General features: G+C 43.4%; 48 protein-coding genes, 1 other RNA gene and 2 pseudogenes (2 of these 51 running past the window's edge). 30 read left to right on the top strand and 21 right to left on the bottom strand.

Annotation, left to right across the window (positions count from 1 at the left end):
- Positions 1–259 carry the 3' portion of a small-conductance mechanosensitive channel MscS gene (gene mscS, locus BM329_RS00775; RefSeq protein WP_092547436.1) on the top strand. 596 nt of this gene lie to the left of the window's left edge, so the window shows 259 of its 855 coding nt (coding positions 597–855); its start codon lies off the left edge, out of view; it ends in the stop codon at positions 257–259.
- Positions 260–346: 87 nt separating this feature from the next.
- Positions 347–1,081, top strand: coding sequence for an oxidative stress defense protein (locus BM329_RS00770; protein WP_092547434.1), 735 nt, complete (start codon positions 347–349; stop codon positions 1,079–1,081).
- Here the strand turns inward: BM329_RS00770 and BM329_RS00765 are convergent.
- Positions 1,078–1,983, bottom strand: coding sequence for a LysR family transcriptional regulator ArgP (locus BM329_RS00765; protein WP_092547432.1), 906 nt, complete (start codon positions 1,981–1,983; stop codon positions 1,078–1,080). The genes BM329_RS00770 and BM329_RS00765 overlap by 4 nt on opposite strands.
- Positions 1,984–2,211: 228 nt before the next feature.
- Between BM329_RS00765 and rpiA the strand changes: the two genes are divergently transcribed.
- Positions 2,212–2,871: a ribose-5-phosphate isomerase RpiA gene (rpiA, locus tag BM329_RS00760; protein ID WP_092547430.1), complete on the top strand. Its 660-nt coding sequence runs from the start codon at positions 2,212–2,214 to the stop codon at positions 2,869–2,871.
- Positions 2,872–3,202: 331 nt separating this feature from the next.
- The gene (gene serA / locus BM329_RS00750; protein WP_092547428.1) at positions 3,203–4,444 is read left to right on the top strand and encodes a phosphoglycerate dehydrogenase; all 1,242 of its coding nucleotides are present in this window, start codon (positions 3,203–3,205) and stop codon (positions 4,442–4,444) included.
- A 106-nt stretch (positions 4,445–4,550) separates the two neighbouring features.
- Here serA and BM329_RS00745 read toward each other — a convergent pair whose 3' ends face one another.
- From BM329_RS00745 to zapA, 3 genes are all read right to left on the bottom strand, one after another.
- Entirely contained in the window at positions 4,551–5,162 is a 612-nt protein-coding gene (locus BM329_RS00745) for a 5-formyltetrahydrofolate cyclo-ligase (RefSeq protein WP_092547426.1), read from the bottom strand.
- 49 nt (positions 5,163–5,211) lie between these two features.
- A non-coding RNA gene (gene ssrS, locus BM329_RS00740) (6S RNA) lies at positions 5,212–5,395 on the bottom strand.
- Between the two features lie 152 nt (positions 5,396–5,547).
- On the bottom strand, positions 5,548–5,853 hold the full coding sequence (gene zapA / locus BM329_RS00735; protein WP_092547424.1) for a cell division protein ZapA: 306 nt from the start codon (positions 5,851–5,853) through the stop codon (positions 5,548–5,550).
- Between the two features lie 322 nt (positions 5,854–6,175).
- On the opposite strand from zapA, the pseudogene BM329_RS00730 reads away from it, so the two are divergent.
- The 7 genes and pseudogenes from BM329_RS00730 (at position 6,176) to gcvP (ending at position 15,464) form a co-directional block, all read left to right on the top strand.
- Positions 6,176–6,752: pseudogene (locus BM329_RS00730) on the top strand (YecA/YgfB family protein).
- Between the two features lie 45 nt (positions 6,753–6,797).
- Positions 6,798–8,114 carry a Xaa-Pro aminopeptidase gene (pepP, locus tag BM329_RS00725; RefSeq protein ID WP_092547422.1) on the top strand — a complete coding sequence of 439 codons (1,317 nt, stop codon included), beginning with the start codon at positions 6,798–6,800 and terminating at the stop codon, positions 8,112–8,114.
- A gap of 24 nt (positions 8,115–8,138) precedes the next feature.
- Positions 8,139–9,329, top strand: a complete 1,191-nt coding sequence (ubiH, locus tag BM329_RS00720) for a 2-octaprenyl-6-methoxyphenyl hydroxylase (RefSeq protein WP_092547420.1) — start codon at positions 8,139–8,141, stop codon at positions 9,327–9,329.
- Positions 9,330–9,343: 14 nt separating this feature from the next.
- Complete coding sequence (ubiI, locus tag BM329_RS00715) at positions 9,344–10,576, top strand: FAD-dependent 2-octaprenylphenol hydroxylase (protein WP_092547418.1); 1,233 nt, start codon at positions 9,344–9,346, stop codon at positions 10,574–10,576.
- A gap of 370 nt (positions 10,577–10,946) precedes the next feature.
- The gene (gene gcvT, locus BM329_RS00710) at positions 10,947–12,044 is read left to right on the top strand and encodes a glycine cleavage system aminomethyltransferase GcvT (protein ID WP_092547416.1); all 1,098 of its coding nucleotides are present in this window, start codon (positions 10,947–10,949) and stop codon (positions 12,042–12,044) included.
- 68 nt (positions 12,045–12,112) lie between these two features.
- A complete protein-coding gene (gene gcvH, locus BM329_RS00705; protein ID WP_092547414.1) occupies positions 12,113–12,502 on the top strand; it encodes a glycine cleavage system protein GcvH in 390 nt (129 codons plus the stop codon).
- A gap of 85 nt (positions 12,503–12,587) precedes the next feature.
- Positions 12,588–15,464 (top strand): aminomethyl-transferring glycine dehydrogenase, encoded by a 2,877-nt coding sequence (gcvP, locus tag BM329_RS00700; protein WP_092547412.1) that lies wholly within the window; start codon positions 12,588–12,590, stop codon positions 15,462–15,464.
- 152 nt (positions 15,465–15,616) lie between these two features.
- Here gcvP and BM329_RS00695 read toward each other — a convergent pair whose 3' ends face one another.
- Positions 15,617–16,222, bottom strand: a complete 606-nt coding sequence (locus BM329_RS00695) for an HD domain-containing protein (protein ID WP_092547410.1) — start codon at positions 16,220–16,222, stop codon at positions 15,617–15,619.
- 16 nt (positions 16,223–16,238) lie between these two features.
- On the bottom strand, positions 16,239–17,240 hold the full coding sequence (gene ygfZ / locus BM329_RS00690; RefSeq protein WP_092547408.1) for a tRNA-modifying protein YgfZ: 1,002 nt from the start codon (positions 17,238–17,240) through the stop codon (positions 16,239–16,241).
- A 283-nt stretch (positions 17,241–17,523) separates the two neighbouring features.
- Here ygfZ and sdhE point away from each other — a divergent pair, with 283 nt between their 5' ends.
- Entirely contained in the window at positions 17,524–17,790 is a 267-nt protein-coding gene (gene sdhE, locus BM329_RS00685) for an FAD assembly factor SdhE (protein WP_092547406.1), read from the top strand.
- On the top strand, positions 17,771–18,223 hold the full coding sequence (locus BM329_RS00680; protein ID WP_245758980.1) for a protein YgfX: 453 nt from the start codon (positions 17,771–17,773) through the stop codon (positions 18,221–18,223). The genes sdhE and BM329_RS00680 overlap by 20 nt, the downstream gene beginning before the upstream one ends.
- 169 nt (positions 18,224–18,392) lie before the next feature.
- Here the strand turns inward: BM329_RS00680 and BM329_RS00675 are convergent, their stop codons facing one another.
- Positions 18,393–19,496 (bottom strand): Txp40, insecticidal toxin (previously name A24tox), encoded by a 1,104-nt coding sequence (locus BM329_RS00675; protein WP_092547404.1) that lies wholly within the window; start codon positions 19,494–19,496, stop codon positions 18,393–18,395.
- Positions 19,497–20,332: 836 nt separating this feature from the next.
- On the opposite strand from BM329_RS00675, the gene BM329_RS00670 reads away from it, so the two are divergent.
- Entirely contained in the window at positions 20,333–20,506 is a 174-nt protein-coding gene (locus BM329_RS00670; RefSeq protein WP_339351510.1) for a DUF4354 family protein, read from the top strand.
- Positions 20,507–20,586: 80 nt separating this feature from the next.
- Here the strand turns inward: BM329_RS00670 and fldB are convergent, their stop codons facing one another.
- Positions 20,587–21,105: a flavodoxin FldB gene (gene fldB / locus BM329_RS00665; protein ID WP_092547479.1), complete on the bottom strand. Its 519-nt coding sequence runs from the start codon at positions 21,103–21,105 to the stop codon at positions 20,587–20,589.
- 156 nt (positions 21,106–21,261) lie between these two features.
- On the opposite strand from fldB, the gene xerD reads away from it, so the two are divergent.
- The 5 genes from xerD to lysS all read left to right on the top strand — a co-directional run bounded on the left by xerD (position 21,262) and on the right by lysS (position 27,449).
- Positions 21,262–22,182, top strand: coding sequence for a site-specific tyrosine recombinase XerD (xerD, locus tag BM329_RS00660; RefSeq protein WP_092547472.1), 921 nt, complete (start codon positions 21,262–21,264; stop codon positions 22,180–22,182).
- Positions 22,183–22,215: 33 nt separating this feature from the next.
- Complete coding sequence (gene dsbC, locus BM329_RS00655; protein ID WP_092547402.1) at positions 22,216–22,908, top strand: bifunctional protein-disulfide isomerase/oxidoreductase DsbC; 693 nt, start codon at positions 22,216–22,218, stop codon at positions 22,906–22,908.
- Positions 22,909–22,967: 59 nt separating this feature from the next.
- Positions 22,968–24,707 (top strand): single-stranded-DNA-specific exonuclease RecJ, encoded by a 1,740-nt coding sequence (gene recJ / locus BM329_RS00650; RefSeq protein WP_092547400.1) that lies wholly within the window; start codon positions 22,968–22,970, stop codon positions 24,705–24,707.
- A gap of 119 nt (positions 24,708–24,826) precedes the next feature.
- A protein-coding gene (prfB, locus tag BM329_RS00645; protein WP_143101189.1) for a peptide chain release factor 2 occupies positions 24,827–25,925 on the top strand; the annotation gives its coding sequence in 2 pieces (ribosomal slippage) (positions 24,827–24,901 and positions 24,903–25,925; 1,098 coding nt in all).
- Between the two features lie 9 nt (positions 25,926–25,934).
- Positions 25,935–27,449 carry a lysine--tRNA ligase gene (gene lysS / locus BM329_RS00640; RefSeq protein WP_092547398.1) on the top strand — a complete coding sequence of 505 codons (1,515 nt, stop codon included), beginning with the start codon at positions 25,935–25,937 and terminating at the stop codon, positions 27,447–27,449.
- A gap of 243 nt (positions 27,450–27,692) precedes the next feature.
- Here lysS and speA read toward each other — a convergent pair whose 3' ends face one another.
- Positions 27,693–29,612, bottom strand: a complete 1,920-nt coding sequence (gene speA, locus BM329_RS00635) for a biosynthetic arginine decarboxylase (RefSeq protein WP_092547396.1) — start codon at positions 29,610–29,612, stop codon at positions 27,693–27,695.
- A 345-nt stretch (positions 29,613–29,957) separates the two neighbouring features.
- On the opposite strand from speA, the gene metK reads away from it, so the two are divergent.
- The gene (gene metK, locus BM329_RS00630; protein ID WP_092547394.1) at positions 29,958–31,112 is read left to right on the top strand and encodes a methionine adenosyltransferase; all 1,155 of its coding nucleotides are present in this window, start codon (positions 29,958–29,960) and stop codon (positions 31,110–31,112) included.
- Positions 31,113–31,171: 59 nt separating this feature from the next.
- Here the strand turns inward: metK and BM329_RS14285 are convergent, their stop codons facing one another.
- Positions 31,172–31,297: an IS3 family transposase gene (locus BM329_RS14285; RefSeq protein WP_177216153.1), complete on the bottom strand. Its 126-nt coding sequence runs from the start codon at positions 31,295–31,297 to the stop codon at positions 31,172–31,174.
- Positions 31,298–31,353: 56 nt separating this feature from the next.
- Here BM329_RS14285 and BM329_RS00625 point away from each other — a divergent pair, with 56 nt between their 5' ends.
- Positions 31,354–31,854 carry a SprT family zinc-dependent metalloprotease gene (locus BM329_RS00625; RefSeq protein WP_092547392.1) on the top strand — a complete coding sequence of 167 codons (501 nt, stop codon included), beginning with the start codon at positions 31,354–31,356 and terminating at the stop codon, positions 31,852–31,854.
- A gap of 115 nt (positions 31,855–31,969) precedes the next feature.
- Here BM329_RS00625 and BM329_RS00620 read toward each other — a convergent pair whose 3' ends face one another.
- Positions 31,970–32,317: a DUF6694 family lipoprotein gene (locus BM329_RS00620; protein WP_092547390.1), complete on the bottom strand. Its 348-nt coding sequence runs from the start codon at positions 32,315–32,317 to the stop codon at positions 31,970–31,972.
- Between the two features lie 463 nt (positions 32,318–32,780).
- On the opposite strand from BM329_RS00620, the gene BM329_RS00615 reads away from it, so the two are divergent.
- Positions 32,781–34,265: an aldehyde dehydrogenase family protein gene (locus BM329_RS00615; RefSeq protein WP_092547388.1), complete on the top strand. Its 1,485-nt coding sequence runs from the start codon at positions 32,781–32,783 to the stop codon at positions 34,263–34,265.
- Positions 34,266–34,414: 149 nt separating this feature from the next.
- Here the strand turns inward: BM329_RS00615 and BM329_RS00610 are convergent, their stop codons facing one another.
- The 7 genes from BM329_RS00610 to BM329_RS00585 all read right to left on the bottom strand — a co-directional run bounded on the left by BM329_RS00610 (position 34,415) and on the right by BM329_RS00585 (position 43,280).
- Complete coding sequence (locus tag BM329_RS00610; RefSeq protein WP_092547386.1) at positions 34,415–35,338, bottom strand: alpha/beta hydrolase family protein; 924 nt, start codon at positions 35,336–35,338, stop codon at positions 34,415–34,417.
- A gap of 300 nt (positions 35,339–35,638) precedes the next feature.
- Complete coding sequence (locus BM329_RS00605) at positions 35,639–37,024, bottom strand: DASS family sodium-coupled anion symporter (RefSeq protein ID WP_092547384.1); 1,386 nt, start codon at positions 37,022–37,024, stop codon at positions 35,639–35,641.
- A gap of 351 nt (positions 37,025–37,375) precedes the next feature.
- On the bottom strand, positions 37,376–38,677 hold the full coding sequence (eno, locus tag BM329_RS00600) for a phosphopyruvate hydratase (protein WP_092547382.1): 1,302 nt from the start codon (positions 38,675–38,677) through the stop codon (positions 37,376–37,378).
- A gap of 103 nt (positions 38,678–38,780) precedes the next feature.
- Positions 38,781–40,418: a glutamine hydrolyzing CTP synthase gene (gene pyrG, locus BM329_RS00595; protein ID WP_092547380.1), complete on the bottom strand. Its 1,638-nt coding sequence runs from the start codon at positions 40,416–40,418 to the stop codon at positions 38,781–38,783.
- A gap of 261 nt (positions 40,419–40,679) precedes the next feature.
- Entirely contained in the window at positions 40,680–40,829 is a 150-nt protein-coding gene (locus tag BM329_RS14610) for a hypothetical protein (protein WP_177216152.1), read from the bottom strand.
- Between the two features lie 4 nt (positions 40,830–40,833).
- Positions 40,834–43,071, bottom strand: coding sequence for a GTP diphosphokinase (relA, locus tag BM329_RS00590; protein WP_092547378.1), 2,238 nt, complete (start codon positions 43,069–43,071; stop codon positions 40,834–40,836).
- Positions 43,059–43,280 carry a hypothetical protein gene (locus BM329_RS00585; protein WP_092547376.1) on the bottom strand — a complete coding sequence of 74 codons (222 nt, stop codon included), beginning with the start codon at positions 43,278–43,280 and terminating at the stop codon, positions 43,059–43,061. The genes relA and BM329_RS00585 overlap by 13 nt, the downstream gene beginning before the upstream one ends.
- A gap of 53 nt (positions 43,281–43,333) precedes the next feature.
- Between BM329_RS00585 and BM329_RS00580 the strand changes: the two genes are divergently transcribed.
- Positions 43,334–45,673 (top strand): ATP-binding protein, encoded by a 2,340-nt coding sequence (locus BM329_RS00580; RefSeq protein ID WP_092547471.1) that lies wholly within the window; start codon positions 43,334–43,336, stop codon positions 45,671–45,673.
- On the opposite strand, the gene dgt is transcribed toward BM329_RS00580, so the two are convergent.
- Positions 45,666–47,192 (bottom strand): dGTPase, encoded by a 1,527-nt coding sequence (gene dgt, locus BM329_RS00575; protein ID WP_092547374.1) that lies wholly within the window; start codon positions 47,190–47,192, stop codon positions 45,666–45,668. The genes BM329_RS00580 and dgt overlap by 8 nt on opposite strands.
- A 114-nt stretch (positions 47,193–47,306) precedes the next feature.
- On the opposite strand from dgt, the gene mtnN reads away from it, so the two are divergent.
- Together mtnN and btuF are read left to right on the top strand one after the other, a co-directional pair.
- Positions 47,307–48,005: a 5'-methylthioadenosine/S-adenosylhomocysteine nucleosidase gene (mtnN, locus tag BM329_RS00570; protein WP_092547372.1), complete on the top strand. Its 699-nt coding sequence runs from the start codon at positions 47,307–47,309 to the stop codon at positions 48,003–48,005.
- 27 nt (positions 48,006–48,032) lie between these two features.
- Positions 48,033–48,902, top strand: coding sequence for a vitamin B12 ABC transporter substrate-binding protein BtuF (gene btuF, locus BM329_RS00565; protein WP_092547370.1), 870 nt, complete (start codon positions 48,033–48,035; stop codon positions 48,900–48,902).
- Positions 48,903–49,001: 99 nt separating this feature from the next.
- Here btuF and erpA read toward each other — a convergent pair whose 3' ends face one another.
- The gene (erpA, locus tag BM329_RS00560; RefSeq protein ID WP_092547368.1) at positions 49,002–49,346 is read right to left on the bottom strand and encodes an iron-sulfur cluster insertion protein ErpA; all 345 of its coding nucleotides are present in this window, start codon (positions 49,344–49,346) and stop codon (positions 49,002–49,004) included.
- Between the two features lie 304 nt (positions 49,347–49,650).
- Here erpA and hemL point away from each other — a divergent pair, with 304 nt between their 5' ends.
- Positions 49,651–50,934, top strand: coding sequence for a glutamate-1-semialdehyde 2,1-aminomutase (gene hemL / locus BM329_RS00555; protein WP_092547366.1), 1,284 nt, complete (start codon positions 49,651–49,653; stop codon positions 50,932–50,934).
- A 220-nt stretch (positions 50,935–51,154) separates the two neighbouring features.
- Here hemL and mrcB read toward each other — a convergent pair.
- Positions 51,155–53,575: pseudogene (gene mrcB, locus BM329_RS00550) on the bottom strand (bifunctional glycosyl transferase/transpeptidase); the annotation flags it as partial.
- Between the two features lie 326 nt (positions 53,576–53,901).
- On the opposite strand from mrcB, the gene sfsA reads away from it, so the two are divergent.
- The 4 genes from sfsA to pcnB form a co-directional block, all read left to right on the top strand.
- Positions 53,902–54,612, top strand: coding sequence for a DNA/RNA nuclease SfsA (gene sfsA, locus BM329_RS00545; protein ID WP_092547364.1), 711 nt, complete (start codon positions 53,902–53,904; stop codon positions 54,610–54,612).
- Positions 54,613–54,812: 200 nt separating this feature from the next.
- Positions 54,813–55,268, top strand: a complete 456-nt coding sequence (dksA, locus tag BM329_RS00540) for an RNA polymerase-binding protein DksA (protein ID WP_092547362.1) — start codon at positions 54,813–54,815, stop codon at positions 55,266–55,268.
- Positions 55,269–55,325: 57 nt separating this feature from the next.
- Positions 55,326–56,213 carry a tRNA glutamyl-Q(34) synthetase GluQRS gene (gene gluQRS / locus BM329_RS00535; protein WP_092547360.1) on the top strand — a complete coding sequence of 296 codons (888 nt, stop codon included), beginning with the start codon at positions 55,326–55,328 and terminating at the stop codon, positions 56,211–56,213.
- A gap of 301 nt (positions 56,214–56,514) precedes the next feature.
- Positions 56,515–57,671, top strand: partial view of a polynucleotide adenylyltransferase PcnB gene (gene pcnB / locus BM329_RS00530; RefSeq protein WP_245758981.1) — the 5' portion only. 202 nt of this gene lie beyond the right edge of the window; 1,157 of the gene's 1,359 nt are visible here — the first part of the coding sequence; the start codon lies at positions 56,515–56,517; its stop codon lies off the right edge, out of view.

Genomic DNA, 57,671 nt, shown 5'->3' with positions numbered 1-57,671 from the left:
TGAAGTAAAAAGAGTGTTGGGTGATGTGATTAAAGAAGATAAACGGATCCAACATGAAAGAGGTGTTACCATTCGCCTGCATGAAATGGCTCCTTCATCACTGAATTTTATTGTGCGTATATGGACTACTAATGGTGAAGCCTGGAATGTGTACTGGGATTTGATGGAAAACTTTAAGCGTACCTTAGATAAGCACAATATTGGTATTCCATTCCCACAGATGGATGTTTATTTACACCAACAACAGGCCGCCTTATAGAAGAATACGGGCGAATAAATTAAAAAAACAGATTGGTGTGAGGATCTTTTGGCTCACACCAAATTTGCTGTATTTGAAGGAGGTTTTGTGAAATATAAATCACTGGTATTGGCCGCAATGATGGCTCTGGGAGGATCGTCTAGTATGGCTGCTTCCGCTGCTGAATTGCCATCTGTTCCACATATTTCTACTTCTGGTAACGCGGTAATCAAAGCAACACCAGATATGGCCACGTTAATGATCAATGTGAGTGAGACTCAGAAAAACGCGGCAGATGCGAAGAAAAAAGTGGATGAACGTGTCGCGAAATATTTTGATTTTCTGAGAAATAGTGGCATCGAAAAGAAAGATATTGATGCTGCTAATTTGCGCACTCAACCAGAATATCACTATGAACAAAAAACCGGTAAATCAACGATTACAGGTTATAGAGCATCACGTTCAGTTGAAGTCAAAGTTCATAAACTAGATCAGTTAAATACGTTGCTGGATGGCGCTTTGAAAGCAGGGCTGAATGAAATTAGTTCCGTTCAGTTCAGTGTTGATAACCCACAACGTTATCGTGATGAAGCCAGACAAAAAGCGATAGAGAGTGCTATTCAGCAGGCAACTGCACTGGCAAAAGGGTTCAATGGTAAACTAGGGCCTGTATATAGCATCAATTACCGTGCCCCAGAAGCTGTGGCTGCTCCAATGAGCCGCCTGAAATACCAAGCAGCTCTGATGGCAGCACCCGTTTCAGATTCAGTCAATGAAACTTATGAACCACAGAGCATTGAATTCTCAGATCACATTGATGCCGTTTTTGAGTTACAACGTTAATTAATTTCATCTTCTTGACGTAACATCTGACGCCCTAGTTTTAACAGGGTGTCAGTAACTTTTTTCATTACTCCGCTTTCTGGGGCAAAACGATGCCAATAAAGCATACGACGCTGGTATAGGCCAGGTGTTAAATCAATTAGTTCCCCGGCTTTCAGCTCGTTGCAGATTTGTAAGTGAGGGATCATGCAACAAGTTGAGCCTTGTTTTGCCAATTGAACAAAAGCCTCAGAGGAATTCACGATATGGCAGGGAACACTGCCCGGTGATAGGTCAAAATTCTGTTGTAAAAATGCTTGGTGCATATCATCCAAATGATCAAATGCAACAGCAGGTGCTTTCAGCAATGCTGGACGAGTGACTCCGTTAGGGAAAAAGCGTTCTGCAAATGCCGGTGAGGCAACAAACAGATAATCAAGGGCACCTAACTTATCAACCAGACAGCTTGGCAGAGGTTGGGATTGGATACTAATTGCCCCAACGACTTCTCCGCGCCGCAGGCGCTCTTGAGTTCGGGTTTCATCTTCCACCTGAATATTTAACCGTATGGGCAAATCGGACAAAACCGGATGAAGAGCCGGTAAAAGCCATGTAGCTAAACTGTCTGCGTTAACAGCGAGAGAGAGTAATAGCGGTATGTCGTTACCATTTTCATCGCCGAGCCATTGTGCCTCCAGCAATTCTACCTGATGTAATAGTGCGAGCAGTTTTTGCCCTTGCTCTGTGGGGAGAGGGGGAACGGTACGCACCAACAGAGGCTGACCAAATAAATTTTCTAATTGTTTGATTCGTTGGGATACCGCAGATTGGGTGATACAAAGTTTTTGTGCCGCCCGCTCGAAACCACGCTCTCGGATCACTGCATCCAGTGCTTGCAGGGATCGGTAATCAGGACGTTTCATTGAAAATAAGACTCTCCATTTTTATAAACATACAGCTATCTATGCTCCCTGAGATTTGTTCCTTGTCGTCGCGCTGCATCTGAAATCCTGGTTTAAATATCCATTGAATTCTGAATAACATTATGTTGACTGGGTGGCACTATGCCATATTTTTTCGTGGGATGAGGCAATATTGTTTATACTAGTCGTCAGATTTTTCCTTGTAACTGATTATAGGCTGTGATTGATATGACTCAGGATGAACTGAAAAAAGCAGTGGGCTGGGCGGCATTGGAATACGTCAAACCAGATACAATCGTAGGTGTTGGTACGGGTTCAACGGCAGCGCATTTTATTGATGCGTTAGGAACAATCAAAGATAAAATTAAAGGTACGGTGTCCAGTTCAGAAGCATCGACTGAGAAATTGAAAAGTCTCGGCATTCCTGTATTTGATTGCAATGATGTTGATGCTTTGGATGTTTATGTTGATGGCGCTGATGAAATTAATGGTCAGATGCAAATGATCAAAGGTGGTGGCGCAGCATTGACCCGAGAAAAAATCATTGCCGCTGTTGCAAAGAAATTTATCTGTATTATTGATACCTCTAAGCAAGTAGATGTATTGGGTAAATTCCCACTCCCGGTTGAAGTTATCCCAATGGCACGTGCCCATGCTGCTCGTGAACTGGTGAAATTGGGAGGAACCCCGGTCTATCGCGAAAACGTGGTGACGGATAATGGCAATGACATTCTGGATGTCCATAATTTTTCTATCGTTGATCCGATTGAGTTAGAAAACCAAATTAATGGTATTGCGGGTGTGGTAACCGTTGGTCTTTTTGCCAATCGCGGCGCTAATGTTGTTCTGGTAGGAACTGAGAACGGCGTTAAAATTCTCGCAGAGTAACCATTTATTGAGGGCAGAATAGTCTGTCCTCAAAATATTTGAGTATTTATTCAAAAAAAGAAAATTTGGTGATATATATCAATTTCCTGCCTAAAAAAACCTCAAAACTCTGTTTTTGTTCTGTAACGAATTGTTTTTCTTTGTATAACAACTTATTTACTATTGCGTATTCTGTGATATAAGCAATCGGTTGTCTTGCTGTTGTCGTTTTTTTTGTTATTTTGGTGGAATCTATCGGTGTTAAGAAAATTATACCTAATGGATTTCGGGTTACAGCCAATAAAGCGGCAGTTTGAAAGATGAAGGGTATAAGTACAACTAGGGTGAGCAAATGGTTAAGGTATCTTTAGAAAAGGACAAAATTAAATTTCTGCTACTGGAAGGCGTTCATCAAAGCACAGTAGACAATTTGAAAGCGGCTGGATACAGCAATATAGAGTATCACAAAGGTGCATTGGAGCCGGAAGCGTTAAAAGAGGCGATTCGTGATGCACGCTTTGTGGGAATTCGTTCGCGTACTCAGTTGACGGAAGAAATTTTCGCCGCAGCAGAAAAGTTGGTTGCGGTGGGATGTTTCTGTATTGGCACCAACCAAGTGGATCTGAAGGCCGCGGCAAAACGCGGTATTCCAGTCTTTAATGCACCATTTTCCAATACTCGTTCTGTAGCTGAAATGGTATTGGGTGAATTGCTGTTGCTGTTGCGTCGTATTCCTGAAGCAAATGCGAAAGCTCACAAAGGCGTTTGGGATAAGCAGGCAACAGGTTGTTATGAAGCTCGCGGAAAAAAACTCGGTATTATTGGTTATGGTCATATCGGTACACAGTTGGGTATCTTGGCTGAAAATATCGGCCTGAATGTTTATTTCTATGATATAGAACACAAATTGCCATTGGGCAATGCACAGCAAGTCCATCATCTATCTGAATTGTTGAATATGAGTGATGTTGTGAGTCTGCACGTTCCTGAAACAAACTCAACCAGAAATATGATTGGTGTAACAGAGTTGGAACTGATGAAACCAGGTTCAATTCTGATCAATGCATCCCGCGGTACTGTTGTGGATATTCCTGCCTTAAGTGAAGCGTTGGGGATTGGGCACCTTGCTGGCGCTGCACTTGATGTATTTCCAGTGGAGCCTGCAACAAACAGCGAGCCTTTCACTTCGCCATTAAGTAAATTTGACAACGTACTGCTGACACCACATATCGGGGGATCAACACAGGAAGCCCAACAGAACATCGGTTATGAAGTCGCAGGTAAGTTAGTCAAATATTCTGATAACGGCTCTACATTGTCAGCGGTTAATTTCCCGGAAGTTTCATTGCCTATCCATGCTAAGGATACTAACCGATTACTGCATATCCATGAAAACCGTCCTGGTATCTTAACCAACATCAACCAAGTCTTCACTGATCAGGGAATCAATATTGAAGCACAATATTTGCGGACTGAAGGCGATATTGGTTATGTGGTAATCGATATCACGACGCAAAATACGGCTCAAGCTGAATTGGTATTACAACAATTGAAAGCCGTTCCTGGCACGATCCGTTCTCGCTTGCTTTATTGATAAAAGGGCTTTATTGATAAAAGAGCTTTATTGATAAAAGAAGCTGAGCTGATTAAAAACAGGGAGTATTGTATTCTTCAATACCCCCTGTCAATGAGTTAAAAATTTATATCCATTGCCATGTTTTTTCGGGTGTAATGATCTCCGGCAGAGGAATATCCCAGCTTGCGCTGGGTAATGTTTCAACCAATTGAAAATCGTGCGCCAACCCAATGGGATAGAAATTTTGTTGTTGCCATTTTGCGAGCGTTCTATCGTAGAACCCGCCCCCCATTCCTAAACGTTGTCCCGTACAATCGAAAGCAACGAGTGGGATAAACATAAGATCAAGCTCAGGGATGGGTAGAACCTGTCGGACATCCAAAGAAGGCTCTTCTATGTTAAAACGGTTTTTAATAAGGGGAGTATCAGCCTGGTAACGAAGGAACAGCAAATGATGTTGGCTGAAAGGATGCAATATTGGCAAGTAGACCTGTTTATTTTGTTGCCAAAGTTGTTGAATTAATGGACGAGTATCTAATTCTCCATCAAAGGAGAGATACAGCGCAATTTTGTTAGCCTGCTGAACTTTAGGATGAGCAATGATTCGTTCGGCTGCTTGTTGAGCTAATTGTAACTGTTTTTCAGGGGGGACACTTTGACGTAATTGCCGGATCTTTTTTCTGATGGAGTTTCGTAGAGACAAAAAATGGGGAGACGTAAAGGAATCTGATTGCATAATACCTGCCTATTGACGCAGAAAAGGACACAAAACAGATAAAAAATTGGGTTTCTCCAAGATGCCGTTGCAGGTGGTAACCCTTGAACCCTTGGTTCAAGGTGAACGCAGTGTCGCCCCTATTAGGCTTCTTGGTCTAGCCAAGCATGCTCACAAGAGACAGAGCACCACATTCTATAGAGATGAAATATCGGCTCAGGGGACTTACCTGCTGACGAACACCTCAGAGAAAATTTTTGCTGCTTAAACCAACTAAATAGACTCCAAGCAGCGCTATGAAATCTATTGTATGGAACTGAATGAAGAAAGCAACTGCTTATATTAATCTAGAGTAACTACTGCCTGATCTATCAACAAAACTTAATCCATTGACGGGTAAGGAGCATCAGGTAATTTTACCTTGTTCTAACAATGCATTCTCAATGGTCTGCTGGAGCATTTTTATTTTTTGTTCCATATTGTAAGCATAATCACAGGTTTTCACTTTCTCCTGTGCCAACTCGTGACAGACATTCAGTGCCACAATAAAAACCAGTTGCTCAGTATTAGTGACTCTGGTGCGTTCTTTGAGGTTATGTAAACGCTGATCAAGTTCCTCCGCAGCAGCTTGCAATGCTTCTATCTGCTCTGGTGGACAATTGACACGTAATGACCGCCCAAAAATCTGAATATCTACTGGTTGTGCAGACATGACACCTTCCTGATTTATTACTGCGCCGATACCTTGATTTTGACATATACCCTTCATCTTTCAAATTGCAGCTTATACCCCGTATCTTTCAAGTTGCAGCTTTGTCGGCTGTAACCCGAAATCCATTGGATATAGTTGGTTGAATTACAATTTAAAATCTATTAGGCACAAAGTTAATTTTGGTATAAAAACAAGGCCGACACCAATCATTACTGTACAATACCAAAAGCCCCCTCTTATATCGATGTGTGCTGTCTGGTATAGCGACTCCCCTTGATGGTAGCATAGCATGAATTTATATCGCCAACGATGATCAATATACATGTCTATACAAAACTCATTACCTAATTATCAATCATTTGATGAAATTTTGCATCAACAGTCCGTTGCGCTGACAGCAGCAGAAATGCACGGCTTAATCAGTGGATTACTATGCGGTGGAAATCGTGATAGTAGTTGGCAAACATTGGTGCATGATCTTGCTAATGATGGTCTGGCATTTTCTCAGACTTTATCTCTGCCGCTCAGAGAATTATATGAAACGACATTTGAATCACTGGATGACAGTAATTTTGCGTTTAATTTACTGCTTCCTGATGAAGATGCAGGCATTTTTGAATGCGCGGATGCGTTGGCAGGATGGGTAAATCACTTCTTGCTGGGATTAGGCGTTGCGAATCCTAAATTGACAGAAAAACCCGAAATTCAGGAAATCGTCACTGATTTACGTAACATCGGCATGCTGGGATATGACGAGAACGAAGATCAGGAAGAACTGGCTCAGGCTCTTGAGGAAGTATTGGAATATATTCGTGTTGCAGTTCAGCTTTGTTACATCGCTTTGGCAACGCCAAAAAAAATCAGGCACTACCAAAAACGACAAGCCAACGTTGCACTAATTGGCAATATACCAACTAAATAATAATTAAATCGCAGGAGAGGGTATGATTAAACAAGAATATTTATCTCGTCGTCAGGCATTATTGTCAAAAATGGCACCGGCCAGCGCGGCCATCATTTTTTCTGCCCCGCCTGCGACACGTAATTCAGATTGCGAATATCCTTATCGCCAGCATAGTGATTTTCTGTACCTGACAGGGTTCAGTGAGCCGGAATCAGTTCTGGTACTGATCAAAAGCGATGAAACTCATAATCATAGCGTGTTGTTTAATCGTGTTCGTGATTTGACTGCGGAAATTTGGTTTGGCCGCCGTCTTGGTCAAGAAGCGGCATTGGAAAAGTTAGGGGTGGATCGCGCCCTGCCATTTGATGATCTCAACGAACAGCTCTATCTACTGTTAAATGGTCTGGAAGTAGTCTATCACGCTCAAGGAGAGCTTGAATACGCTGATAATGTTGTATTCAGTGCCTTGGATAAATTACGTAAAAATAGTCGTCGTAATCTCAAAGCCCCGTCTGTCATAGCGGATTGGCGTCCGTGGTTGCATGAAATGCGACTGTTCAAATCGGAAGCTGAGCTGGAAATCATGCGTCGGGCTGGGCGAATCAGTGCGCAAGCGCATACAAGAGCGATGCAGGTTTGCCGTCCAGACATGTTTGAATATCAACTTGAAGCGGAAATTCATCATGAATTTACTTATCAGGGCGCCCGTTATCCTGCTTATAACACCATAGTCGGTGCAGGAGAAAATTCCTGTATTCTTCATTACACGGAAAATGAACGTCGAATGAAAGACGGTGATTTAGTGTTGATTGATGCGGGATGCGAATATGAAGGATATGCCGGTGACATTACGCGGACGTTCCCGGTGAATGGCAAGTTTACGCGTCCTCAACGTGAAATTTATGACATTGTGCTGGAAGCCATCAATGTTGCCCTTGACCTGTATAAACCGGGCATCAGCATGAGTAAAGTCACTGAGCAGGTTGTGCGAATTATGGTTGAAGGGTTGGTGAAACTCGGAATTATGCACGGTGAAGTCGAGCAATTGATCGAAACCAATGCTTATCGCCAGTTTTTCATGCATGGTTTGAGTCATTGGTTAGGGCTGGACGTACATGATGTGGGTCATTACGGCATCGATCGTGATCGCATTCTGGAACCGGGCATGGTGGTGACTGTGGAGCCGGGGCTTTATATTGCGCCGGATGCAGATGTTCCGATGGAATATCGAGGCATAGGTATCCGTATTGAAGACGATATCGTGATCACAGAAGCAGGTAATGAAAACCTGACTGAATATGTAGTGAAAGATCCGGATGAAATAGAAGCGCTGATGGCGCAGGCAAGACAGAGTTAATATTTCAGCAATCAGGAAATTATAATGAACGTGATTATTGTGGGTGGGGGAATGACAGGAGCCACTTTGGCTCTGGCTATTTCTTCCTTGAGCCGGGGACAATTGCAAGTCTCCTTGATTGAAACAGCAGAACCTGCTCAGGAACATCCAGGTTTTGATGCGAGAGCCATTGCCTTAGCCTATGGTACATGCCAGAGCTTAAATCAGATAGATGTATGGCCTGCGCTAAAACATAGTGTTACTCCAATAACTCACGTTCATGTTAGCGACCGTGGTCATTGCGGTTTCGTTAACATCCGCGCTGATGATTATGATATTCCGGCTTTGGGAAATGTAATTGAATTACATGACGCTGGAATTCATCTCTTTGATTTAGTAAAACAGTCACCGAATATCAAACTTTATTGTCCGGCGAAAGTAAATTCCGTTGAGCGTTTAGAAAATTCAGTCACTGTCACCCTGCATAGTGGTGAAAAACTGACGGGAGAATTACTGGTAGCTGCGGATGGTAGCCATTCTACGATAGCTCAAGCGTGCCATATTCCATATCAGCGGCAATCTTATGGCCAGGTGGCAATTATCGCTAATGTTTTGACATCTGAACATCCTCAGGGAAGGGCATTTGAGCGCTTTACGGAACATGGGCCATTGGCACTATTGCCGATGTCTGAAGGGCGTAGTTCACTGGTATGGTGTCACCCGCTGGAAAAACAGGCGGAGATCAATAGTTGGAATCAGCGTGAGTTTCTCCAACACTTACAAAAAGCGTTTGGCTGGCGTTTGGGTAAAATGTTGGAAATCGGTCAGCAACACAGTTATCCATTGGCTTTATCAACATCCAGCAAGCAGGTCAGCCACCGTTTGGCATTGGTAGGCAATGCGTCCCAAACTTTACACCCGATTGCAGGGCAGGGATTTAACTTGGGAATGCGTGATGTTATGGCGTTGGCACAAGTTATTTCAGAGGCGGCGGTTTCAGGGATGGATATTGGCAGTTATAAGGTTTTGGCCCAATATCAACAGCAGCACAATGCAGATCGTGAAGCGACTATTGGTATTACAGACGGATTGGTTAGGTTATTTGCCAATGACTATTTGCCGTTAAAGATTGGGCGTAGTTTTGGCCTGATGACGATGGAAACATTACCACTGATGCGGGATCTATTTGCCCAGCAGACATTGGGTTGGGTTGCTCAATCATCACTGGCAGATTAAGAGGAAAGAAAAACATGCAATCATTTGATGTGGTGATCGCAGGAGGCGGGATGGTTGGCCTTGCGCTGGCCTGTGGTTTGCAAGGCAGCGGTTTACGCATCGCGGTTGTAGAAGAATATCCACCGGCAAAGATATTTGATAGCAATGATGAACATGCGCTGCGTGTTTCAGCCATCAATGCAGCCAGTGAACGATTACTAACCTACCTTGGTGTCTGGCAGAGTATTCTTGAAATGCGAGCCAGTCCTTATCAGGGGATGGAAGTTTGGGATCAAGACAGTTTCGGTCGAATCCAGTTTAATGCGTCGGAACACGGCCTGACACACCTCGGGCATATCATTGAAAACCATGTGATCAGACAGGCACTCTGGCAACATGCCAAAAATCTACCAGAAGTGACAATTCTTACCCCGTCGTCTCTCAACAATGTTGCCTGGGGGGAAAATGAAGCCTTCATTACTTTATCTGATGGGCGAATGCTGACTTCACGGTTAGTCGTAGGGGCTGATGGCGCACACTCTTGGCTGCGTCATCATGCAGATATTCCGCTGACTTTCTGGGATTATGAGCATCACGCGTTGGTAGCAACCATTAGGACTGCGGAACCGCATGAAAGTGTTGCGCGTCAGGTGTTTCATGGTGATGGAATATTAGCTTTCCTGCCATTGTCAGATCCTCATCTATGTTCGATTGTCTGGTCGCTGCCGGCCGAATCCGCGCAGCAGCTTAATATAATGGAACCAGAACGATTTAATCGGCAATTGAGCGTGACCTTTGATATGCGGCTTGGTCAATGTGAGCTGATAAGTGATCGACAAACCCTACCATTGATGGGGCGTTATGCCCGTAACTTTGCTGCACATCGGTTAGCACTTTTGGGAGATGCGGCACATACTATCCACCCTTTGGCTGGCCAGGGTGTCAATTTAGGATTTATGGATGTGGCAGAACTGATTGGTGAATTGAATCGTTTGAACCGGCAAGGCAAAGATATTGGTCAGTATCTCTACCTTGGGCGTTATGAACGTCGCCGCAAACACAGTGCTGCGATTATGCTGGCAGGTATGCAGGGTTTCCGTCAGCTATTTGATGGCAATAATCCCGCTAAAAAGTTACTGCGTGATATCGGAATAGCATTGGCTGATCATTTACCAGGGGTGAAACCTCAGTTACTTCGCCATGCAATGGGGCTTAATGATCTCCCTGATTGGCTAATTTCTCAGACCTCTTCAGTTGAAAAAATCTAATTTAGTAGTTCATTTGGGATTACTTTTTCTAATATTAGGCTAAGGTGTGTTCAGTAGATTTGCTTCACACTTTAGTCATTTTCTGATTAAAGAATAAATTACTGCCATTTATTACAAATTTTGTGTGTGTTGATACAGTAAATCAGACAAAAATTCTGCATCATAATGAGCGTTTTTTTAAGTTATCACTTCAGTGTGGCTAATTTATTTTATGGTTCATTTCTATTTTCAGTGATAACTTCTGGTTCCAAGGTATCGTTTGCGTGGTTAACCGCTTTTTTGCTTCATGATCCAACATCTGTCGGTTAATACGTTGTATGTTTTTTCAGATCACGAATGTTTTCATGTCAAGAATGGAAAGAGGGAAATAATGTCAAAACACACCCCACTATATGATCAACATTTGGCATGCGGAGCACGCATGGTGGATTTTCATGGCTGGATGATGCCTCTGCATTACGGCTCACAGATCGACGAACACCACACTGTACGTACTGATGCTGGTATGTTCGATGTTTCCCACATGACAATTGTGGATCTGCATGGTACTGGCTGCCATGATTTTCTCCGTTACCTTCTGGCAAATGACATCGCTAAACTGACCGAACAGGGTAAAGCGCTTTATACCGGAATGCTGAATGCTTCTGGTTGTGTCATTGATGATCTGATTGTCTATTTCTTCACTGATAATTTCTATCGCATGGTTGTTAACTCAGCAACCCGCGAGAAAGATTTAGCATGGGTTCAACAACATGTAGCGAAATATGATGTTGAAATCACTGTGCGTGATGATTTAGCACTGATTGCTGTTCAAGGGCCAAATGCACAACCCAAAGTTCAATTATTGTTAAGTGATGAACAAAAGCAGGCTGTAGCAGGAATGAAACCTTTCTTCGGTGTCCAGTCGGGGGATTTATTCCTTGCGACTACAGGTTATACCGGCGAGGCGGGGTATGAAATCGCATTACCGAAAGAACAGGCGGAAGATTTCTGGCAACAGTTGCTGGCAGTCGGTGTGAAACCAGCGGGATTAGGTGCGCGTGACACATTGCGCCTTGAAGCGGGCATGAATCTTTATGGTCAGGAAATGGACGAAACTATTTCACCTCTGGCAGCTAACATGGGATGGACGATTTCCTGGAAACCGGAGGATCGCCAATTTATCGGTCGGGAAGCGCTGGAAAGGCTGCGTGAAACAGGTACTGAACAATTAGTTGGGCTGGTTATGCGTGAAAAAGGGATATTGCGTGGTGGGTTAACCGTCAGTTTCACAAATGATTCCGGAGAGGAGCGTTCTGGTGTTATTACCAGCGGGACATTTTCCCCGACCTTAGGATTCAGCATCGCTCTTGCACGTGTACCGCAAGGTATTGGCGAACAGGCGATTGTCCAAATTCGTAATCGTGAAATGCCCGTTAAGGTTGTTAAACCCGGTTTTGTGCGAATGGGAAAATCTCTCGTAGAGTGATTTTTCAACTAATGTCTTGATAGTTGTAATTTTTTGATTAATCAATAAAGAACAAGGAGATAGCGGCGATGAGTCATGTACCAGCAGAATTAAAATATACAGAATCACATGAATGGATTCGTTCGGAAGGCAATGGTGAATACACAGTAGGCATTACTGAACATGCCCAGCAACTATTGGGTGATATGGTTTTTGTTGACTTGCCTGAAATCGGTACAGAAGTAACTAATGGTGATGATTGTGCAGTTGTGGAATCAGTGAAAGCCGCTTCTGACATTTATGCACCGTTAAGTGGTAAAGTTATTGCAGTTAACCCCGACCTGGAAGGTTCCCCTGAGTTAGTGAACAGTGAACCCTATAACGAAGGTTGGTTATTCCGCATCAAAATTACTGATGAGAGTGAACTGACTAATTTGCTTGATGCTGAAAGCTATCAATCACTCTTGGAAGACGAATAATTATTTTTTATCGCCCTATATCACGTTGTGAATGGGGCGTTTTTTTGTTAGCCATTTTTTAGCTAGTTTCAGGAAATTATTATCAATGACTCAGACACTAATCCAACTTGAAAATCAAGGCGAATTCATTCGTCGCCACATTGGTTCTTCTGCTGAACAGCAAGCAGACATGCTGGTGGCAGTTGGCGCAAATTCTCTTGATGATCTGACAAATAAAATTGTTCCCAGCAATATTGCATTGTCAGAGCCACCAGCAATCGGTGAAAGTGCGACAGAACAACAAGCACTGGCTGAATTGAAAGCGATAGCGAGTCAGAACCAGTGTTATCAATCTTATATCGGTATGGGATATGCACCATCAATACTCCCGCCGGTTATTTTGCGTAACTTACTGGAGAATCCAGGCTGGTATACCGCATATACGCCTTACCAACCGGAGGTTTCTCAAGGTCGATTGGAGGCCCTGCTAAACTTCCAGCAAGTGACGATTGACCTGACAGGTTTGGATCTCGCTTCAGCATCTCTTTTGGATGAAGCAACTGCAGCGGCGGAAGCCATGTCAATGGCAAAACGAATCAGCAAATTGAAAAAGGCTGAGCGTTTTTTCGTGGCAGATGACATTCATCCACAAACATTGGATGTTGTACGTACCCGTGCTGAAACATTTGGATTTGAGGTCATTGTTGATAAAGCGGAAAAAGTGCTGGAACTGGAAGGCATTTTTGGTGCTCTGTTGCAACAAATTGGTACAACGGGAGAAGTTCACGACTACAGTGACCTGATCGCGGAATTGAAAGACCGCAAAATCATAGTCAGCGTTGCAACAGATTTCATGGCATTAGTTATGCTGACAGCACCGGGCAAACAAGGTGCTGATATTGCATTTGGTTCTGCTCAACGTTTCGGGGTTCCGATGGGATATGGTGGTCCTCATGCAGCTTTCTTTGCCTGCCGTGATGAATTCAAGCGTTCCATGCCGGGACGTATTATCGGTGTTTCCCGTGACGCAGCCGGTAACAGAGCACTGCGCATGGCGATGCAGACACGTGAGCAGCACATCCGTCGTGAAAAGGCGAACTCCAATATTTGTACCTCTCAGGTATTGTTGGCAAATATTGCGGGTATGTACGCGGTTTATCATGGGGCTGAAGGCCTGAAACGTATTGCTAACCGCATTCACCGCCTGGCTGATATTCTGGCTGCTGGTTTGCAAAAAGCAGGCATTACACTGCGCCACCAAACATGGTTTGACACCTTGACCGTTGAAGTTGCAGATAAAGCTCAGGTATTGGCAAGAGCGGAGAAAGCGCAAATCAACCTGCGTACCGATCTTCTGGATGCTGTTGGTGTGTCATTGAGTGAAAGAACCAGCCGCGATGATTTAGTAACCTTATTTCAAGTCTTGACGGGTACTGATTCGATATTGGATATCGAGACACTCGATAGCGAAATAGCGGCAGGCAGCCAATCCATTCCCGCCTCCATGCTGCGTCATGATAAGATCCTAACGCACGATAACTTCCTCCGTTATCACAGCGAAACTGACATGATGCGTTATATGCACAGTCTGGAACGTAAAGATCTGGCTTTGAATCAGGCAATGATCCCATTAGGTTCATGCACCATGAAACTGAATGCGGCTGCGGAAATCACGCCGATCACATGGCCGGAATTCACCGACATGCACCCATTCTGCCCACAAGATCAGGCGCAGGGTTATCATCAGCTGATCAGTCAACTTTCCCACTGGTTAGTGCTGTTAACCGGATATGATGCATTTTGCATGCAGCCAAATTCGGGCGCGCAAGGAGAATATGCTGGTTTACTGGCGATCCGCCGATATTACGCCAGCCGTGGTGAACAACATCGCCATATTTGCTTAATCCCAAGTTCAGCTCATGGTACAAACCCGGCTTCCGCACATATGGCGGGTATGACCGTTGTTGTCGTGAATTGCGATAACGAAGGCAACATTGACCTGACTGATTTACGTGAAAAAGCAGAAAAACATCGTGATGACCTTGCTTGTATCATGGTGACTTACCCATCAACTCATGGCGTATATGAAGAAACCATCCGTGAAATTTGTGATGTCATTCACCAACACGGTGGTCAGGTTTATCTTGATGGTGCGAACATGAATGCCCAAGTGGGTATTACTACCCCGGGTTTTATTGGCGCGGACATTTCACACCTGAACCTGCATAAAACCTTCTGCATTCCTCATGGCGGCGGTGGCCCGGGCATGGGACCGATTGGCATGAAAAAACACCTTGCGCCATTTGTACCGGGGCATTCAGTAGTAGAAATGGATGGCATATCCACATTGGGCGCAGTATCTGCCGCACCATTTGGCAGTGCTTCCATTTTGCCAATTAGCTGGATGTACATTCGCATGATGGGAGCAAAAGGGCTGAAAAAAGCCAGCCAAGTTGCGATCTTGAATGCAAATTACATTGCTGCTCGCCTGAAAGGGGCTTACGAGATCCTCTATACCGGACGCGGTGGTTATGTTGCCCACGAATGTATTCTGGACATTCGTCCGTTGAAAGAAGAGTTCGGCATCAGTGAGATGGATATCGCCAAGCGTTTGATTGATTATGGTTTCCATGCACCAACCATGTCATTCCCTGTAGCGGGCACCTTGATGGTTGAACCAACAGAATCAGAAAGCAAAGTGGAAATCGATCGCTTTATTGATGCTATGTTGGCAATTAGGGAAGAAATCAGCAAAGTGGCGAAAGGGGAATGGCCTTTGGAGGACAATCCATTGGTTAATGCACCACACATTCAGACTGAACTGGTTTCTGACTGGAACCACGCATACAGCCGTGAAATTGCTGTTTTCCCGACAGTAGAAACCAAAGCCAATAAATATTGGCCGACAGTTAAACGTCTTGATGATGTTTATGGTGACCGCAATTTACATTGTTCGTGCGCACCGATTGATGACTATCGTTAATAATAAATAAATTATTTTGCTTCAGCCCATTTGGGTTCGATGGGATTCAAATCCGGGCTGTAAGCAGGTAATTTAATGGAATAAAAACACTATAAATTGAAGCTGTCAGAGATGATATCTGACAGCTTAATTAGAAGATAAAGATGGGAGAATTATTTTAGCCAGCCTTTTTCTTTTGCTGCTTCCAATTGTGGCAGCAGGTACTTCCAGAGTTCAGGATAACTTTCAGAAATAAAATGCAGCAGGTTGTAAACTTGTTCAAAGCGAATGTCATTCTCAACCCAACTCTGACCGTGGTTATACAGATTCATAAACATAGGCATTATCCTGTCGAGAGTTTTGGCAAACAGCGCCTCAGGCGTGATAGCGTCTTCGTATTCGTGCCAAAGTTCCAGAAAATACTCTTTTTGGGCATCAGGAAGCATACCAAAAATACGATTGGCTGCTTTTATTTCTTGTTCTTGGATAGCTTCACGGGCGGCCAGATCGAAAACAATGACATCTCCAGCATCGATTTCAACAATGTCATGAATTAGAGCCATCTGCACGACACGGCTGATATTCACATCTCCGGCATAAGGCGCAAAGCCGATAACTGCAAGAGCAAAATGCCAGCTATGCTCAGCAGAATTTTCATGGCGCTCATTGTTCAGTAATTTCGTTTTGCGATGGACAGATTTTAATTTGTCCAGTTCCATGATAAACGCAATAACATCGGTAAAAGGACCGAAATCAACAGGAGGTACAGTTAATGACATACAAAAACCTCAATAATTATTGTTCTTCATTTAATGAATAAGGCAGTGCTTGGATCGTCAGAGTATTACCTTTATCTTCACGGATTCTAAATACACTGCCTGCTTCCATATCATTGTTCATGACAACTTGTATCCAGACTGAACCATCAGCCAGTTTAACCGCCGCTAGCACAGAACCTGTCCGACGCCATTTATCGCCCAATTGCCATTCTAAATCATCACCTGCGGTGGGTAGCGAAGAAGCACTACCCGCCAGCCAGTACATGGCTCGTTTATTTGCTCCGCGATATTTGGCTCGGGCGACCATTTCCTGACCGGTATAACAGCCTTTCTTAAAGCTGATACTGTTTTCGATTGCCTGAAGGTTTGTTGCTTGCGGAATAAATTGTGTGCTATTGACAGCATCAATCACAGGAAACCCTGCTTCAATCTCCAGCGCAAGCCATTGCTGACTGTCATTTAATTGTGACTGAAACTTCTCGACTAATATTTCGGCTAATTGGGTCGCAGTTGTTTTGTTTGTGATGATAAGGAAACGTTCGGCAGGAAGTGCCAGGTGGAGAAGCGTTGTGGTTTCGTGTTGAATAACAGGGGATTCAGCATCGGGCAGGATTGGAAAGAGCGCAGAAAGCGCTTCCCGGCTACTTGTTCCGGCTACGCCGAGCAAGATACTTTCTTCATCTTTGGTAAAGGTTACTTTGGAAAACACGGCATACTTTTTCAATTCAGTTAATTGCGTTTCCAATAATGAACGGCGCTCAATATAGGCAAAACCTTCACCACGTTGGAACAGCCGAAAATTACTCCACATCTTTCCTTTCGCATCACAATGTGCAGCCAACACGTGTTGGCTCTCATTCAGGGAGTTAATATCTGCTGTAATTTGGCTTTGCAGATATTTTTGTGTGTCAGCACCAATGGCAGTCACTATTCCCCAATCATCAAGGGAAATTAAAGTCAGGGGAAGTATTGCAGAAGGGGATGGTGATTGTGCAGAAAACGGAATTTGGTAAGCCATAGCAACTCCTGCCAGTAAACTATCTGAGAAATAAATCTAATGGTAAAAGAGAAGTAGACTTATGCAAAGAGGTTATTCCCGTTATTTATACTCTCTATCTATCAAATTGTAGTCTTGTTGGCTGTATGGCAACTCGGCATTTATTGGATATCTTGTTGAGTTGTTGCGATATGCTTCGCATCTTGTCGATATATCCAGTAATTCAAGTGTAGCAATTAATGAAAAACAAGACAGAATCGTTGATAATCCTGCCTGATGAAAATGATAAAGAGACTTTTTAAACATGGATATTGGTAATAAAGCACGTATTCACTGGGCATGTCGTCGCGGGATGCGTGAACTGGATATTTCTATCATGCCATTTTTTGAATATGAATATGACTCATTGAGTGATGATGAAAAGCGCATTTTTGTTCGTTTGCTGGAATGCCCTGATCCTGATCTTTTCAATTGGCTGATGAATCATGGCCGTCCGGAAGATGATGCGCTTTTCCGTATGGTGCAATTGATTCAGAGCAGAAACCAAGCTCGTGGCCCTGTGGCACAGTGAACTGAGAGTATCTCTCCGAACCCGCCTGTTTTCCTCTGGCGTGCATGGAGTAATTGCCTTGGCTGCTCTATTAACGCCCTGGTTTGCCAATAGTTTTTATGTATGGCTTCTGCCACTGATTATTATCTCCACAGTAGCAAGTTGGATAAGGAGCCAGAGAAATATCATGCAGTGCCAGGGAAAACTTATACTGTTTCGTGGCAATAAGGTGCACTGGCAAAAAGAAAGATGGAAAATTATTCAGCCACCGTGGCTTAGCCGTTATGGAATAATGCTCACACTGCGTCCCTTTAAACAAGCGGAAAGTTTTTTCCTCCCGCCTGATATTCGATTATGGGTGGCATCGGATAGTATGTCGGTTGAAGATTGGCGTAGTTTTAGCCAGATTATGCGTAATACAGAATTGTGGAAAGAAAAGGCAGAAAGATCATGAGAATCTGACTGTATTATTCCTGTGTGTGGGGAATTGCTGGACTGGCGAATGACAATAAGCTGTTTTATTAGCGAATTAGGTGACCGTCTGGGCGGTCACCTTTGAGGAGGTGCAATAGAATTACAACCTTCCATATTTATCTTACGTCTTATTGCTATTATAAATCAGGTTATATATTTTGGTAATGAGTTCCAACACTTTGGATCTCCATTATTTGGTCAGTATTATTCATGGAGAATGTCACCCTGTGTTCTTGGCTTAGTCTTATACTATATAAATCTCTACCTTGCAGTTTTTCGAAGTTACTGCCGCTTTTTGTACCAATACTTGTTGCTGCTGTACGTGGATCATGACCCTTTTGCACCTCTTTTATAAATGAACTATATTTTTGTTTTGCAGCATCATCCATTTTATCAAATGCATTTCTGGATTTGTTATCTCTAAGTTTTTGCAAACTAACTCTCCAATTAGATGGAGCTGCTGTAGACGTTGTTGCTGTAGAAGACGTTGTTGGCAATTTAGGTGCTTTTGTTGGACCGGCCAAGTAGCCTGTTCTGCCATCAGGTAACTTCTGCGGTGGTCGGAAGAAAGGTTTAGAAAGTTTTTCTCTCCCCAAAAAATTCTCTAATGATTTAGTGTTTAGACTATTATAAATTTTTTTTGAAAAAAAACTTTTTCCCAGTGATCTTATAGGAGATAAGATAAGGAAAACATCAATTAATTTTAAAAATCTTTCGGTATTTGATTGTTGATTGGCCTCCATTGGAAGTTCTTGTAAAGCAAAAAAATATAGTGCTAACCATTTATCTTCATCTGAATAATCTTTCAATGGTTTATTCTCAAGATCAGGAATATCCCAGGTATTTTCAGGTTTTTTACCTTCAATATCCCGTTCGTACTGGATAAAATCATTTGCCATAGTTTTAGAAAGTTGATCACCATTCTCACCCAATAGTGCAAATGAAAGATTAGACATGTATTCTTGATAAATTCTACCTGTGGTATCCTTATTCTTATAATAGTCCTCTGGAAGTTGAGAGACATTATGAATACCACTTACCGCTAAAGCATATGCTATTATTACTTTCTTAGCTCGATATTCAATTCCATACAATGCTGTATGACCTTTATCTGTTTGCCTAAAGTTTAGTACACGTATTATATCTCCCGCTATTTGCTTTTCAACGGGTGGGTATCCACCTCTATCATCAGGCGTTAATTGTATTACACTCGAAGTTGTTACGGGTTTCATAACCACTGTATTTTCAACCATTGTATTTTCCCATTATGTTGATGTTTATTGAAATGACTACTAATATAAATTGCAGCGTTGATTTCCGCTGTTACGTTTTCTTAACTGCTTTAATTAAATTATCAAGTTTATTTTCTCTCCATAATATCCTTATAAACATACCGGAAAATTGAGGTGCTAATACCTTAATCCAAGATAAGTAACTATATAAGCATTTTCTATGATTATGTCTAAATATAAAAAAATTGTTTATGTGACTGTTAAATATATAGATAACATAGCACTTTTATGATGTCAAGCACTGCTAAGTGACTTAATTTTGACTATATTATAGACATGAGTGATTCGGTTTTAATTAAATTACTGTAGCCTGAGCTAGTTTACTAGGACTCTTTTAGAGACAACTGTAGTGAATGAAACCGCATTAGCGCTATATATTTTGTTTTGGTGATCCCTCTAATGATAATGAAAAAGAAAGCAAAACAGATAAAATTATGCGATGTGGTTTTGATATTAAATTTTCCCCATCATTATTGTATGGGATTTATAACAAATATGTTGGTATACATATTGTTAATTTTTTTAAAATTATTGTTGGTTTTAATTGTTAAATAATTTAAGCATTAGCACATATTCCTCAATTTTTTATGGTAGTGAATTAATTTCGCAAATAGGATTTACATTTTCTTATATATTTATTAGTTGTAAATTAATGCCAGTATATTTGTGAACAATATGTTTATAATAATAACTTGGTAATGGTAGTCTTATAATTAAGACTGTATCTTGCATACGTACAGTTACTACGATGATTTCAACCTCTAAAGAAGGGACTTATATGAAGGTTTCCACATTGTCTGAAAGCTTACTCTTCTGACAAAAAAGAATTTAGGCTGGATACGGTTGATGAAGACCTGAATCAGGGCACATTGAAAGCGGGCAAGTCCGTCATAGGTATTGCTGTGTTTGCTGCTGAAAATGACGTAGTTTATAAAGCCACTCTTATTAAAATTTCTGTCGATTGCAAGTAACCAGATAAAGCAGCATTATGGCTACTTTATCTGGATTACTTTCAGGCTCGCATTGAACGCTTAAGAAAGCTTAAGTGATGTTAAAATAGTGCTTCCATTTCTGCCAATATCTGCATACACCATTGATTCAAACGCTCATCAGTCTCTTCAAACTGGTTCACATCATCCAGGGCAAGGCCGACAAACTGTTTGCCATCTTCGGTTAGTGGCTTTGGACTGGTGAATTCATAACCTTCAATCGGCCAGAAGCCGATAAACTGCACGCCTGTAGGAAGTAAAAGGTGATACAGCATTCCTAGGGCATCCAGAAACCATTCGCTGTAATCAATTTGATCGCCCATGCCATACATGGCAACAATTTTCCCTGTCAAATTCAGTGATGGAAGTTGATCCCAAATGGTCAGCCAATCTTCCTGCAACTCTCCAAAATCCCAGGTGGGAATACCGAGAATCAGGACAGAATATTCTTCCATCAATTGAGGATCACAATCTTTGACATTATGTAAGTCGATCAGATCTTCACCGAGTATATCGCGTATTTTTTCTGCTACCATCTCTGTATAGCATGTACTGGAGCCGTAAAAGAGACCAATTTTCATCATTATTTATCGGGAGTGTCGAATATCAGTGGCTGTACTGTAACAGAATAATCGCTTTTTCAGGCATAATAGCCGATCGGAAGGCGCAGACAGAAAGGAGGGGTTGTGCCACAAAAATACCATATATCAGAAAATTCCCTATCAGAAAACCACACATTGGAAAATCATTCATTGGAACAGCATCCATTAACAAATCCCCTGATAGAACAATTTCTGGATACCATTTGGCTGGAAAAAGATCTGGCTGAAAATACCTTAGCTTCTTATCGGCTCGATTTACAAGCCTTGAATAACTGGTTGGTGAATTATGGTCATGATGTATTTTCTGTTCAGTCTATAGAACTACAAGCATTTTTGGCTGACCGGGTAGATGGCGGCTATAAAGCAAGTAGTTCAGCACGATTGTTGAGTGCAATGCGGCGGTTGTTCCAGTATCTTTATCGGGAAAAAATACGGGAAGATGATCCAACTGCGTTATTATCTGCGCCTAAATTGCCTAAACGACTCCCTAAGGACTTAAGTGAAAAGCAAGTTGAGGATTTACTCAACACCCCTTTGACTGACCAACCGATTGAACTGCGGGATAAAGCAATGTTTGAAGTGCTTTATGCTTGTGGATTGCGAGTCTCAGAGCTGGTTGGTCTGACATTATCAGATGTGAACTTGCGCCAGGGTGTTGTCAGGGTAATAGGTAAGGGAAATAAGGAAAGATTAGTACCTTTAGGAGAAGAGGCCGTTTACTGGCTGGAAAAATATCTGGAATATGGGCGCTCGTGGTTATTGAATGGCTCTGTATCCGATGTTTTTTTTCCCAGTAAGCGGGGAACTCAGATGACACGCCAGACTTTCTGGCATCGGATAAAACACTATGCCATATTGGCAGGAATTGATGCTGAACGTTTATCACCTCATGTTCTGCGCCATGCTTTTGCGACACATTTACTTAATCATGGTGCTGACTTACGTGTTGTGCAAATGTTATTGGGTCATAGCGACCTTTCCACTACTCAGATTTATACTCATGTAGCGACTGAACGTCTTAAGATGCTGCACCAACAACATCATCCTCGCGGGTAACTGCGAAGAAAGATGGAAATAAAGGAACAACTAATGAATAAAATTGCATTTTGCCTTTCCTTACTATTGACTGCTTTTGCCACTAATGCTTTTGCTGATGAAAGCGCCATCAACAAATCACTGTCCAAAATGGGGCTAAAAGCAGAAAGTATCACACCATCACAACTTTCTGACATCAGTACAATTTTAACTGAGCAGGGCATTATTTATATGTCTAATGATGGTAAATATCTGCTGCAAGGACCACTTTATGATATTAGTGGGAATACACCGAAAAATGTCAGTAATCAGATTCTGGTTAAAAAGCTGGATGCCCTGAAAAATCAAATGATCATTTACAAGGCACCGAAAGAAAAACATGTTGTGACTGTGTTTACTGATATTACCTGTGGTTATTGCCGAAAGTTGCATGAAAATATGCAGGAATATAACGACATGGGGATCACTGTCCGTTATCTGGCGTATCCTCGTCATGGCTTACAACACCAATCAGCCAAAGATATGCAATCCATTTGGTGCAGTGCGACACCAAACAAGTCACTGAATGCTGTTTTCAAAGGTGAAAAGGTTTCTCCTGTCAAAGAGTGCAAAATTGATATAGCGAAACAGTATCAGTTAGGCTTGCAATTTGGTGTTCAGGGCACACCTGCGATTGTTCTCAATGATGGCAGTGTAATCAGTGGTTATCTGCCGTCAAAAGATTTGTTGGCAATACTGGAAAAATAGGGTGAATAACCGATAATTCCTTTCATTTCAGTGCATAAAAGTAAGCAGAATAAAAACCAGTGAATAGAGAAACACAACTCCGTCGCCGATTGGTGGCGGATTCCGACCATCTTCCCAGCACTATTCATCCATTATTGCGTCGCTTATACGCCACGCGTGGTATATGTCAGGCTGATGAGTTAGAACGAAGTGCAAAGGGGTTACTCAATTACCAGTCCCTTAATGGCATTGAACAAGCTGTTTCATTGCTTATAACCGCATTGCATGAACATTGGCGCATTGTCATTGTCGGTGACTTTGATGCAGATGGTGCGACCAGTACCGCGTTATGCATTCGTGCTTTGCGGACAATGGGATATCGTAATCTTGATTATCTCGTTCCGAATCGTTTTGATGACGGTTATGGGTTAAGCGTTCAGGTTGTCGATGAAGTCATCAAAAAAGGTACTGATCTGATTATCACGGTGGATAATGGGATCTCCTCCCATGATGGTGTGGTTGCGGCACATCAACACGACATCAAAGTCATTGTCACTGACCACCATTTACCAGGTGAAACATTGCCAGCAGCAGACGCTATCATCAATCCCAATTTAGTTGATTGCTCCTTTCCTTCCAAGGCGTTGGCGGGTGTTGGCGTTGCATTTTATCTGATGTCCGCGCTCAGGGCGGAATTGCGTAAGTTGGCTTGGTTTGAACAACAAGGCCTTCCATTGCCCAATCTGGCGGAATTACTGGATTTAGTCGCATTGGGTACCGTAGCTGATGTGGTTCCCCTCGATACCAATAATCGCATCTTTGTATATCAAGGATTAAACCGTATTCGGGCAGGACGTTGCTGTGCGGGAATACGGGCACTGCTCGAGGTTTCCAAACGGGAACCGACTAAATTGGTTGCCAGTGACTTAGGGTTTGCATTGGGACCACGGTTAAACGCTGCGGGACGTCTGGATGATATGTCTGTCGGCGTGGCATTATTGTTGACAGACGATATGCTGCAAGCCCGTCAGATTGCTTGTGAGCTGGATGGTTTGAACCAAACTCGCCGAGAAATTGAACAGGGCATGCAGCAAGAAGCCTTGCAAATTTGCGATAAAATCGAGCGAACCCATACCCAATTACCTTATGGCCTGGCGATTTACCATCCAGAATGGCATCAGGGCGTAGTGGGGATTTTAGCCTCGCGCATTAAAGAACGCTTCCACCGCCCAGTCATTGCCTTCGCTCCTGCTGGAGACGGGACATTAAAAGGCTCTGGTCGTTCCGTGAATGGCTTGCATATTCGAGATGCGCTTGAGCATCTTGATACTCTGCATCCAGGATTGATACTGAAATTTGGTGGTCATGCTATGGCAGCAGGGTTATCGATTGAAGAAGATAAATTTGACCTATTTCAGCGTTATTTTTCCGAGCTGGTGGCGGATTGGCTTGATATTGCCCAACTTGAAGGTGTGGTCTGGAGCGATGGCGAATTGGCATTAGGGGAACTATCGCTAGAAATGGCTGAAATCCTGCGTGATGGCGGTCCTTGGGGGCAGGCATTTGCAGAACCGATTTTTGACGGCAAATTTAAACTTCTGCAACAACGCATCGTTGGAGAAAAACATCTCAAAGTGATGCTTGAGCCATTAAATGGTGGGCCAATGTTAGACGGTATCGCATTTAATATTGATGCTAATATCTGGCCGGATAATAGCATCAAAACAGTAGAATTGGCCTATAAATTGGATATTAACGAATTTCGCGGTAATCGTGATGTCCAGCTTTTGATCCAGCACATTTGGCCTTTGGCCGTTTGATTGTGTAGCAAATCTGAGAAATGCTATAAACCCTTTGGCAGATCCGTTAGAATACGCGGTTCGAAAAGATCTATGCGGCCATCATTTACTCATAATACACAACGTATAAGACACGAAATATGTTTGAAATTAATCCGGTAAAAAATCACATTCAGGACCTGTCTGAGCGGACAGCAGTTCTGAGGGGGTATCTTTGACTATGATGCCAAGAAAGAACGCTTAGAAGAAGTTAATGCTGAACTGGAGCAGCCTGATGTCTGGAATGAGCCGGAACGGGCACAGGCGTTGGGCAAAGAGCGTTCATCACTGGAAGGTATCGTAGAAACGATTGACCAGCTTGTTCAGGGATTGGAAGACGTGAATGGTCTGCTGGAACTGGCAGTTGAAATGGATGACGAAGAAACTTTCAATGAAGCAGTTGATGAACTGGCGCAGCTAGAAGAAAAACTTGGTCAACTGGAATTCCGTCGTATGTTTTCTGGTGAATATGATAGCGCACATTGTTATCTTGATCTTCAGGCAGGCTCTGGCGGTACAGAAGCACAGGACTGGGCCAGCATGTTAATGCGTATGTATCTGCGCTGGGCGGAATCCAAGGGCTTCAAGACTGAAATCATCGAAGAATCTGATGGTGACGTTGCTGGACTGAAATCGGCAACCATCAAGATCATAGGTGAATATGCGTACGGTTGGTTGCGTACCGAAACGGGTGTTCATCGCTTAGTACGTAAAAGCCCGTTTGACTCAGGTGGTCGCCGTCATACATCGTTCAGTTCAGCTTTTATCTACCCTGAAGTGGATGATGATATTGATATCGAAATCAACCCCGCTGATTTACGTATTGATGTATACCGCGCCTCTGGTGCTGGTGGTCAGCACGTCAACAAAACCGAATCTGCGGTACGTATCACCCATGTACCGACTGGTATCGTAACCCAATGTCAGAACGACCGTTCTCAGCATAAAAACAAAGACCAGGCAATGAAACAGTTGAAAGCAAAACTGTATGAACTGGAAATACAGAAGAAAAATGCTGATAAACAAGCAATGGAAGAGAATAAATCGGATATCGGTTGGGGTAGCCAAATCCGCTCTTACGTTCTGGACGATTCCCGCATTAAAGACCTGCGTACTGGTGTTGAAACCCGCAATACGCAATCTGTGCTGGATGGTGATTTGGACAAATTCATTGAAGCAAGCTTAAAAGCTGGTCTATGAGGAACTAAAATGTCACAACAACAGCAGGGAACTGAACAGGCTCCCGACTTAAATAACGAACTGAAAACTCGCCGTGAAAAACTGGCTATACTGCGTAGCGACGGCGTTGCTTTCCCAAATGATTTTCGTCGTGAAAATATTTCCGAAGATCTGCATGCAAAATACGATGGCAAGACTAAGGAAGAGTTGGAAGAGCTGGGCATTGAAGTGACCGTTGCGGGTCGTATGATGACTCGTCGTATCATGGGCAAGGCATCTTTTGCAACTTTGCAAGACGTGGGTGGCCGAATCCAGATCTACGTTTCCCGTGATGACCTGCCAGAAGGCATTTACAACACTCAGTTCAAGAAATGGGATTTGGGTGATATTTTAGGTGCACGTGGAAAACTGTTCAAAACTCAAACGGGTGAACTTTCGATTCACTGTACTGAACTGTGTTTGCTGACTAAAGCACTGCGTCCACTGCCGGATAAATTCCACGGTCTGGCGGATCAAGAAACCCGCTATCGCCAGCGTTATCTGGATTTGATCTCGAATGATGAATCACGCAAGACATTCCAGATCCGTTCCCGTGTGATGTCTGCATTGCGTAACTTCATGGCCAAAAAAGATTTCATGGAAGTTGAAACCCCAATGATGCAGGCGATCCCTGGTGGTGCAAGTGCACGTCCATTTATCACGCATCACAATGCGCTGGACATCGACATGTACCTGCGTATTGCGCCGGAACTGTATCTGAAACGTCTGGTTGTTGGTGGTTTCGAGCGCGTTTTCGAAATCAACCGTAACTTCCGTAACGAAGGTGTTTCACCACGCCATAACCCAGAGTTCACCATGATGGAACTCTATATGGCTTACGCCGATTACCAAGATCTGATTATACTGACCGAAGATTTGTTCCGCACTTTAACTCAGGAAGTTCTGGGAACAACATTGGTGCAATACGGTGAACAAGAGTTCGATTTTGGTAAACCTTTCACCAAAATGACCATGAAAGAAGCAATCTGCAAATATCGACCAGAAACCAATATGGTGGATCTGGATGATATGGATAAAGCAGTTGTTATCGCTGAATCTCTGGGTATTGAAGTTGAAAAAAGTTGGGGCTTGGGCCGTGTTCAGTGTGAGATCTTTGAAGAAACCGCAGAGAGCCATCTGATTCAGCCGACATTCATAACAGAATATCCGGCAGAAGTTTCTCCTCTGGCACGCCGTAACGACGACAACCCATTCATTACTGATCGTTTTGAGTTCTTCATTGGGGGCCGTGAAATTGGTAACGGTTTCTCGGAGCTGAACGACGCAGAAGATCAGGCTGAACGTTTTGCGGAGCAAGTTCGTCAAAAAGACGAAGGCGACGACGAAGCAATGTTCTACGACGAAGATTACATTACTGCATTGGAACACGGCTTGCCACCAACAGCAGGCTTAGGTATTGGTATCGACCGTATGGTAATGCTGTTCACTAACAGCCACACTATCCGTGACGTTATCCTGTTCCCGGCAATGCGTCCGAATAAATAATCATTTTCTGATTAAAATTAGCAAACGCCCTGTCTGGTTAAGCTGACAGGGCGTTTTTACATTCATAAGGTAAGTTTAAACAACAAGCTGAAATACAAACAAATGATAACGATATCTCACTCCACGGACGATGTGACACACTAATTTTGTGTCATCATTACAGAGGTGATATTCTTACCTCAATAAAAAATAGTCATTCGAAATCAAATAACTATCTTGACTCAGAATGACTATTAATGAAGGTCAATGACCAATCAGGGCTATATCTTCTAAATAAGTGTAACCATAAAGGCCACTTTCAAACTCTTGCAGGAATTGCGCTTGCAAACCTTCATCCAAGTCGGTTGATTTCACCTGATCACGGAAGCGGGTCAGCAATACTTGCGGCTCCAGTTTGACATATTGGAGCATATTGGCAACAGAATCACCCTCTTCGCTCTGCTGATAAGTTACTTCACCATTTTCTGAAACGTAAACATCAATGGCTGCTGTATCACCAAACAGATTGTGCATATTACCCAGAATTTCCTGATATGCGCCTACCATAAAGAAGCCAATCAATGGCGGGTTATCCGGATCATAAGCCGGCATTGGCATTGTTGTTGCTACACCATCGCCATCGACATAATGATCAATAGTACCATCTGAATCACAGGTGATATCCAACAGAACAGCGCGGCGATCCTGCGGCTTATCCAGCCCTTCAATTGGCAGGACGGGGAATAGCTGATCAATCCCCCACGCATCGGGCATAGACTGGAACAACGAAAAATTAACGTAGAGTTTATCCGCCATACGTTCCTGCAATTCATCAATGATAGGACGATGGGCACGGTTGCTTGGGTCAAGATCCTGCTGAATGTGGCGACAGATATTTAAGTACAGTTCTTCTGCCCATGCCCGTTCTGACAGATTTAGTATGCCATGGGAATATTGGGTATGAACATCATGCAGATCAAACTGGCTGTCATGGAGCCATTCACGCAGTGAACGGCAGCTACCGTCAGACTGCATTTCCAGCCATGTATTCCATAAACTGGTCAATGGACGTGCAGCATCTTTTGTCGGTGGTGTTGTTTCGGTGAACTCGTTACGTTCCACCCCAATGACATTGGAAACCAGAACCGTATGGTGAGCTGTCAATGCACGACCAGATTCAGTAATAACCGTTGGATGGGGAAGTCCGTGCTCTTCACAAGCATCGCCAATACCCCATATAACGTTATTTGCGTACTCATTCAAACCATAGTTAACAGAGCATTCTGACTGGGAACGTGTACCTTCATAATCAACACCCAATCCACCACCAACGTCAAAACACTGAATATTGACACCCAATTTAGACAGCTCGACATAAAAATGGGCAGACTCACGTACCCCTGTTGCTATATCTCGGATATTTGCCAACTGGGAACCTAAATGGAAATGTAGCAATTGCAGGCTGTCCAACCGACCCGCAGAGCGCAGAGTTTCAATCAATTGCAATACTTGTGACGCAGCCAGACCAAATTTGGATTTTTCACCACCGCTGGCCTGCCATTTGCCTGAACCCTGACATGCCAGACGCGCCCGTACCCCTAAACGTGGGATCACGTTGAGTCGTTTGGCTTCTTCCAACACTAGCTCAATTTCAGACATTTTCTCGATAACCAGATACACTTTATATCCCAGTTTTTCACCGATCAGGGCCAGACGAATATATTCACGATCTTTGTAGCCATTACAGACAATTACAGTACCTGTCATGCCAGCATGAGCCAGCACCGCCATAAGTTCTGCCTTGGAGCCTGCTTCCAACCCAACGGGTTCATCAGCATTTGCCAGTGTTTCAATAACACGACGTTGCTGATTGACCTTAATTGGATAAACCAGAAAATAATCCCCTTTATAGCCATAAGATTCACGGGCATGCTTAAACGCCGCATTGATAGAACGCAGGCGGTGCTGCAAGATCTGGGGAAAACAAAACAGTGCAGGTAAACGCAATTGTTCTTTTTCTTCCTGAACTTTCTTCACCAGATAGGCGAGTTCAACTTGGGTTTCCGGTAAATCAGGATTTGGACAAACACTGACATTACCCAGATCATTGACATAGTAATAGTTGCCGCCCCAGTATGCGATGTTGTAAGTCTGTCGCATTTTGCGTGCGATATTATCTTTCATGGTAGTCTCCTTTATGGAGTCGAAGTTTGCCTTCACCTGTAGTCAATAACCCAAGGCACTATTTTATCGTACGTATCTTGCGCATTAAAAAATGTCAGTGAACAGCATTCTCTTAAATTATAAAAACGTTGATAGTGTAAGGATAGTTATACGCATCACCTTCAAATTGCAGCTTTGTTGGCTGCATTCACTCCCATTTTCAGAAAAGAAAATTAAGATGTCACATAATGAAAGACATTTAAAACTAAAAAGACTGGTAACCTTAGTAAGAGTGCCTTAAAATAGCCATCTAGATGGTAAAACATCCGCCCTTAAACCAAAATTATATTTAAGGTATAAAATATAATGACTACACATCTTTTCACTTCTGAGTCTGTTTCAGAAGGACATCCAGATAAAATTGCCGATCAAATTTCCGATGCCGTCCTTGATGCGATTTTAGAACAAGATCCCAAGGCTCGTGTTGCCTGTGAAACTTATGTTAAAACTGGCATGGTCATGGTTGGTGGCGAAATCACTACTAGTGCATGGGTCGATATTGAAGAAATTACTCGTCGTACAGTCCGTGAAATAGGCTACACCAGTTCTGATATGGGCTTTGATGCCAGCTCGTGTGCGGTTATAAGCGCGATTGGTAAACAATCACCTGATATCAACCAAGGTGTTGACCGGGCCGATCCTCTGGAGCAAGGCGCAGGTGATCAGGGCTTGATGTTTGGTTATGCCACTAACGAAACTGATGTTTTAATGCCAGCACCCATCACATATGCACACCGTTTAGTTGAACGTCAGGCTGAAGTCCGTAAAAACGGCACCTTGCCGTGGTTGCGTCCTGATGCGAAAAGTCAGGTAACATTCCAGTACGATAACGGCAAAATTGTTGGTATTGATGCCGTTGTGCTTTCAACCCAGCACTCCGAAGACATCAATCAAAAAGCACTGCAAGAAGCCGTGATGGATGAAATCATCAAGCCGGTACTGCCGACTGAATGGCTCACTCCGATGACCAAATACTTCATTAACCCAACAGGCCGTTTCGTCATTGGTGGCCCGATGGGTGACTGTGGTCTGACTGGGCGTAAAATCATCGTAGATACCTACGGTGGAATGGCTCGTCATGGTGGTGGAGCATTCTCAGGTAAAGATCCTTCTAAAGTTGACCGTTCTGCTGCCTATGCTGCTCGTTACGTTGCCAAAAACATCGTTGCAGCGGGTCTGGCTGATCGCTGTGAAATCCAAGTTTCTTACGCCATCGGAGTTGCAGAGCCAACCTCTATCATGGTGGAAACATTCGGCACTGAGAAAGTTCCAACGTCAACTCTGATTCAATTAGTGCGTGAGTTCTTTGATCTACGACCTTACGGCCTGATCAAGATGCTGGATATGCTGCATCCGATCTATCGCGATACTGCGGCATACGGTCATTTTGGTCGTGAGCAGTTCCCGTGGGAAGCAACAGATAAAGCTGAAATTTTACGTTTATCAGCAGGTTTGAAATAATCCTTTGCTAATCAATGAAGCCCGCGTTCTTGAAGTGACCCCTATATATTGGACACTTTTTATATGGCGGTTGATATGGCCTGAACCCAATATTGTACCGGGCTCAGGCCGTTTAAATTAAGTTTGATCCGCTCATTATGAAAGTTTGAAATATAATCATCCTCTTTTAAGTTGCAAAACAGCAAGTTGAAAGATAAGAGATAAATCCTGAAAAGTAAGCTAAAAACAATATGCAGCCGTGATGAAATCTGTCAGAGTTCCCCTCTTCTTACAGCAAGCCGTTATGCGCGCCATGCGACAAAAACTGGCACAGGCAAGCAATTTTTTTCAAAAAGCTTTTCCTGAGCCTAGCGTCACCTATCGCCAACGAGGCACTATAGCGGGCTGTGCCCGATTACAAGATTGGGAAATCCGCCTGAATCCGATTTTGCTGATCGAAAACCAGCAAGCATTCATTGATGAAGTTCTTCCTCATGAACTTGCCCATTTGTTGACTTATCATCAGTTTGGTCAAGCAGCCCCACACGGGAAAGAGTGGCGTTTTATCATGGAAACAGTGCTTAAAGTATCAGCCAATCGGACACATCAGTTCTCTGTTAATTCTGTTCGCAGCCAAATATTCACTTATTGTTGTCACTGTCGGCAACATGAGCTAACAATCAGACAACACAATAAAATCCTCAGAGGAAAAAGTTGCTATATTTGTCGCCAATGTGGAGAAAAATTAAAACTCCCCAAATAATAAAATCAGTAAAATGCTCCAGCATCAGGGCATCTTATTTATATCCAATCAATTTCAAAATGCTGCTTTATTGGTTGCGCTGCAACTTGAAAGACGACGGGTATAACTTTCGAATTCATTCAGCAGCAATGCTCATTACTTTGAGTTCTTCAGCTTCCGCTATAATTTGATCTGCTGATTTCCCATGAAGTGATCGGTAGAATTTTTGTTCTAAATTTTCAATATCACTATGATGAATATTTCCGCTCTTATCATTCTTAAATAATTCATCAAAATCAATACTATTAATCATAGTAATATTCAATGAATCATCAAATTTTAGTTTTTTATCTTCTGATAAAGTATCTCGGATTTTTTCAATCGATGTCTTTACTGCTATTTCATTCGAGCCGTCAATCTTAGGCTGATTATCACATCCCGTTAATACAAAACCCACTAAACAAATTAACAACAATTTTTTCATGATCACCCCCGCCTGATACGAATAAGATAATCATAGCAGAAGATGGGTATATACACTTCGTCTTTCAAACTGCCTCTTTGTTGGCTGCGCTCGCTCACCCCGGTCACATAGTTATCTATGCTCCCGGGGATTTGCTCTCTTGCCGTTGCAATGCAACTTGAAATCCATCGTGTATATACGCTTACCTAATAAAAAATTACCTTATAGAAACAGTTTAATTTATTATTTTATTGAATTATCTCTGCATTAATAACTAGTTAAATTGATATATTTCTAATTTTTAATTTAACTTATATTCCCAATGGATTTCGATATAACAATAAGTTAAGATTTGTAAACCTCATTTATTGATAAGCCTCTTTTACATTTAGATTCATTTTTGTTAGAAAATTAAGACTTAATCCGATAATCACTTTTGAATATATGTCCTAGCATACAAGAAACAAAGTACCCGGAGAATATAATGAAAAAGTTACATGATATCGCAAAAGAACTGTTACCCGCTAAATCTTACAAGATGTTGATTAACGGTCAGTGGGTTGATAGCCTTTCGAAAAATACGATGAAAAGCTATAATCCGGCAACAGGTGAATTACTGACAGAATATGCAGCGGGTAATGTCGATGATATTGAACTTGCCGTTAAAGCTGCCCAAAAAGCCTTACCTGAATGGAGCAAAATCTCTCCCGTAGAAAGGCAATCTCTGTTACTGAAAATTGCCGATCTGCTGGAAGCTGAAGCGGAACGCTTTATTGCTCTTGAAACACTGGATGGCGGTAAAACACAAGCGCTATGTCGTAATTTTGATATTCCTTTTTCTATTGATCATTTCCGCTATTTTGCAGGAGTGATCCGGGCGCATTCTGATGCCTCCGATATTATCGATAAAGATACTCTTAGCCTGGTGATTAGAGAACCCATTGGGGTCGTCGGGCAAATTATTCCATGGAACTTTCCATTATTAATGGCAGCCTGGAAAATTGCCCCTGCTCTTGCCGCAGGTAATACTATTATTATCAATCCCGCAAGCCTGACTCCAATCACTCTGCTTGAACTGGGACGTATCCTGAATGAAGTTCTGCCTGCGGGCGTTGTCAATATCGTCACAGGACGTGGCTCAGTCGTCGGCCAAGCAATCCTAGACCATGAAGGTATTAGCAAAGTAGCCTTTACCGGATCAACAGAAGTCGGATACAACGTTGCTGCCGCAGCGGCAAAAAAACTTATTCCTGCCACTCTAGAATTAGGGGGTAAGTCTGCCAATATCGTCTTCCCTGATGCCAATATGAAAAAAGCAGTTAAATATGCTGCTAACGCGATTTTGCTCAATCAAGGGCAAGCCTGTGAATCCGGTGCACGCCTGTTCTTGCATAAAGATATTCACGATGAATTCCTGAACTCACTGAAAACAGTGTTCGAAACAGTCAAGGTGGGTGATCCCATGCTGTTAGAAACTGAAATGGGTAGCCAAGTCAGTGAAGAACAGATGAACACTATTTTAGCTTACATCGACCTTGCAAAACAGGAAGGTGCAACCGTTCTGACTGGTGGAAAGCGCATAACAGGTGAAGGATATGATGATGGCTTTTTTATCCAGCCAACGATCCTCACTAATGTGACCAATGATATGCGGGTTGCGCAGGAAGAAATTTTCGGGCCTGTGCTGTGTGTTATGCCATTCAGTGATGAAGAAGAAGTCATCGAAATGGCCAATGACTCCGAATATGGTCTGGCGGGAGCGGTATGGACACAGGATATTAACCGCGCCCTGCGTGTTGCTAAGGCAGTGAAAACGGGTCGTATGTGGATTAATACCTATCACGAGCTGCCCGCCCATACTCCATTTGGGGGTTATAAAAAATCAGGGCTTGGGCGTGAAACTCACAAAATGATATTGGATGCTTACACTGAAGTGAAAAATATCTATATCAGCACAAAAGAAGAGTAATGGGCGAACAATAAGAATAACTGAAAAAAATCGCCACCTTCACAAGTGGCGATTCAATATCACTAATTTATTAATTCAAATATAGAGAACAATTAAAACCGCTTTGATATTATTTACATTACTTATTGGTTTAATAATAATTATCACATTTATTTAATATGATAATTTAACCACTTTTTAATGTCTTCAATTACCATTGATGATTCATCTTCTTTTTCTCTGTTTTTAAAAAAATGGTCAAGATTTTCATAGGTCATAAACGTAATATTTTTATTATTAATCTGATGATACATTTTGTTGAATTCATTAACATTTACATTGATATCATTCATGTTTTGTATAATAAGCATAGGTGATTGTATTGATGATATAACTGATTGATTATCAATGGATAATGACTCTTGCCACCAACGAGTTCCGTGGTCACTAGTGATAAAGTCTTCGGGTAGTTTATTTTCTTTGACCGCAGAAAAGAATTTATTCAAATCTCTGAGATTACCATCTAATTCATTTTCGTTATTATTTTTTTCTACACTGTAAATGACATCATCACGAAAATAGCGACCACCACCGTTTATTGATATTGTTACATCGCTGACATTCGAATTTGCTGTCACTAAATTGGAAATAATAGCACCTTCACTTCCACCCAATAAAATAACTTTCTTATAATTTTTCTTTAAGAGGCTAATGACAGCAATATAGTCCGACACTCTCTTTTTTGGTGAATCATTTAACATGTAGGTTTTAGGGCAATTATTACTTTTTATTTCAACATCATCCTGACTCGATGATTTTTCATTAAGCCCATATTTTTCAACCAGTAAGAGATCACTTTCAGGGACAATCTGACCAAATTTTTTTATCATGTTTTTGTTTCGTATGGCACTCTTACAATCAGACCCTTGAATGAGAACTAATAAATTTTTAGATTTTCCGTTGTTTCTTTTAAAGAGATAATAAGTAATACCCTTATTATCGTCAGATTTTAGTGTATGGATATTGAAATCCCCTATACTTTTGACAGAAAAAGATAAAATTAACAAAGTGAAAATAGAAATACATTTAATCATGTAATAATTCTCATTTAAATGAATAATAAAACGCCTACAACATAAATGATAGTAAATTTCTAAAGATATTTTTGAAAATATTCAATGAAGTTATAACTTATGACCGATAAAAAGAAGTAAATTCTCAAGAGCATAGTTAATTTTATATTTATAAAAATGGTAGTTGGAGTGAGTGTAACGAATAAAACTGCTGCCTGAAAGATGAAGATTATATCTTTAATTGCTTTATAAATAATTTAACAGATTTATCTGCAATTTTAATCGCCACCTATAAAGATGGCGATTTTACTTATTGAGTGATTAAACCCAGAAGAACCAGGCAACCACAGCAATAATGGCAATACATGCCACGTTCAGCACCATGCCCACTTTGACCATTTCCACTTGCTTGATATAACCAGAGCCGTAAACAATCGCGTTAGGCGGTGTCGCTACAGGCAGCATAAATGCACAAGATGCACCGATACCAATAATCATGGTCAAGACCATGACTGGCATTCCCAATGCTTCTGCAACCGTGGCAAAAATAGGTACAAGCAATGCAGCACTTGCCGTATTACTGGAAAATTCTGTCAGAATGATAATAAACGCAGCAACAGCAACGATGATCATAAACCATGAGCTTGTACCGAAAGTCGTCGCTATGCTATTCGCCATCACTTCACTGGCTCCAGAGTCTTTCAAGACAGCACTCAACGTCAAACCGCCTCCGAACAGCATCAACACGCCCCATTCAGTATTATTTTGAATCTGTGACCACGTTGAGACACCGGTGATACCAATCAGGATAGCCGCGCTTATTGCAATAATTGTATCCAGCTCTTTCACACCACCAAGTGCGTCGCTGATAAATGAACTGAAAATCCAGCACACAACGGTCAGCAGGAAAATGATCATGGCAATAATACGTTTACCCTTCCATTCCAACTGTTCCAGTTCCAGATCAAATTTGTGATTCAGATTTGGGCGCAACATGATGTATATCACCCCAACCATAACAGGCATCAGAATAATGACCATTGGCACACCGTATTTCATCCACGTGATGAAATCCATGCCCAATTGTGCGGCGGCGATGGCATTGGGTGGACTACCTACCAATGTACCCAATCCACCGATACTGGCACTATATGCCACTCCTAACAGTACAAACACAAAGGTATTACGCTCAGAGCGTATATCCAGATTTACCAGAATACCGAGAACCAGTGGCAGCATCATCGCAGCAGTTGCAGTATTACTGATCCACATTGAAAGTAGTGCTGTAATACAAAATATCAGCATTACCGCTACAGACAAACGTCCACGGGCAACCATCAGCAGACGGTTAGCAATCAATCTGTCCAGACCTTGGATATGTAGCGCCGTTGCTAATGAAAAACCACCGAAAAACAAAAAGATAATCGGGTTTGCAAAAGATTTCAGTGCGTCACTGGTTCCCATCAACCCCATACCAACGGCCAGAATTGGAATACACAGTGCAGTAATCGTGACGTGAATGGCTTCAGTCAGCCATAACACACCAACAAATGCCATTAATGCCAGACCTGCGTTTGCTTTCTCTCCATAAGGCAAAAACTTAAGCAGCAATACAAACAAGATGATATCCAGCGTAAGTATAATTAAGCCTCTTTTATTTAAAGGGGTAGGCCCAACCGCTGGGGTTAAAGATTCAGAAGCGTCCATGAAGACTCCATAAAACAATGAAACATTATTCAGTAATGTAAAAAGATAATTGATGAATCATTGCCATAAATGTTAAAGAATTACATTACATGTGAAATAATAAGGAGTATCAACAAGGAATAAAATACGAGTTGTGTGATTTTGGGATCTATTACGTGGGATTTATCTAATTACTGAATTATTGGTCGAAAATTAAATTTAATCTTTGCTTTTATGTTAAATTTTTGTATCTTGATTGTATGTAAAATTCTATTTTAAATAAAAATTTTCTTTCTTTAAAAAAGCGAAAGAGTTTTGACCTCTTTCGCCGAAACATAAATAATATTTACTTTTATCGGACTAAGCTGGCAATTATGCTTGACCTTTGACTTCTTTCAGGCCGTTGAAAGGTGCACGGTTACCCAGAGCTTCTTCAATACGGATCAGCTGATTATATTTAGCAACACGGTCAGAGCGGCTCATAGAACCTGTTTTAATTTGACCTGCTGCGGTACCTACTGCCAAGTCAGCAATAGTTGCATCTTCAGTTTCACCAGAACGGTGAGAGATGACCGCAGTATAACCAGCATTTTTTGCCATCTTGATTGCAGCCAAAGTTTCAGTCAGAGAACCGATCTGGTTGAATTTGATCAAGATAGAGTTTGCAATGCCTTTTTCGATACCTTCTTTCAGGATCTTGGTGTTGGTTACGAACAGATCGTCACCGACCAACTGGATTTTGTCGCCCAGTATTTTAGTTTGGTAAGCAAAACCCTCCCAATCAGATTCGTTCAGACCATCTTCGATGGAAACGATTGGGTACTCTTTAGTCAATCCTTCCAGATAATGGGTAAATTCCTGAGAAGTGAACGTCTTGCCTTCGCCCTTCAGTTCATAGTTACCTGTTTCTTCGTTATAGAATTCAGAAGCTGCGCAGTCCATTGCCAGAGTAATGTCTTTACCCAGCACATAACCTGCTTTCTCAACCGCTTCTTTAATCGCTGCCAGCGCTGCTGCGTTAGATTCCAGGTTTGGCGCATAGCCACCTTCATCACCCACCGCAGTGTTCATGCCTTTCGCTTTCAACACTTTTGCCAGATTGTGGAATACTTCAGAACCTATGCGTACAGCTTCTTTCAGAGAGCTGGCACCAACTGGCTGAATCATGAATTCCTGGATATCGACATTGTTGTCAGCATGCTCACCACCGTTGATGATATTCATCATTGGCAGGGGCATAGAGAATTTCCCCGGAGTACCGTTCAGCTCGGCAATGTGCTCGTACAGAGGCATACCTTTCGCTGCTGCAGCTGCTTTAGCGTTCGCGAGAGAAACAGCCAAAATCGCGTTAGCACCGAAGTTAGATTTATTTTCAGTACCATCCAGCTCAATCATGAGCTTGTCGATGTTAGCCTGATCTTTCGCATCTTGATCAACCAGAGCCTGTGCAATTGGACCGTTGACCGCAGAGATGGCTTTCAAGACACCTTTACCCATGAAGCGAGATTTATCGCCATCACGCAGTTCCAACGCTTCGCGCGAACCTGTTGATGCACCCGATGGCGCAGCAGCCAGACCAACAAAACCACCTTCCAGATGCACTTCTGCTTCTACAGTTGGGTTACCACGGGAGTCGATAATTTCACGGCCAAGCACTTTAACGATTTTGGACATTAGGTTTTCCTCAAGTCACAAGTTAAATTCCGGGAAACAGATTGAAACCAAAAAGCCATTAACCTACAGCATTCGATTTAAAATCAACCTATTGCCCCATATCTTATTTCAACAGGCCTTTCTGATATTTGCCTGCGGCTTCAACAAAACCAGCAAATAACGGATGACCATCGCGAGGCGTTGAAGTGAATTCTGGGTGGAACTGGCACGCTATAAACCACGGGTGCGCTGGGTTCTCAATAATTTCTACCAGTTTGTTGTCGATTGAACGGCCAGCCACACGCAAGCCTGCATCTTCAATACGTTTCAACAACAAATTGTTCACTTCATAGCGATGGCGGTGACGTTCAATGATGTCATCCTGACCATAAAGTTTACGTGCCAGACTACCTTCAGTCAGGTGGCACAACTGACCACCAACACGCATCGTCCCACCGAGATCGCTCTCTTCGCTACGTAATTCTAGATTGCCGTTCTCATCACGCCATTCGGTGATCAGACCAACAACAGGTAACTTACATTCAGGCTCAAATTCAGTCGAGTTAGCGCCTGCTAATCCCGCAGCATTGCGAGAAAACTCAATCAGGGCAACCTGCATTCCCAGACAAATTCCCAAATATGGAACCTTGTTTTCACGGGCATAACGTGCAGTCATGAGCTTGCCTTCAATACCACGACCACCGAATCCGCCTGGTACCAGAATCGCATCCAAACCTTTCAGAATTTCAACACCACGAGTTTCAACATCCTGTGAATCAATCAACTTGATGTTGACGGTCAGGCGGTTTTTCAGCCCGCCATGCTTCAGTGCTTCAATCACTGATTTATAAGCATCTGGCAATTCAACGTATTTACCCACCATCCCAATGGTCACTTCGCCCGATGGGTTGGCTTCTTCATAAATGACCTGTTCCCACTCGGACAGATCTGCTTCCGGGCATTCGAGGCTGAATCGTTTACAAATATAATCATCTAAGCCCTGAGATTTCAAGAGGGCTGGGATTTTATAAATGGAATCAACATCTTTTAAAGAGATAACCGCTTTCTCTGGTACGTTACAGAAAAGCGCAATTTTTGCACGCTCGTTGGCAGGAATACTGCGGTCTGAACGGCAGATCAGCACGTCTGGCTGAATACCAATGGACAGCAATTCCTTAACGGAATGCTGGGTCGGCTTAGTTTTCACTTCGCCCGCTGCCGCCATATAAGGCACCAGAGTCAGATGCATGAACAGGGTATTTTCGCGGCCTACTTCCACTGCCATCTGGCGAATAGCTTCAAGGAATGGCAGAGATTCGATATCACCAACAGTACCGCCGATTTCCACCAGCACAACGTCATGACCTTCTGCGCCACGGATGATGCGGTCTTTGATTTCATTGGTAATGTGAGGGATAACCTGAATGGTTGCACCCAGATAATCGCCGCGGCGTTCTTTGCGCAGAACTTCGGAATAGACGCGGCCAGTCGTGAAGTTATTGCGGCGTGTCATTTTGGTTCGGATGAAACGTTCGTAATGACCTAAATCGAGATCAGTTTCAGCACCATCTTCGGTTACGAAAACTTCCCCGTGTTGGGTTGGACTCATTGTACCCGGATCGACGTTGATGTACGGATCCAGTTTCATAATGGTGACATTGAGTCCACGGGCTTCGAGTATAGCCGCTAAAGAGGCTGCGGCAATGCCTTTACCCAGAGAGGATACGACCCCGCCGGTCACAAAAATATAATTAGTTTTCATGCTGAACCTGAAAGTTTAGGTTTAAAAGGATGATGAATATAACAGGACGGGAAAGCAGTATACCCTAACCTTAAATGCGCTACAAACCATCTGAGCAGGCTAAAGTGCCCCGAAATGAGTAACACCACAAAACTAAGGCACTGCTTTCTCTTTAAATTCAGAAAGTTATTAATATGGAATTTTTTCACCCAATTCAGATTATTCAGCTATTCATGCGACATCCTTTTCGCTTTTCACTCGTTATTTGCCGTTATCGCTGCCTTATGACTGCTGCTTTTTGACTCGTTGCCACATTTCTTCCATCTCATCCTTCCATCTCATCCAATGTCGCTGTTCCCAGCTTCCTATCGCTTCTTCGCCGCTGCTCCTGAAAATATGGGGGATGGCGCAATTGCGCCATATGTCGTCCATATCATCAATTACCGTGTAAACGTCTGGCTTCAATCACATCAGGCAATTGATTAAGTTTCGCCAATACCCGCCCGAGTACTTGTAAGTTATAAATTTCAATGTTCATATCAATGGTGGCAAGCTGCTGCTTAACATCACTACGGCTGCTGACACCCAATACATTGACTTTTTCATTGGCGAGGATAGTTGTGATATCACGCAATAATCCGCTGCGATCATTGGCAAGCACCCGAACCACAAGGGAATAGCCACTGGAATAACTTTCTCCCCATACCGCATCAACAATCCGCTCTGGTGAACTGGCTTCCAATTCTGTCAGTTGATCACAATCAGAACGATGGATGGAAATACCGCGCCCACGGGTGATAAACCCGATGATTTCATCACCGGGGATAGGCTGGCAGCAACGGGCAATGTGATGCATTAAGTTACCCACCCCTTCTACGACAATACGGCCATTGTCTCTGGTTGTATTGTGCGGTGTATAGGCTTTGTTTTCCAGATTGCGAAGCGCTTCGCGATCCTCTTCTTCCGCCGTGATTTTATTGAATTTACTTTGCAGGAAATTCATCAACTGGTGGATACGGATGTCACCAACACCAATGCCTGCCAGCACTTCTTCCAACGAATGGACGTTATAACGGGCAATCAGTTCTTTCTCAGCTTCCTTAACCGTGATCCCTAAATGCGCCAGCTCATTGTCCAGCATTTGCCTACCGGCAATAATATTCTTATCGCGATCCTGTTTACGGAACCAGTTATGGATTTTCGCCCGACCACGGCTGGTAGTGACATAGCCAAGGTTAGGATTAAGCCAATCACGGCTTGGGTTAGGCTGTTTCTGGGTGATGATTTCTATCTGATCGCCCATCTGGAGCTGATAACTGAACGGTACAATACGTCCCCCGATTTTCGCCCCGATACAACGATGCCCGACATCACTGTGGATATGGTAAGCAAAATCCAACGGCGTAGAGCCGATTGGCAGGTCAATCACATCACCTTTTGGCGTAAAGACATAAACCCGATCATCAAATACCTGACTGCGCACTTCATCCAGTATCTCGCCGGTATCCGCCATTTCTTCCTGCCATGCGATCAGTTTACGTAACCACGCAATGCGGCTTTCATAACTGCCAGATTTACCACTGCCAATCGCAGCGCCTTCTTTGTATTTCCAATGGGCAGCCACCCCAAGTTCAGAATCGTCATGCATCTGACGGGTTCGGATTTGGATTTCAAGGGTTTTTCCATTTGGTCCCAAGACGACAGTATGAATGGACTGATAACCATTCGGTTTCGGGTTAGCAACGTAATCGTCAAATTCATCCGGCAAATGACGGTAGTGAGTATGCACTATCCCCAAAGCCGCGTAGCAATCTTGCAAACGTTCGACAACAATCCGAACAGCACGTACATCAAACAACTCATCAAAAGAGAGGGATTTCTTCTTCATTTTTCGCCAGATGCTGTAAATATGCTTGGGACGGCCATATATCTCACCACGAACTCCCTCTTTGAGCATGTATTTACGCAGAGTTGCAATGAATTTCTCGATATATTGTTCGCGATCAATCCGGCGCTCATGCAGTAGTTTGGCAATTTTTTTATATTCATCAGGATGCAGATAACGGAAACAAAAATCTTCCAGTTCCCATTTCAACTGCCCAATCCCCAGACGATTAGCAAGAGGGGCATAGATATTGGAACACTCTTTAGCCGCAAGCACTCTCTCATCTTCACTGGCATCTTTCACCTCCCGCAAATGGGCAATGCGTTCTGCCAGCTTGATAATGACACAGCGAAAATCTTCTACCATTGCCAACAACATCCGGCGAACATTATCGACTTGTGCTGAGCAAGTAGAGTCAGTATGTGTTGCTTTTAGCTGACGAATGGCATCCATTTCCAGAACACCATTGACCAGATTCGTAATGGACTTACCAAAAGTTTCCGTCACTGTTTCGCTATCGATCAGCTTAGAATTAAGGATGGGGAAAAGTAGCGCGGCGCGCATACTGTCATTGTCCATACTCAATGTGGACAAAATTTCCACCATTTCCACACCGCGCCACAACAGCAATTCTGCATCGGGGTGAATTTGGACTTTTTCGTGGCAGTAATGCCATGTTTCAGCCAATTTCGCACTGGATTGTGGGTTAGTAATATTTAAACTTGCGATCCACTTATCGACAGCAAATTCACCTGCCGGTGTGAGATGCGCACTTCTTACCGCAACCATAATTTCTCCCTACTCGATAGCCCTTGGCTCACGACTGACAAGATGATAACCCGCCTCCAGCATAATCTTGCTGTCCCGCGCCAGTGTTGTGGGATAGTTTTTCCCTGATGACGGGCAATGCCCTGCCCTTGAGCATCAAGGTTATCTGAGGCAACGGAGATAATGTCTCGGTTTACGGAACGACGATTTGGGGGGTAAAATTGCACCATGATTCTGACTGACTTTGAAAAATTGAGTTATGATTTTCCCACAATGGATGCCTATGACCAAATATAGCCTACGTACCCGTATGATGAGCCTGATATTGGTTCCTGTTTTACTGGTCGGAACGCTTGTGAGTATATCATTTATCTCATACCGCTATTACGAGTTGAAGATCCTGATAGTCCGAAGTGGGATAAGCATTATTGAACCCCTATCTATCGCCAGCGAAGTTGGCATTAATCTGGACAATCACAGACGCGTCAAGTCATTGATAAACAGCCTGCACCGCCGTCACTCTGAAATTGTCAGGGCAATTGCGATTTTCGATGAGCACCATAAATTATTTGATATTTCGAATAACAAATATAATGTCAATCACCTGAGACTCACACCCGATGAACTTATCCCAACGACATTATCCAAGACAGAGTATGGCAATAGCATCATCCTGAAGATGCCGATTATCTCAGAAATACAGCCTTCTAATCAGTGGAACAATCCCGCCAGCAATACTCAGCCCATCGGTTATATCGCGATTGATTTGGATTTACGCGTCGCCCAGCTTCAGCAATACAAAGAGATTGCCACTGCCATTATCCTGTTGATTCTGTGTCTGGGAGGAACAGCCTTGTTTGCTCATGTTCTGGTGCGCAAAGTGACCCAACCCCTGAACTGCATGGTCAAAGCCGTGGATCGCATTCGACAAGGGCAGTTGAACAGCCGCGTGACAGGTGCTATGCCGGGAGAATTGGCTGCGCTTCAAAATGGTATCAATACCGTGGCTGAATCACTTTCAAAGTATAAAAACGAGATGCAGCTCCATATTGATCAAGCCACTTCTGATCTGCAAATCACAATGGAACAGTTGGAAATCCAGAATGTGGAACTGACCATCGCCAAAAAGCGGGCACAAGAGGCCGTCAGGATCAAAACCGAATTTTTGGCCAATATGTCCCATGAATTGCGCACACCACTCAACGGTGTCATTGGCTTTACCCGCCAAATGTTAAAGACCCCCATTACCTCCCGACAGATGGAATATCTGTATGTTATTGATCGTTCAGCAAACAACCTGCTGAAAATCATCAATGACATTTTGGATTTCTCACGGCTGGAATCCAATAAATTGGTACTGGATCAAGTCCCTTTTCTGCTGCGCGATACCGTCAATGAAGTTATTGAATTACTTACTCCCGCTGCCAGTGTGAAAAATCTGCCATTGAATCATCATATTGATGAAAAACTGCCTAATCTGATGATTGGCGATCCCATTCGCCTACAACAAATACTTACAAATCTTATTGGTAATGCGATTAAATTTACCGATAAAGGCTACGTGGCACTGAATATCAAATTACGCCAGCAACAGCACCACCTTGTACAGATCGATTTTTCCATAACGGACACAGGTATCGGCATCAAACCGGAATACCGTCCGATTTTGTTCCAAGCCTTCAATCAGGCAGATGCCAGTATTACCCGCCATTATGGAGGAACAGGGCTAGGCCTGAGTATTACCAAGAGACTCGTCAATGAGATGAAGGGGGAGATTGATTTCACCAGTGAAATTGCCAAAGGCACAGTGTTCTATTTTGATATCTGGTTGGAAAAAGAAGAATGCTTATTCGGATCACTACCAAAGCTTGTGCCCGTTCCTTCAATAGTAACGCGTTTACCGATAACTGTAATGGCTGTGGATGACAATCCCGCAAACTTAAAATTGATTGGCGCTCTATTAAATGAGCAAGTTGAGAATACCCTGCTGTGCAGCAGTGGTATGGAAGCGTTGGAAACAGCAAAAAAACACGCTCTGAATCTGATTTTGATGGATATTCAAATGGCTGATATGGACGGTATTCAAGCTTCTGAACAGATCCATCAATTGCCTCAGCATAGAGAAACACCGATTGTCGCCGTCACCGCCTTTGCTTGTAGTGAGGCAAAAAATGCGCCGTTTATTGACTGCCTTTCTAAACCGTTGGATGAGAACCGTCTGAAAGCCTTGCTGAATCAACACAGCCAGCAGAAAAAGCCGCCAGCCATTGATTGGGGTATAGCGTTACAACAAACCGCCGGCAAGGAACCATTAGCACGGGAGATGCTGGAAATACTGCTACAATCTTTGCCTGAGATGAAAAGCATGATTGAGCGGGCTTTATCTAACGATGGCGAATTGTCTCGCAAACATTTTCAGCACTGTGTCCACCAATTGCATGGCAGTTGCTGCTATAACGGCGTTCCCAAACTGAAAGCGATTTGCGAATTCGTCGAAAAACAACTTCAACAAGATATTGCTTTGGCCGATCTTGAGCCGGAATTGCTGGAGTTTATAGATGAAATTAATCACGTGATTGCTGCAGCCCCTGATATATTCAGAACCACCAAACCCCTTATTTAGTTACCATAAACTTGCGGTATTCTTCGTAGGCATAATGGTCTGTCATACCACTGATATAATCTTGAATCAGACGTGCCCGATAATAAAATTCGAGTATATCTTTTTCAGTTTCATCAGTGGCAACAATTCCTTCTACCGATTCGCTATAAGCCAGACGATGCTTCGCAGAAAGTTTGTGCAACAAGCGTGTTTCAATAAAATATTTTTTGTGGAAATTATTCTGATTCAGTTCGACAAAGTCTTGCCGGGACAACTCCAGCAAAGGGCTATATACATCCAGTAATCCGTTAATAATCCGGTAACCCTGTAATTCCAGCTCTTCCACTTCAGGATGATTAAAAACCCGTTTACGCGTCACATTTTTCAAGGTTTTCAACAAGCGGTGTTCATCTCCCTTCCCTTCCAACAAGGCGTGGTTAAATGTACCCGCATAAATTTCGGGCAAATTTTCAATAAACAATTTGGCAGTATAAGGAACCAGTCTCCCCGTGATAAATACCCGCAGGTACATAAAAAACTGTTCGTGAATATTACGGCGAGCTTCGTTATTGGCTGTTTTTTTATGGGCTTGCATTACCGTGGCTTCGAATAAGTCACCTTTCCTGTGCCCCCCCTGTTCATCCCACTCTTTTTTCAGGTATTCCAGTAATTGATCGACATTAAAGATGCCCTTTTCAACAGCATCATCTAAATCCGCAATGCAATAGGAGATATCATCTGCGGCTTCCATAATGTATGTCAGGGGAAAGCGACAAAAATCCCCCATTTGCAGCTCTTTTCTCAGCTCACGAATAAAACTATCTTCCGACCAGTAATAACCCGGTTTCTTCATGAGATAACTGAATTCAAGAGGGTTCCTTTCCAGACTGTATGCCGGGCCAGTATATTTCAGGATACAGCCTATTTGGGCATAAGTGAGATTCAGCCGGAGCAGATTATGCGCCAGACGGATAGCCTGAGCATTGCCTTCAAACTGGCATAAGTCTTTGCGCAATTGCCGACGGAATAAGTCTTTTTTCTCATCACCGCTCAGGAGCAATGCCGCGACGTTACAACCATCCTGCCGATCTTTCATTTTGAGTGAATAATCAGGGTCTAATCGGCGGGAGAACCAATCTTTAATCGCCGCTTCACCAAAATGGCCGAATGGGGGATTACCAATATCGTGCATCAGGCAGGCCATTTCTATCAGGCTTTCAAAGGCAAGTAACCGCTCACTCAGCCCATATTTTTTCAGCAAATTTTGTTTTGTCAGCTCCGAAATAATCGTTTTTGAGATATAACGTCCTATTTGCTGAACTTCGAGAGAATGCGTCAATCGACTACGCACGGCGGCATTACGCTCAAGTGGAAATACCTGTGTTTTCTGCTGCAATCGCCGAATAGCGGCTGAGTTGATAATCCGCCCCCGATCACTTTCAAATTGGCGTGATACTTGATCTTCATCATCAGGGTGGATGGAAGATTTACTGAACTTACGCTGGTAATTTAGCTTCTGTTTGAAATCAATCTTAGACATTAATCCCCCCATGCCGAATGAAACGATTATTTAGAATAGGAATCTCCGGTAAATCATTATTCAATGATACACTTCCCGACTCAAATCAACCCATTAATAAGCGAGTATGACACAATGAAAGTAGGTGTAATAGGTGCAATGGAACAAGAAGTGACTCTATTGCGTGACCAGATTGAAGGTCTGCAAATATTGTCACGAGGCGGTTGTGAAATCTATACCGGCAAACTGAATGGCGTTGATATCGCCTTACTGAAATCCGGTATCGGTAAAGTCTCAGCGGCACTTGGAACCACTTTGTTGATTGAACATTGCCAGCCAGATATTGTGATCAACACAGGTTCAGCAGGTGGTCTTGACCCTAAGTTGAAAGTGGGGGATATCGTAGTTTCCGAAGAAGTCCGCTACCACGATGCTGACCTTACCGCTTTTGGTTATGAATCAGGACAAATGGCACAATGTCCACCCGCTTTTATTGCTGATAAACAATTAATCACTCTGGCAGAAAAGTGTATCCAATCCCTTGAGCTGAATGCTATTCGTGGTCTGGTTTGCAGCGGTGATGCCTTTATCAATGGCTCAGAATCACTGGCACGTATTCGAGAGACTTTCCCGAAAGTCGCGGCGGTTGAAATGGAAGCAGCAGCGATTGGTCATGTTTGTCACCAGTATAAAGTTCCGTTTGTTGTTGTCCGTGCCATCTCTGATATTGCCGATCAAGAATCCCATATCAGCTTTGATGAGTTTTTGGTTGTCGCCGCCCGTGAATCCACACGGATGGTCAACGCCATGCTGTCCGAACTCAGCAAGCAGTAAATCATCATTTAAAGTGGATCATAAATAATGAAATCATTTTTGAAGATTGCCCTTCACCGATCTATTTGGCTGGCCTTTTCATTTCTTCTATATGGTTTTTTATATAGCTTTTTATATGGTTTCAGTGCTCCACTTTATGCCGCCGCTTCCCGCGTTATCAGCCTTGCGCCATCAACAACAGAGCTTGCTTACGCAGCAGGACTGGGCGATCAGCTTATTGCAGTCAGTGCTTATTCCGATTATCCCGGAGCAGCCAAAAAACTGGAACAAGTTGCGGATTGGCAAGGCATTAATGTAGAACGGATTATCTCACTGAAACCTGACCTGATTCTGGCATGGCGTGGCGGCAATCCCCAGCGCCCGCTGGAACAACTGGCCGCTTTGGGTATTCCGATTTTTTATTCTGATGTGAAAAAAGTAGAAGATGTCGCGGCAGAGTTGGTGCGTCTTGCTGACTATAGCCCAAGTCCCGATATAGCCAAAAAATCCGCTTCAGATATTCGTCAGGCGTTCAATCAATTAAAACAGGATTATGCCAACCAGTCCCCTAAACGGGTATTTTTACAGTTTGGCATGAATCCTATTTTTACGTCATCTGATCACACTATTCAAAGTGAGATTGTCTCCACATGCGGTGGAAAAAATATTTTTGCTGACAGCCCTGTTCCGTGGCCACAGGTTAATCGTGAGCAAGTACTTACCCGCAAACCGGAAGTAATAGTAATGGGCGGTACGGAAGAGCATAAACAACGGATCGCAGATTTCTGGCAACCACACATGAATATTAAAATCATCGCACTCAATGATGACTGGTTTGGCCGTGCAGGGCCGAGGGTTATTCTGGCAACAGAGCAACTTTGTAAGCAGTTAAATTATTCCAACAATCAAGCAAAATAGGATAATATTCGGTTGCCCTGCTTCTTAAGACTGAAAATACATTGCAATAAATAGCCGCCTGTAAAGGCGGCTATTTATTGCAATGTAAAATAAATCCAATTAGACACTGAAAGAGGAGCCACAGCCACAGGTTGTTTTTGCATTTGGATTAGTGACGATAAAACGAGAACCTTCCAGCCCTTCCGTATAATCCACACAACCGCCTACCAGATATTGCAGGCTCATCGGGTCAATCACCAGTTCAACCCCTTGTTTCTGAATTGTCATATCACCTTCGTTAATTTGGTCATCGAAAGTGAAACCATACTGGAAACCACTACAGCCACCACCTGTAATATAGACCCGAAGGCGCAGATTCGGGTTATCTTCATCGGCAACCAGTACTTTGACTTTATTGGCTGCGGCATCAGTAAACTGCAAAGGCAATGCAGCATCATCGCTCATATTTTTACTCCAGTCCGATTTTCCGGTAAAAGTTCTCAAAAGATCATCTTATACCCAATGGATTTCAAGATGCAGAGCGACAACGAGTGAGCGTAGCCAACAAAGCTACAACTTGAAAGATAACGGGTATATATTTTCTAATCAGTTATCGACGATTATCCAATACCTGACTGATTCGTTCAAGTTTTGCCAAACAAATGCATAACGTAAATATTTATCATTATTTGGCTTCCCCATTAGGGTGCTTTAGAATGGCATCCCCCTATCCCTCTATCTGACCGTTATCTTTCAGGAGCTTTAATTAATGAGCCAGTCCGAAACGCTTTACTCTCAGGCAAAACATGTGATCCCCGGCGGTGTCAATTCACCTGTACGTGCTTTTAATGGTGTTGGCGGTACGCCTGTCTTTATCGAGCGTGCCGATGGTGCCTATCTTTATGATGTCGATAACAACGCTTATATTGATTATGTCGGTTCATGGGGACCGATGGTGCTCGGACATAACCATCCGGCTATCCGCAATGCCGTCATTGCAGCCGCTGAGCGTGGATTAAGTTTTGGCGCACCAACTGCTGCCGAAGTAGAAATGGCAAAACGGGTAACAGAACTTGTCCCTTCAATGGATATGGTTCGCATGGTGAACTCAGGTACAGAAGCCACCATGAGTGCCATCCGTCTGGCTCGCGGTTATACCCAACGTGATAAAATCATTAAATTTGAAGGTTGTTACCACGGTCACGCTGATTGTCTGCTGGTAAAAGCAGGATCTGGCGCCCTGACTATTGGTCAGCCTAACTCTCCGGGCGTTCCTGCTGATTTTGCTAAGCATACCCTGACTTGTGTCTACAATGACCTGAATTCCGTCCGCGAAGCCTTCGAAAAATATCCAGAAGAAATTGCGTGTATCATCGTCGAACCAGTCGCAGGTAACATGAATTGCATTCCACCAATGCCAGAATTTCTGCCGGGTCTGCGTAAGCTGTGTGATGAGTTCGGTGCCCTGCTGATTATTGATGAAGTCATGACAGGCTTTCGTGTCGCTCTGGGCGGGGCACAAGAATATTACGATGTTAAGCCGGATCTCACTTCTCTTGGTAAAATTATTGGTGGCGGGATGCCTGTCGGTGCTTTTGGTGGTCGTCTGGAGATCATGGAAAAGTTGGCACCAACCGGCCCTGTTTATCAGGCGGGAACCCTTTCTGGTAACCCAATCGCAATGGCTGCGGGTCTGGCTTGCCTGAAAGAAGTTGCTCAAGTGGGCGTTCACCAGCGTTTGAGTGAATTGACTGATAATCTGGCTTCAGGTTTGAAAAACGTGGCATCAAAAGCGGGCATTCCGTTGGTTGTTAATCACGTTGGTGGCATGTTCGGTATTTTCTTTACCGATGCGGGTAGTGTCACCTGCTATCAGGATGTCATGAAATGTGATGTTGAACGCTTTAAGCAGTTCTTCCACCTGATGCTGGATGAAGGAGTTTATCTGGCCCCTTCCGCGTTTGAAGCAGGCTTTATGTCCATCGCTCATTCCGATGAAGATATCCAGCGTACCATTGACGCATCGGCACGCTGCTTTGCTAAATTGAAATAAATTATCCTATTGTTCATTTATACCCAATGGATTTCAGGACAATAGATCACTTGAAGAGAACTCAGTCCGATTTTTGCATCTAATCAATCGTCAAATCCAAACAGATCACTAACCGGACTGAGTAATCAAACATTTTATTTCTTGTCTGCTAGATACGCTCACGAATGTGTTTAGCACGTTCCTGAATCGTGTTACAACTACAAGCACAAGGGGAGCAGGTCTAATGTCCTTGCTGACTAAACATTTCCCGCAACCAACCCGGAGCTTCTTTTTCATGCTCCTCTATCGGCTGTTGCACCGACTGCTGGCATAAGCCCTCTGGATTGTCTGTCCAAACCGGCAATATCCTGATGCCATTATCAGCGCAGTTGAAACTTCCATCTTCATTGACCGACATATCCACAATACCTTCCGGTGGACGGTTGTTCAGCATCAGTGGCGTTTCATTTTCCAAGTAACGGCGGTAAATCGTCATCGCCCCCGTCGCGCCCGTCAAATTGGTTGGGCCATTGTTATCGCGCCCTGTCCAGACAATTGTGACTTCTTTGCCATCAATTCCCGTAAACCAGCTGTCACGAAGATCATTGGTAGTACCGGTTTTCCCCGCCAAATTATATTTGCCGTATTTTCCGGTCAGTGAACGGCCTGTACCCCGTGCCACGCCTTGCTGCATACCATATAGTGTCAGATAAGCAGCCTGTGGCGGCACAGCTCGCTCAGCCTGTGGATAGCTCTGGTAAACCACAGTACCGTCTTCAGTAATGATAGAACGCAGTGCAGAGAGTTTAGCCCGATTACCGCCACTGGCAATGGTCTGGAACTCTTGCGCCATTTCCATTGGCGTCAGATTAATCGCGCCCAGCAACATGGCAGGAACCTGCTGGATCTCTTTCGCCGGAATACCCAGTGAGATTAAGGTGCTGGTAATGCGATCCAGTCCAACATCCAGCCCCAGATTCACTGTTGAGATATTTATCGAACGTGCCAACGCATCAACCAACATCACCCGTCCGCTGAAGGTACGGCTAAAGTTCCTGGGTTCCCAGGATCGTCCACCGGTCAGAGGGACAGAAATGGGTTCATCTGCCAGCCAAGTATTCAGGCGATATTTATCCGGCTGGCTCAATGCTGCCAGATAAGTCGCAGGCTTAGCTAAAGAACCAATCAAGCGGCGGGCATCCAACGCCCGGTTAAATCCTGCGTATTGGGGTTGGGAACCACCAACCATCGCGCGAACTTCGCCGCTGAAGCGATCCACAACAACCATCGCGCCTTCAAGATCTTTGATCTTTCGCGTTTTTCGCAGAGCGGCGACACCTTCTTCCACTGATTTTTCTGCCGCATCCTGTGAAACAGGATCTAGGGTAGTGAAGATTTTTACACCTGATAAATCATTAATTTTATCACCTAACTTTTTCTGCAATTCCTGACGAACTAACTGCATAAAAGCAGGTTGTGGTGTAAGCCCCTCATTTTTCGGTTTTACCCCAAGTGGACGGGCACTCAATAGATCATACAATTCCTGATCGATAATATTTCGATTCTGGAGTATTTTCAGAACAATATTGCGCCGCTCCAGTGCTCTTTTCGGATTGCGCCACGGATTATATACCGATGCTCCTTTCACCATACCTACCAGCAATGCCTGCTGATCCAAACCTAGCTCATCAATCGGGCGCCCGAAATAGTACTGACTCGCTAAGGGGAAACCACGGATCTGTTCATCGCCGCTTTGCCCCAAATAGATTTCATTCAAGTACAATTCAAGAATGCGATCCTTGCTATAACGAGCATCCATCAGTAAGGCCATAAGCGCTTCATTCGCTTTACGAGTCAGGGTTCGCTCATTGGAAAGGAACAGGTTTTTTACCAATTGCTGCGTCAGAGTACTCCCCCCCTGCACTGTACGTCCCGCTGTCAGGTTAGCCAATATAGCGCGAGCGATGGAAAGTGGTCTGACTCCATCGTGTTCATAAAAATAACGATCTTCTGTTTCCAATAAAGTCTGAACCAGTAAATCGGGAAAGCCTGAACGCGGGACAAACAGACGTTGTTCACCGTTCGGTGATTGCATCATGGTAATTAATTTCGGATCAAGGCGGAAAAAACCAAACTGACGCTGGTTTTCCATATTTTCAATACTGGTAAGATGGTTATTATCAAAGGATAACCGAGCCTGAATCTGTTCTTCTTTACCATCAGGGAAATCAAATGGCCGACGCAACATTTCAATGCTGTTTCCCCTGACAACAAACTCACCGGCCCGGGTCGCTTTTGTCACTTTCCGGTACTGCATGCCTTCCAGCAAATGAATCATTTCGTCCTTGCTGTAATTCATGCCCGGTTCAAGATTGACCATCCGACCATACACTGCGGCGGGTAAATCCCAGACTTTACCATCAATGCGCTGGCGGATTTTGTTATCCAGATAGAAGCCATAAATAATAATAATTACCGCCAGCACAATAAAGATTTTCAACAGCAGCCATAAAATCCAATTCCCTCTGCTCCTTGATGCCTGAGCCTTGGATGGGCGGGTATTCCTCCCTTTTTTCGTCATGACTTCATCCTCATCGTCGTCAAAATCATCATTTTCATAATCATCATAGTCATCCCGCCGATTGCGCTTTTTTGATGTTCGCCTTTGCTATTCCACATACTCTTTTACATCATAAACGGGTAATGAGTTATAAATCGGTAATAACAAAGAATCACTATACACTTCGTCTTTCAAACTGCCTCTTTGTTGGCGGCACTCGCTTACCCCGGTCACATAGTTATCTATGCTCCCGGGGATTTACTCTCTTGCCGTCGCGATGCAACTTGAAATCCATTGTGTATATAATGGATTAACTTTCAATAAGAGCCATTGTAGCATTGACACATTTGATTTCATTTCATTGAATTTCAGCTCATTGAGACTATTGACTTTTTATAACGTCGGTCACTGGTTATGAAGGAAAGTTTATGGAATTTTCACCCGCTCTAAAGTCCGCTATTTTAATTCGCCGTTATAAACGCTTTCTTGCGGATCTTCTTACGCCAGAAGGAGAAACGCTCACTATACATTGTGCCAATACTGGCGCAATGACAGGCTGTGCTACACCGGGAGATACCGTGTGGTATTCCACATCGGACAATCCCAAACGCAAATATCCGAATAGCTGGGAGCTGACTCAGACTCAAACTGGACACTGGATCTGTGTCAATACGCTCAGAGCCAATGAGTTGGCCTATCAGGCCATTGAAAATAATGTAATTTCGGAATTATCCGGTTATGAGCACATCAATCGTGAAGTGGGATATGGAAAAGAGAAAAGCCGCATAGATTTATTGTTACAGTCAAAACAAAGAGTTAATTGTTATATTGAAGTAAAGTCAGTGACATTATTAGAGGGAAATTATGGTTTTTTCCCCGATACCATAACCATTCGAGGGCAAAAACATTTACGTGAGCTATCATTGATATCACAACAAGGTCAGCGTGCTGTCCTGTTATTTGTCGTTTTACACTCTGGGGTCAGTCAGGTTACGGCAGCAAAACATATTGACCATGATTATGCTTTTCTTTTGGAACAAGCGTGTAATTCTGGAGTCGAAGTAATTTGTTATAAGGCCAATATGACAGAAAACAGAATGGTTATAAGTGACAAATTACCTTTTTTATCAATAGGATAATTTGTAAACAGATCATACTGGCGAGAGTGGTTTTGCAATATATTTAAGCAGTAAACATGTCTGTCTTCACACCATTGCAAAACTAATGGCAGGAACAATTGCCAACCTCGCAGTCATCTGTTATTTATAGCGGCCTATTTTTTTCCCCCCTGCTGTTGGGGGGGGGGTCGTTTGATAGTGCGTGTGTAAGGAGAAGCATTATGCAAGAAGGGCAAAAACGCAAAACCTCGTCCTTGAGCATTCTCGCCATCGCTGGGGTAGAACCTTATCAGGAAAAGCCAGGCGAAGAATACATGAACGATGCCCAGTTAGAGCATTTCAAGCTGATTCTGGAAGCATGGCGCAATCAACTCAGGGATGAAGTAGACCGTACTGTATCTCATATGCAAGATGAGGCAGCGAACTTCCCTGATCCAGTTGATCGTGCGGCGCAAGAAGAAGAGTTCAGTCTTGAATTACGTAATCGGGATCGCGAGCGTAAATTGATCAAAAAGATCGAGAAAACGCTGAAAAAAGTCGAAGAGAACGACTTCGGCTATTGTGAATCCTGTGGAGTTGAAATCGGCATTCGCCGTTTGGAAGCTCGCCCAACAGCCGATTTATGTATTGACTGTAAAACGTTAGCCGAAATTCGCGAAAAGCAAATGGCTGGCTAACCAATAGGGCTAAATACGGCGCCCAATGGCGCCGTATCTCCCTATAATGATCTTGATATGACTCAATCTGAACATTCTTCGTTATATGTTGGGCGATTCGCTCCATCTCCTTCAGGTGATCTTCATTTCGGTTCCCTCGTTACAGCTTTGGGTAGTTATCTGCAAGCCCGTGCCTGTCACGGAAAATGGCTGATGCGTATTGATGATATCGATCCTCCCAGAGAAATTTCCGGAGCCGCCAGTCGGATATTGAAATCCCTTGAACATTATGGCTTCTGCTGGGATGGGGATGTTCTTTATCAATCCCAACGCCATGAAGCCTACCGTGCCATCCTCAATCAATTAAAACAGCAGCAAAAGAGCTATTGCTGTGCTTGTACCCGCCAGCGCATTCAGCAATTGGGCGGTTTTTATGATGGTCACTGCCAACATTTGCACCTATCCGAGCACCATGCCGCAATCCGCCTGAAGCAACACCATCCGGTATATGGTTTTCACGATAAATTACAGGGTTACATCACCGTTCCCGCAGCGATGGCGAAAGAAGATTTCATCATTCATCGCAAAGATAGTCTATTCGCCTATAATCTTGTCGTTGTTATTGATGATAACTATCAGGGCATCACTGAAATTGTCAGGGGAGCCGATTTAATTGAACCAACAGTCCGTCAGCTCTCTCTGTATCAGCATTTGAATTTTAAAACACCAGATTACGTACATTTGCCTCTCGTACTTAATAAAGAAGGAACTAAACTCTCTAAGCAAAATCATGCCCAACCGATTCCTTTGGGTGATCCAAGACCATTACTTATTGATGCGCTATCATTTTTAAATCAACCTATTATCACGGGCTGGCAAGACCTCACCACAGATCAATTGCTACAGCAGGCTATCGTTGGTTGGAATATAAATGTGGTTCCGCCTAAAAACATAACCAATCGCTAATTTAAATAAAGTGTTTCTATTAGCATTGTAAGCATTCTCAAAAAATGTCCAGTAAGTTATGATTGGCGGCTGTTTTTTTGTTTTAATTGATTAGTCACTATCGAGGTGTACCATTTTTAACCGAGTAGCAACTTTCTGCCGTAATCTGTTGATCCGTGATAACGGGGTAAAAAGCAACACACAGGTAGTCAGTGAAAGGCCAGTCACCGTATCGGACCGTTCTGCTCAAGCAGAGAGCAGTTCTCCGCGCAAACGTCGCAGAGAAAATAATTCATCTTCATCACATGCCTATAAAGACAAAATGAAGAAAAAATCCGTAAAGGCAAAGCCTTCGGACTCCCCGATCACTGTGATCCCACGGGAGCTGCATCCAATCTCACGCAAGGATATCAGTGATAATGCACTGAAAGTTCTGTATCGCCTGAATAAATCAGGTTTTCAAGCTTATCTGGTCGGTGGCGGCGTTCGTGACTTACTGCTGCATAAAAAGCCCAAAGATTTCGATATAGCAACCAATGCTACGCCAGAACAAGTTCGTAAGCTATTCCGTAACTGCCGCCTTGTCGGACGGCGCTTCCGACTTGCCCATATCATGTTCGGGCATGATGTGATTGAAGTAGCCACCTTCCGCGGATCTCACGATCAAGTTGAAAGCAACGACCGGAATCAATCACATAAAGCACAGAGCGGTATGTTACTACGCGATAATATCTTCGGTTCAGTTGAAGAAGATGCCGTTCGTCGCGATTTTACGATCAATAGTCTCTACTATGGCATTGAAGATTTCGCCCTGCGGGATTATGTCGGCGGGATGGCAGATCTGGAGGCAGGCATCATTCGCCTTATTGGTGATCCTGAAACCCGGTATCGGGAAGATCCTGTCCGTATGCTGCGTGCCATCCGTTTCGCCAGCAAGCTGAACATGACTATCGGGCCGGCGACTGCTGAACCGATCCCTCGCCTTGCGTTTCTCTTAAGCGATATTCCCTCAGCGCGCCTGTTCGAAGAGTCTCTTAAGTTATTACAGTCAGGGCAAGGCTACAGCACCTATAAACTGCTTTGCGAATATCATTTGTTCCAACCACTGTTTCCTTTGATTCAACGTAGTTTCAGCCACGATGGTAATTCACCAATGGAAAAATTGCTGGTGCAGGTGCTGAAAAATACTGACCACCGCATCCAGAACGATCAACGAGTGAATCCCGCGTTCTTATTTGCAGCCATGCTGTGGTATCCGTTGATTGAACATGCAGAGAAACTGTCACAGGAAGGCGGCTTACAGTATTATGATGCTTTTGCGCTGGCAATGAATGACATCCTTGATGAACAGTGTCGCTCGATTGCCATTCCAAAACGCTATACCACAACCATGCGCGACATTTGGTTACTCCAGCTTCGCCTGCCGCGCCGTCAAGGAAAGCGGGCAAATAAACTGATGGAACATCCGAAATTCCGTGC

Source organism: Xenorhabdus koppenhoeferi (assembly GCF_900116635.1).
Classification (GTDB): domain Bacteria; phylum Pseudomonadota; class Gammaproteobacteria; order Enterobacterales; family Enterobacteriaceae; genus Xenorhabdus; species Xenorhabdus koppenhoeferi.
This window is presented reverse-complemented; position numbering and strand designations above follow the sequence as displayed.

What these genes read in the sequence shown, in the direction of transcription:
- serA (WP_092547428.1), top strand. Translation starts at nt 3,203, where the DNA reads ATGGTTAAGGTATCTTTAGAAAAGGACAAAATTAAATTTCTGCTACTG.
- BM329_RS00585 (WP_092547376.1), bottom strand. Translation starts at nt 43,280, where the DNA reads ATGGTGCAATTTTACCCCCCAAATCGTCGTTCCGTAAACCGAGACATT.
- BM329_RS14610 (WP_177216152.1), bottom strand. Translation starts at nt 40,829, where the DNA reads ATGGACGACATATGGCGCAATTGCGCCATCCCCCATATTTTCAGGAGC.
- BM329_RS00695 (WP_092547410.1), bottom strand. Translation starts at nt 16,222, where the DNA reads ATGTCATTAACTGTACCTCCTGTTGATTTCGGTCCTTTTACCGATGTT.
- mtnN (WP_092547372.1), top strand. Translation starts at nt 47,307, where the DNA reads ATGAAAGTAGGTGTAATAGGTGCAATGGAACAAGAAGTGACTCTATTG.
- dksA (WP_092547362.1), top strand. Translation starts at nt 54,813, where the DNA reads ATGCAAGAAGGGCAAAAACGCAAAACCTCGTCCTTGAGCATTCTCGCC.
- lysS (WP_092547398.1), top strand. Translation starts at nt 25,935, where the DNA reads ATGTCACAACAACAGCAGGGAACTGAACAGGCTCCCGACTTAAATAAC.
- rpiA (WP_092547430.1), top strand. Translation starts at nt 2,212, where the DNA reads ATGACTCAGGATGAACTGAAAAAAGCAGTGGGCTGGGCGGCATTGGAA.
- sfsA (WP_092547364.1), top strand. Translation starts at nt 53,902, where the DNA reads ATGGAATTTTCACCCGCTCTAAAGTCCGCTATTTTAATTCGCCGTTAT.
- ubiI (WP_092547418.1), top strand. Translation starts at nt 9,344, where the DNA reads ATGCAATCATTTGATGTGGTGATCGCAGGAGGCGGGATGGTTGGCCTT.
- BM329_RS00620 (WP_092547390.1), bottom strand. Translation starts at nt 32,317, where the DNA reads ATGAAAAAATTGTTGTTAATTTGTTTAGTGGGTTTTGTATTAACGGGA.
- relA (WP_092547378.1), bottom strand. Translation starts at nt 43,071, where the DNA reads ATGGTTGCGGTAAGAAGTGCGCATCTCACACCGGCAGGTGAATTTGCT.
- speA (WP_092547396.1), bottom strand. Translation starts at nt 29,612, where the DNA reads ATGAAAGATAATATCGCACGCAAAATGCGACAGACTTACAACATCGCA.
- hemL (WP_092547366.1), top strand. Translation starts at nt 49,651, where the DNA reads ATGAGCCAGTCCGAAACGCTTTACTCTCAGGCAAAACATGTGATCCCC.
- gluQRS (WP_092547360.1), top strand. Translation starts at nt 55,326, where the DNA reads ATGACTCAATCTGAACATTCTTCGTTATATGTTGGGCGATTCGCTCCA.
- pepP (WP_092547422.1), top strand. Translation starts at nt 6,798, where the DNA reads ATGATTAAACAAGAATATTTATCTCGTCGTCAGGCATTATTGTCAAAA.
- BM329_RS00765 (WP_092547432.1), bottom strand. Translation starts at nt 1,983, where the DNA reads ATGAAACGTCCTGATTACCGATCCCTGCAAGCACTGGATGCAGTGATC.
- zapA (WP_092547424.1), bottom strand. Translation starts at nt 5,853, where the DNA reads ATGTCTGCACAACCAGTAGATATTCAGATTTTTGGGCGGTCATTACGT.
- dsbC (WP_092547402.1), top strand. Translation starts at nt 22,216, where the DNA reads ATGAATAAAATTGCATTTTGCCTTTCCTTACTATTGACTGCTTTTGCC.
- BM329_RS00615 (WP_092547388.1), top strand. Translation starts at nt 32,781, where the DNA reads ATGAAAAAGTTACATGATATCGCAAAAGAACTGTTACCCGCTAAATCT.
- BM329_RS00745 (WP_092547426.1), bottom strand. Translation starts at nt 5,162, where the DNA reads ATGCAATCAGATTCCTTTACGTCTCCCCATTTTTTGTCTCTACGAAAC.
- gcvH (WP_092547414.1), top strand. Translation starts at nt 12,113, where the DNA reads ATGAGTCATGTACCAGCAGAATTAAAATATACAGAATCACATGAATGG.
- BM329_RS00675 (WP_092547404.1), bottom strand. Translation starts at nt 19,496, where the DNA reads ATGGTTGAAAATACAGTGGTTATGAAACCCGTAACAACTTCGAGTGTA.
- dgt (WP_092547374.1), bottom strand. Translation starts at nt 47,192, where the DNA reads ATGTCTAAGATTGATTTCAAACAGAAGCTAAATTACCAGCGTAAGTTC.
- metK (WP_092547394.1), top strand. Translation starts at nt 29,958, where the DNA reads ATGACTACACATCTTTTCACTTCTGAGTCTGTTTCAGAAGGACATCCA.
- pyrG (WP_092547380.1), bottom strand. Translation starts at nt 40,418, where the DNA reads ATGAAAACTAATTATATTTTTGTGACCGGCGGGGTCGTATCCTCTCTG.
- ubiH (WP_092547420.1), top strand. Translation starts at nt 8,139, where the DNA reads ATGAACGTGATTATTGTGGGTGGGGGAATGACAGGAGCCACTTTGGCT.
- BM329_RS00605 (WP_092547384.1), bottom strand. Translation starts at nt 37,024, where the DNA reads ATGGACGCTTCTGAATCTTTAACCCCAGCGGTTGGGCCTACCCCTTTA.
- sdhE (WP_092547406.1), top strand. Translation starts at nt 17,524, where the DNA reads ATGGATATTGGTAATAAAGCACGTATTCACTGGGCATGTCGTCGCGGG.
- BM329_RS00610 (WP_092547386.1), bottom strand. Translation starts at nt 35,338, where the DNA reads ATGATTAAATGTATTTCTATTTTCACTTTGTTAATTTTATCTTTTTCT.
- eno (WP_092547382.1), bottom strand. Translation starts at nt 38,677, where the DNA reads ATGTCCAAAATCGTTAAAGTGCTTGGCCGTGAAATTATCGACTCCCGT.
- erpA (WP_092547368.1), bottom strand. Translation starts at nt 49,346, where the DNA reads ATGAGCGATGATGCTGCATTGCCTTTGCAGTTTACTGATGCCGCAGCC.
- BM329_RS00580 (WP_092547471.1), top strand. Translation starts at nt 43,334, where the DNA reads ATGACCAAATATAGCCTACGTACCCGTATGATGAGCCTGATATTGGTT.
- btuF (WP_092547370.1), top strand. Translation starts at nt 48,033, where the DNA reads ATGAAATCATTTTTGAAGATTGCCCTTCACCGATCTATTTGGCTGGCC.
- ygfZ (WP_092547408.1), bottom strand. Translation starts at nt 17,240, where the DNA reads ATGGCTTACCAAATTCCGTTTTCTGCACAATCACCATCCCCTTCTGCA.
- BM329_RS00625 (WP_092547392.1), top strand. Translation starts at nt 31,354, where the DNA reads ATGAAATCTGTCAGAGTTCCCCTCTTCTTACAGCAAGCCGTTATGCGC.
- gcvP (WP_092547412.1), top strand. Translation starts at nt 12,588, where the DNA reads ATGACTCAGACACTAATCCAACTTGAAAATCAAGGCGAATTCATTCGT.
- fldB (WP_092547479.1), bottom strand. Translation starts at nt 21,105, where the DNA reads ATGAAAATTGGTCTCTTTTACGGCTCCAGTACATGCTATACAGAGATG.
- gcvT (WP_092547416.1), top strand. Translation starts at nt 10,947, where the DNA reads ATGTCAAAACACACCCCACTATATGATCAACATTTGGCATGCGGAGCA.